Origin of the sequence: Streptomyces axinellae, from assembly GCF_039532135.1 — a bacterium.
GTDB lineage: Bacteria > Actinomycetota > Actinomycetes > Streptomycetales > Streptomycetaceae > Streptomyces > Streptomyces axinellae.
The window spans coordinates 170,957-227,418 of record NZ_BAAARJ010000007.1 but is presented as its reverse complement, the minus strand read 5'-3'; the positions used below and the strand labels follow the sequence as shown (position 1 = coordinate 227,418).

General features: G+C 71.9%; 50 protein-coding genes and 1 pseudogene (2 of these 51 running past the window's edge). 23 read left to right on the top strand and 28 right to left on the bottom strand.

From position 1 onward, the window contains the following. Positions 1-933 carry the 3' portion of a CynX/NimT family MFS transporter gene (locus tag ABD339_RS12880; protein ID WP_344565415.1) on the top strand. 432 nt of this gene lie to the left of the window's left edge, so 933 of the gene's 1,365 nt are visible here — the last part of the coding sequence; the start codon falls outside the window, past its left edge; its stop codon occupies positions 931-933. A 144-nt stretch (positions 934-1,077) separates the two neighbouring features. Here the strand turns inward: ABD339_RS12880 and ABD339_RS12875 are convergent, their stop codons facing one another. From ABD339_RS12875 to ABD339_RS12860, 4 genes are all read right to left on the bottom strand, one after another. Continuing rightward, positions 1,078-1,800, bottom strand: a complete 723-nt coding sequence (locus ABD339_RS12875; protein WP_344565410.1) for an ABC transporter permease subunit — start codon at positions 1,798-1,800, stop codon at positions 1,078-1,080. 21 nt (positions 1,801-1,821) lie between these two features. Then, positions 1,822-2,739: an ABC transporter ATP-binding protein gene (locus ABD339_RS12870; RefSeq protein WP_344565408.1), complete on the bottom strand. Its 918-nt coding sequence runs from the start codon at positions 2,737-2,739 to the stop codon at positions 1,822-1,824. 112 nt (positions 2,740-2,851) lie between these two features. Further along, entirely contained in the window at positions 2,852-3,766 is a 915-nt protein-coding gene (locus ABD339_RS12865; RefSeq protein ID WP_344565406.1) for an ABC transporter permease, read from the bottom strand. Beyond that, the gene (locus ABD339_RS12860; protein ID WP_344565653.1) at positions 3,756-4,709 is read right to left on the bottom strand and encodes an ABC transporter ATP-binding protein; all 954 of its coding nucleotides are present in this window, start codon (positions 4,707-4,709) and stop codon (positions 3,756-3,758) included. The genes ABD339_RS12865 and ABD339_RS12860 overlap by 11 nt, the downstream gene beginning before the upstream one ends. A gap of 578 nt (positions 4,710-5,287) precedes the next feature. Here ABD339_RS12860 and ABD339_RS12855 point away from each other — a divergent pair. Together ABD339_RS12855 and ABD339_RS12845 are read left to right on the top strand one after the other, a co-directional pair. Beyond that, a complete protein-coding gene (locus ABD339_RS12855; RefSeq protein ID WP_344565404.1) occupies positions 5,288-7,114 on the top strand; it encodes an SDR family oxidoreductase in 1,827 nt (608 codons plus the stop codon). 266 nt (positions 7,115-7,380) lie between these two features. Beyond that, the gene (locus ABD339_RS12845; protein ID WP_344565402.1) at positions 7,381-8,379 is read left to right on the top strand and encodes a MerR family transcriptional regulator; all 999 of its coding nucleotides are present in this window, start codon (positions 7,381-7,383) and stop codon (positions 8,377-8,379) included. A gap of 274 nt (positions 8,380-8,653) precedes the next feature. Here ABD339_RS12845 and ABD339_RS12840 read toward each other — a convergent pair whose 3' ends face one another. After that, complete coding sequence (locus tag ABD339_RS12840) at positions 8,654-9,553, bottom strand: LLM class flavin-dependent oxidoreductase (RefSeq protein ID WP_344565401.1); 900 nt, start codon at positions 9,551-9,553, stop codon at positions 8,654-8,656. A 286-nt stretch (positions 9,554-9,839) separates the two neighbouring features. Between ABD339_RS12840 and ABD339_RS12835 the strand changes: the two genes are divergently transcribed. Further along, positions 9,840-10,337 carry a hypothetical protein gene (locus ABD339_RS12835; protein ID WP_344565399.1) on the top strand — a complete coding sequence of 166 codons (498 nt, stop codon included), beginning with the start codon at positions 9,840-9,842 and terminating at the stop codon, positions 10,335-10,337. 156 nt (positions 10,338-10,493) lie between these two features. Further along, positions 10,494-11,767: pseudogene (locus ABD339_RS12830) on the top strand (threonine synthase). Between the two features lie 77 nt (positions 11,768-11,844). On the opposite strand, the gene ABD339_RS12825 reads toward ABD339_RS12830, so the two are convergent. Beyond that, positions 11,845-12,924 carry an amidohydrolase family protein gene (locus ABD339_RS12825; protein WP_344565397.1) on the bottom strand — a complete coding sequence of 360 codons (1,080 nt, stop codon included), beginning with the start codon at positions 12,922-12,924 and terminating at the stop codon, positions 11,845-11,847. 135 nt (positions 12,925-13,059) lie between these two features. Between ABD339_RS12825 and ABD339_RS12820 the strand changes: the two genes are divergently transcribed. Both ABD339_RS12820 and ABD339_RS12815 read left to right on the top strand, forming a co-directional pair. Then, complete coding sequence (locus ABD339_RS12820; RefSeq protein WP_344565395.1) at positions 13,060-13,461, top strand: hypothetical protein; 402 nt, start codon at positions 13,060-13,062, stop codon at positions 13,459-13,461. Positions 13,462-13,542: 81 nt separating this feature from the next. Next, positions 13,543-14,253, top strand: a complete 711-nt coding sequence (locus ABD339_RS12815) for an endonuclease/exonuclease/phosphatase family protein (RefSeq protein ID WP_344565649.1) — start codon at positions 13,543-13,545, stop codon at positions 14,251-14,253. Positions 14,254-14,351: 98 nt separating this feature from the next. On the opposite strand, the gene pspAB is transcribed toward ABD339_RS12815, so the two are convergent. Both pspAB and htpX read right to left on the bottom strand, forming a co-directional pair. Next, positions 14,352-14,975: a PspA-associated protein PspAB gene (gene pspAB / locus ABD339_RS12810; RefSeq protein ID WP_344565393.1), complete on the bottom strand. Its 624-nt coding sequence runs from the start codon at positions 14,973-14,975 to the stop codon at positions 14,352-14,354. Between the two features lie 111 nt (positions 14,976-15,086). Further along, positions 15,087-15,992: a zinc metalloprotease HtpX gene (htpX, locus tag ABD339_RS12805; RefSeq protein WP_344565391.1), complete on the bottom strand. Its 906-nt coding sequence runs from the start codon at positions 15,990-15,992 to the stop codon at positions 15,087-15,089. Positions 15,993-16,502: 510 nt separating this feature from the next. Here htpX and ABD339_RS12800 point away from each other — a divergent pair. Beyond that, positions 16,503-17,369, top strand: a complete 867-nt coding sequence (locus tag ABD339_RS12800) for an HAD hydrolase family protein (RefSeq protein WP_344565647.1) — start codon at positions 16,503-16,505, stop codon at positions 17,367-17,369. A 118-nt stretch (positions 17,370-17,487) separates the two neighbouring features. Here ABD339_RS12800 and cydD read toward each other — a convergent pair whose 3' ends face one another. The 4 genes from cydD to hisC all read right to left on the bottom strand — a co-directional run bounded on the left by cydD (position 17,488) and on the right by hisC (position 25,193). Then, positions 17,488-21,162, bottom strand: coding sequence for a thiol reductant ABC exporter subunit CydD (gene cydD / locus ABD339_RS12795; RefSeq protein WP_344565389.1), 3,675 nt, complete (start codon positions 21,160-21,162; stop codon positions 17,488-17,490). A gap of 101 nt (positions 21,163-21,263) precedes the next feature. Continuing rightward, on the bottom strand, positions 21,264-22,271 hold the full coding sequence (cydB, locus tag ABD339_RS12790) for a cytochrome d ubiquinol oxidase subunit II (RefSeq protein WP_344565387.1): 1,008 nt from the start codon (positions 22,269-22,271) through the stop codon (positions 21,264-21,266). A 17-nt stretch (positions 22,272-22,288) separates the two neighbouring features. After that, complete coding sequence (locus ABD339_RS12785; RefSeq protein WP_344565385.1) at positions 22,289-23,806, bottom strand: cytochrome ubiquinol oxidase subunit I; 1,518 nt, start codon at positions 23,804-23,806, stop codon at positions 22,289-22,291. A gap of 253 nt (positions 23,807-24,059) precedes the next feature. Next, on the bottom strand, positions 24,060-25,193 hold the full coding sequence (gene hisC, locus ABD339_RS12780) for a histidinol-phosphate transaminase (RefSeq protein WP_344565383.1): 1,134 nt from the start codon (positions 25,191-25,193) through the stop codon (positions 24,060-24,062). Positions 25,194-25,541: 348 nt separating this feature from the next. On the opposite strand from hisC, the gene ABD339_RS12775 reads away from it, so the two are divergent. From ABD339_RS12775 to ABD339_RS12765, 3 genes are all read left to right on the top strand, one after another. Continuing rightward, entirely contained in the window at positions 25,542-26,720 is a 1,179-nt protein-coding gene (locus ABD339_RS12775; RefSeq protein ID WP_344565382.1) for a LacI family DNA-binding transcriptional regulator, read from the top strand. A 478-nt stretch (positions 26,721-27,198) separates the two neighbouring features. Continuing rightward, positions 27,199-28,698 carry a metallophosphoesterase gene (locus tag ABD339_RS12770; RefSeq protein WP_344565380.1) on the top strand — a complete coding sequence of 500 codons (1,500 nt, stop codon included), beginning with the start codon at positions 27,199-27,201 and terminating at the stop codon, positions 28,696-28,698. Positions 28,699-28,931: 233 nt separating this feature from the next. Next, positions 28,932-29,906 carry a hypothetical protein gene (locus tag ABD339_RS12765; protein ID WP_344565378.1) on the top strand — a complete coding sequence of 325 codons (975 nt, stop codon included), beginning with the start codon at positions 28,932-28,934 and terminating at the stop codon, positions 29,904-29,906. A 39-nt stretch (positions 29,907-29,945) separates the two neighbouring features. Here the strand turns inward: ABD339_RS12765 and ABD339_RS12760 are convergent, their stop codons facing one another. The 4 genes from ABD339_RS12760 to ABD339_RS12745 all read right to left on the bottom strand — a co-directional run bounded on the left by ABD339_RS12760 (position 29,946) and on the right by ABD339_RS12745 (position 33,187). After that, a complete protein-coding gene (locus ABD339_RS12760) occupies positions 29,946-31,148 on the bottom strand; it encodes a cystathionine gamma-lyase (RefSeq protein WP_344565376.1) in 1,203 nt (400 codons plus the stop codon). Positions 31,149-31,307: 159 nt separating this feature from the next. Continuing rightward, positions 31,308-32,282, bottom strand: coding sequence for a fructosamine kinase family protein (locus tag ABD339_RS12755; protein WP_344565374.1), 975 nt, complete (start codon positions 32,280-32,282; stop codon positions 31,308-31,310). Further along, positions 32,282-32,794, bottom strand: a complete 513-nt coding sequence (locus tag ABD339_RS12750; RefSeq protein ID WP_344565372.1) for a low molecular weight protein-tyrosine-phosphatase — start codon at positions 32,792-32,794, stop codon at positions 32,282-32,284. The genes ABD339_RS12755 and ABD339_RS12750 overlap by 1 nt, the downstream gene beginning before the upstream one ends. A gap of 12 nt (positions 32,795-32,806) precedes the next feature. Continuing rightward, entirely contained in the window at positions 32,807-33,187 is a 381-nt protein-coding gene (locus ABD339_RS12745) for a phage holin family protein (RefSeq protein WP_344565370.1), read from the bottom strand. Between the two features lie 151 nt (positions 33,188-33,338). Between ABD339_RS12745 and ABD339_RS12740 the strand changes: the two genes are divergently transcribed. Both ABD339_RS12740 and ABD339_RS12735 read left to right on the top strand, forming a co-directional pair. Further along, complete coding sequence (locus ABD339_RS12740; protein WP_344565645.1) at positions 33,339-33,656, top strand: cupin domain-containing protein; 318 nt, start codon at positions 33,339-33,341, stop codon at positions 33,654-33,656. A gap of 231 nt (positions 33,657-33,887) precedes the next feature. Beyond that, positions 33,888-34,109 (top strand): DUF5326 family protein, encoded by a 222-nt coding sequence (locus ABD339_RS12735; RefSeq protein ID WP_344565368.1) that lies wholly within the window; start codon positions 33,888-33,890, stop codon positions 34,107-34,109. On the opposite strand, the gene ABD339_RS12730 is transcribed toward ABD339_RS12735, so the two are convergent. Next, positions 34,072-35,664, bottom strand: coding sequence for a YibE/F family protein (locus ABD339_RS12730; protein ID WP_344565366.1), 1,593 nt, complete (start codon positions 35,662-35,664; stop codon positions 34,072-34,074). The genes ABD339_RS12735 and ABD339_RS12730 overlap by 38 nt on opposite strands. A 200-nt stretch (positions 35,665-35,864) precedes the next feature. Here ABD339_RS12730 and thiC point away from each other — a divergent pair, with 200 nt between their 5' ends. Then, positions 35,865-37,703: a phosphomethylpyrimidine synthase ThiC gene (gene thiC, locus ABD339_RS12725; RefSeq protein ID WP_344565365.1), complete on the top strand. Its 1,839-nt coding sequence runs from the start codon at positions 35,865-35,867 to the stop codon at positions 37,701-37,703. A gap of 297 nt (positions 37,704-38,000) precedes the next feature. On the opposite strand, the gene ABD339_RS12720 is transcribed toward thiC, so the two are convergent. After that, positions 38,001-38,984, bottom strand: a complete 984-nt coding sequence (locus ABD339_RS12720) for a BRO-N domain-containing protein (protein WP_344565364.1) — start codon at positions 38,982-38,984, stop codon at positions 38,001-38,003. Positions 38,985-39,275: 291 nt separating this feature from the next. Here ABD339_RS12720 and ABD339_RS12715 point away from each other — a divergent pair, with 291 nt between their 5' ends. Then, complete coding sequence (locus ABD339_RS12715) at positions 39,276-40,172, top strand: LysR family transcriptional regulator (RefSeq protein ID WP_344565362.1); 897 nt, start codon at positions 39,276-39,278, stop codon at positions 40,170-40,172. Positions 40,173-40,272: 100 nt separating this feature from the next. Then, positions 40,273-40,773 (top strand): NUDIX domain-containing protein, encoded by a 501-nt coding sequence (locus tag ABD339_RS12710; RefSeq protein WP_344565361.1) that lies wholly within the window; start codon positions 40,273-40,275, stop codon positions 40,771-40,773. A 47-nt stretch (positions 40,774-40,820) separates the two neighbouring features. Here ABD339_RS12710 and ABD339_RS12705 read toward each other — a convergent pair whose 3' ends face one another. The 3 genes from ABD339_RS12705 to ABD339_RS12695 all read right to left on the bottom strand — a co-directional run bounded on the left by ABD339_RS12705 (position 40,821) and on the right by ABD339_RS12695 (position 44,611). Further along, a complete protein-coding gene (locus ABD339_RS12705; RefSeq protein ID WP_344565360.1) occupies positions 40,821-42,173 on the bottom strand; it encodes a pyridoxamine 5'-phosphate oxidase family protein in 1,353 nt (450 codons plus the stop codon). A gap of 30 nt (positions 42,174-42,203) precedes the next feature. Then, the gene (locus ABD339_RS12700; RefSeq protein WP_344565359.1) at positions 42,204-43,676 is read right to left on the bottom strand and encodes a globin domain-containing protein; all 1,473 of its coding nucleotides are present in this window, start codon (positions 43,674-43,676) and stop codon (positions 42,204-42,206) included. Positions 43,677-43,885: 209 nt separating this feature from the next. Further along, a complete protein-coding gene (locus ABD339_RS12695) occupies positions 43,886-44,611 on the bottom strand; it encodes an HAD family hydrolase (protein ID WP_344565357.1) in 726 nt (241 codons plus the stop codon). Between the two features lie 259 nt (positions 44,612-44,870). On the opposite strand from ABD339_RS12695, the gene ABD339_RS12690 reads away from it, so the two are divergent. Next, a complete protein-coding gene (locus tag ABD339_RS12690) occupies positions 44,871-45,266 on the top strand; it encodes a GNAT family N-acetyltransferase (RefSeq protein ID WP_344565643.1) in 396 nt (131 codons plus the stop codon). Between the two features lie 76 nt (positions 45,267-45,342). On the opposite strand, the gene ABD339_RS12685 is transcribed toward ABD339_RS12690, so the two are convergent. Next, the gene (locus tag ABD339_RS12685) at positions 45,343-45,717 is read right to left on the bottom strand and encodes a MerR family transcriptional regulator (protein WP_344565641.1); all 375 of its coding nucleotides are present in this window, start codon (positions 45,715-45,717) and stop codon (positions 45,343-45,345) included. 546 nt (positions 45,718-46,263) lie between these two features. Here ABD339_RS12685 and ABD339_RS12680 point away from each other — a divergent pair. Next, on the top strand, positions 46,264-47,280 hold the full coding sequence (locus tag ABD339_RS12680) for an NADPH:quinone reductase (RefSeq protein WP_344565355.1): 1,017 nt from the start codon (positions 46,264-46,266) through the stop codon (positions 47,278-47,280). Positions 47,281-47,421: 141 nt separating this feature from the next. On the opposite strand, the gene ABD339_RS12675 is transcribed toward ABD339_RS12680, so the two are convergent. Next, positions 47,422-47,793: a hypothetical protein gene (locus ABD339_RS12675; RefSeq protein WP_344565353.1), complete on the bottom strand. Its 372-nt coding sequence runs from the start codon at positions 47,791-47,793 to the stop codon at positions 47,422-47,424. Between the two features lie 58 nt (positions 47,794-47,851). Between ABD339_RS12675 and ABD339_RS12670 the strand changes: the two genes are divergently transcribed. Beyond that, a complete protein-coding gene (locus ABD339_RS12670; protein WP_344565351.1) occupies positions 47,852-48,217 on the top strand; it encodes a MarR family winged helix-turn-helix transcriptional regulator in 366 nt (121 codons plus the stop codon). 218 nt (positions 48,218-48,435) lie between these two features. Here ABD339_RS12670 and dnaB read toward each other — a convergent pair whose 3' ends face one another. After that, entirely contained in the window at positions 48,436-49,992 is a 1,557-nt protein-coding gene (gene dnaB, locus ABD339_RS12665; protein WP_344565349.1) for a replicative DNA helicase, read from the bottom strand. A gap of 464 nt (positions 49,993-50,456) precedes the next feature. Here dnaB and ABD339_RS12660 point away from each other — a divergent pair, with 464 nt between their 5' ends. Then, positions 50,457-51,800: an MATE family efflux transporter gene (locus ABD339_RS12660; protein ID WP_344565347.1), complete on the top strand. Its 1,344-nt coding sequence runs from the start codon at positions 50,457-50,459 to the stop codon at positions 51,798-51,800. 245 nt (positions 51,801-52,045) lie between these two features. On the opposite strand, the gene rplI is transcribed toward ABD339_RS12660, so the two are convergent. From rplI to rpsF, 4 genes are all read right to left on the bottom strand, one after another. After that, positions 52,046-52,492 carry a 50S ribosomal protein L9 gene (rplI, locus tag ABD339_RS12655; RefSeq protein ID WP_344565345.1) on the bottom strand — a complete coding sequence of 149 codons (447 nt, stop codon included), beginning with the start codon at positions 52,490-52,492 and terminating at the stop codon, positions 52,046-52,048. A gap of 18 nt (positions 52,493-52,510) precedes the next feature. Next, positions 52,511-52,747 (bottom strand): 30S ribosomal protein S18, encoded by a 237-nt coding sequence (gene rpsR / locus ABD339_RS12650; protein WP_003978893.1) that lies wholly within the window; start codon positions 52,745-52,747, stop codon positions 52,511-52,513. Positions 52,748-52,832: 85 nt separating this feature from the next. Then, positions 52,833-53,405 carry a single-stranded DNA-binding protein gene (locus ABD339_RS12645; protein ID WP_344565343.1) on the bottom strand — a complete coding sequence of 191 codons (573 nt, stop codon included), beginning with the start codon at positions 53,403-53,405 and terminating at the stop codon, positions 52,833-52,835. Positions 53,406-53,487: 82 nt separating this feature from the next. After that, complete coding sequence (rpsF, locus tag ABD339_RS12640) at positions 53,488-53,778, bottom strand: 30S ribosomal protein S6 (protein WP_344565341.1); 291 nt, start codon at positions 53,776-53,778, stop codon at positions 53,488-53,490. Positions 53,779-54,018: 240 nt separating this feature from the next. Between rpsF and ABD339_RS12635 the strand changes: the two genes are divergently transcribed. The 3 genes from ABD339_RS12635 to ABD339_RS12625 form a co-directional block, all read left to right on the top strand. Further along, complete coding sequence (locus tag ABD339_RS12635; protein ID WP_344565339.1) at positions 54,019-54,318, top strand: hypothetical protein; 300 nt, start codon at positions 54,019-54,021, stop codon at positions 54,316-54,318. Positions 54,319-54,477: 159 nt separating this feature from the next. Then, positions 54,478-55,608, top strand: a complete 1,131-nt coding sequence (locus ABD339_RS12630) for a lipid II:glycine glycyltransferase FemX (RefSeq protein ID WP_344565337.1) — start codon at positions 54,478-54,480, stop codon at positions 55,606-55,608. Between the two features lie 86 nt (positions 55,609-55,694). After that, positions 55,695-56,462, top strand: partial view of an alanine racemase gene (locus ABD339_RS12625; protein WP_344565335.1) — the 5' portion only. Its footprint extends 264 nt past the window's final position; only the first 768 of its 1,032 coding nucleotides appear in the window; the start codon lies at positions 55,695-55,697; its stop codon lies beyond the right edge, outside the window.

Sequence of the window (56,462 nt, the reverse complement as noted above, 5' to 3'; positions counted from 1 at the left end):
GGCATCGCGCTGCTCAATGTGCTGATGCCGGGTCTGATCAAGCGGGACTTCCCCGACCGGGCGGCCGGGATGACGGCGCTGTACTCGACGGCGATGATCCTGGGCGCGACCGTTTCGGCCGCCGCCGCGGTGCCGTTGGAGCACGCGTTGGGCGGATGGCGCGGCTCGCTCGTCTCCTGGGCGCTGCTGGCGGCCATCGCGGCATGCGTCTGGCTGCCGCAGGTGGTGCTCTCGCGGCGGGGCACCCGGCACGGCCAGGTGGCCGCCGTGCCCGCGTCCCCGGCCGGGCAAGGGCAGCCCGCCGAAGGGCGGACTGGGCAGGGGCGGGCCGGCCGGGATCAGGCGGGGCCGAAGCTGACGCGTTCCCCGATCGCCTGGCAGATCACGCTGTTCATGGGTTCCCAGTCGTTGATCGCCTACGTGACCATCGCCTGGCTTCCGACGCTCTTCACCGATCACGGCATGAGCAAGGCGGCGGCCGGACTGGTCTTCGCGTTCAGCACGCTGGTGCAGATGGGCGGTTCGTTCATCGTGCCGACCCTCGCCGGGCGGATGCGTGATCAGCGGCTGCTGTGTGCGGCGGTCGCCGTGTTCATGGCCGTGGGCATCGCCGGTCTGCTGGTCGCGCCCGTGGGCGGGGCCTGGGTGTGGGCGACGCTGCTCGGCCTGGGCCAGGGCGGTTCGCTCGGTATCGCGCTGACACTGATGGTGCTGCGCTCCGGGGACGCGCACACGGCGGCGCGGCTGTCCGGTATGGCGCAGACGTGGGGATACCTGCTGGCCGCCGCCGGGCCCGTGGTGCTGGGCGCTGTGCACCAGGCGACCGGAGGATGGACGATTCCGCTCGCGCTGCTGCTGTGCGTGTGTGCGGGACTGGTACTGCTCGGCCTCGGCGCCGGTAAGAACCGCAAGATCGGGGACGTCGCGGCCTGACACCCCGGCCCACGGCCGGGGCACCGGATGAAGGCGGAGAAGCGCGTGGCGAATCATCGCCCCGCGCTTCTCCGTGTCTCCGGCCCGTTTCCCTGTCTCCGGCCAGTTTCGTGCCTCCGGCCGTTTCCGTGCCTCCGGCCGGGGCTACTCTTCCCCCGCCAGCGTCAGTGAGCGCAGCTTCTGGCCCGCGAGCAGGGTGCCGCCGACGGTGACCACGATGATCAGGACGACCGCTGCGGGAAGTGCCACGTCCGAGGTGACATCGGCGCCGCTGCCCGCGATCTTCTCGGCCAGCGCGAGCGCCCACTGCTGGACGCTGAGGGTCTTGGCACCGGATACCAGGCTGCCGAAGAGGGCCTCCCAGATCAGCGCGTACGCCAGGCCGATGACGACGGCGTGCCTGCTGAGCGTGCCCAGCATGAGGAACAGCGCGCTGTAGGCGATCGAGGCGACGATGGCGGCGACCGCGTAGGCGACCGCGATCTGCTGGCTGTTGCCGTTCAGGATGAACCCGGCGACCAGCACGGGCACTCCGGAGAAGACGGCCGTCACTCCGGTCGCCACGAGGAGTTTGGTGACGATGATGGAGGTGCGCTTGACCGGCTTGGACAGCAGGTAGACCACCGATCCGTCGTCGATCTCGGGTCCTATCGCGCCGGTCCCGGCGATCACACCGATCAGCGGCACCATCGTCGCCAGCGCGAAACCGCCCAGCAGTTGGCCGGCCACCGCGTCATCGGCGCCGTTCATGGCGCGTACGAGGGCGGCGACGATGATCAGCAGGGCCGGCAGCGCGCACAGGAGGAGCGCGCGCCGGCGGCCCAGGAGCGCGCGATACGTCAGCCGCGCGACTGTGGGGTTGTACATCTCAGGGCTCCCTTCCGCCGCTCAGGCCGCGACGAGGTACGAGAAGACGCTCTCCAGGGACTCGTCGGAGGGCGAGACGGTGTAGAGCCGGATGCCGTGCTCGCGGGCGACGCGCGGGAGCAGTTCGGTGAAGCGGGTGAAGTCGATGGCCTGGATGCGCAGCGCGCGCTCGGCGGGGTCCAGTTCGATGCCGGCGGTGGAGCCGTCGGCGATGAGGGCCGCGGCGAGCTGCCGGTCGTCGCTGGAGCGCACCAGGTAGCGGTGCGGCCGGTCGGTCATCAGCCGCCGGATCTTGCGGAAGTCGCCGCTGGCCGCGTGCCGTCCGGCGACGATCACCTCGATGTGGGAGGCGAGTTGTTCGACCTCTTCCAGGATGTGCGAGGAGAAGAGCACCGTGCGCCCCTCGTCACCCATCTTGCGCAGCAGCTCCATCAGTTGCATGCGCTGGCGCGGGTCCATGCCGTTGAACGGTTCGTCCAGCAGCAGTACGGACGGCTGGTGCACCAGGGCGGAGGCCATTTTCACGCGCTGACGCATGCCCTTGGAGTAGGTGGAGATACGGCGCTCTTGCGCGTACTCCATCTCGACGGTCGCCAGCGCCTGTGCCGCGGCCGAGCGGGGGTCGGGGAGTTGGTGCAGCTCGGCGTTGGCGAGGACGAACTCGTGGCCCGTGAGGAAGTCGTACATGCCTTCGCGCTCGGGCACGAGGCCGATGTGCCGGTAGGACTGCTCGTTGCGCCAGATCCGGGTGTCGTCCAGGGTGACGCTGCCGTTGGAGGGAGCCAGGAAGCCGCCCATCATGTGGATGAGCGTGGACTTGCCCGCGCCGTTGGGACCGAGGAGGCCGGTGACGCCGGGGCCGATGTTCATGGTGATGTCGTTGACCGCGACGACGTTCCCGAACCAGCGGGAGGCGCGGTCGATGCGGAGTGTGCTCATGGGCGCAGCCCGTTCCTTCGAGGAGTCGTGGTGGGTCGCGGTCCGGCGGTCGCGTTCCGGAACGCCAGGGTCCGGGTCTGGGTCCGGGCCCGGGTCCGCGCGGCGGGGGCCCTCACAGTCCGGCCTTCCGGTAGCGGCGCAGCAGGAGGGCGTACGCGCCGGCGCTCAGCGCCACGAAGACGAGGAGGTAGATGACGCCCTGGGCCGCGTCGGGCGTCGCGTCCAGCGGGAATCCCGAAGCTCCGCCCAGGAACTTGTCCTGGATTCCGTCCATGAGCGTCCCGGGTGAGCCGAGGCCGAGCCAGGCGATGGCGCTCCTGTTGTCGGAAGCTCCCGCGATCTCCTGGAGCGCGTTGATCAGGAAGAACGGGACGGTGATCACGACGATGATCGCGGCGATGCCGAAGCCCCGGCGCGGAGTGAGTGCCGCGATGCAGGAGGCGATCGCGGCGTGGAGCAGCGCGAACAGCGCGCAGAAGACGAGCCCCTGGGCGGCTCCCTCGGTCTGCTCGGAGATATCCAGCTTCACCAGGAGGGAGCCGATGTACATGATGAGCACGGGCGCCGCCGTGAAGAGGAACAGGGCACCGGAGATCGCCGCGTACTTCGCCGTCACATAGTCGCTGTGCTTGATGGGCCGCGAGAAGTACAGCGGGGTGGTCTTGAACCGCAGGTCCAGGGAGATCGCCTGGGGTGCGACGGCGGCGAGGTAGATGCCCAGGACCGGCTGGAGCATCAGCACGTACTCGGCGTAACCCACCTGCAGATGGTCGGTCTTGGCGACGGCGGCGACCGCGACGACGATGGCCGCCGGCAGGCAGACCACCGCGAACAACAGCATGGGCAAGACCTTGGATTTGGCGGAACGCCCCAGTCCGTAGGCGCCGCGCAGCGTCTGGATGAACAGCGAACGCCGGGCGTACGAGCGGCCCAGCCGGGGGCCCTCGTAACCGCGGTATCCGATGTCGTGGATGACGTCCTGGCCGCGCTGTGCGGCGGGCGCCGGGGCAGTGGGCTCAGGCGACATCGCCGGCGCTCCCTTCCGTGAAGACCTCGGAGATCTGGTGCCTGCGCTGTTCCATCCGGACCAGCCCCAGGCCGAGTTCGGCCGCGGTGTCGCGGACCGTGTCGTAGACCGACTCGTCGTCGATGTCGACGGTGACCAGGTGACCGGCACCGGGTGCGACCGCGCCGTCGGCGCCCTGGCGCAGGGAGAGCCCCGCCTCCCCGAGCGCGGCGCGCAGCGCCTTGGTGCCGTCCGGATGCTGGTCGGTATCGGTGACCTCGACGGCCAGCACTGCGGTGTGCTGGGTGAAGTCCGCGGTGGAGGAGGAGCGCAGGAGCTTGCCGCCGTCGATGACGACGATGTGGTCGCTGGTGCGCTCCAGCTCGCCGAGGAGGTGCGAGGTGACCAGCACGGATATGCCGAAGTCCCGGTGCACACGGCGGATCAGGCCGAGCATCTCGTCCCGGCCGACCGGGTCGAGCCCGTTGGTGGGCTCGTCCAGGAGGACGAGCCGGGGGTCGTGCACCAGCGCCTGTGCGAGCTTGACGCGCTGCTTCATGCCCGTCGAATAGCCGCCCATGGGGCGGTAGCGCTCCTCGTAGAGGCCCACGTGCCGCAGCGTGTCGGCGGTGCGCTCGCGGGCGGCCGTGGGCGGCAGTCCCGACATGCGCGCCATGTGGACGACGAACTCGGTGGCGGAGACGTCCGGCGGCAGGCAGTCGTGTTCCGGCATGTATCCGACGCGCTCCCGGATCGCGCCGCCCTGGGTGCTCACGTCCATACCGAGAACGCTGGCCGTGCCTTCGGTGGCGGGCGCCAGCCCGAGAAGGATCTTGATCAGGGTGGATTTTCCGGCGCCGTTGGCACCCACCAGGCCCGTCACGCCCGGTTCTATACCGACGGTCAGCCGGTCGAGTGCGGTCACCCTCGGGTACCGCTTGCTGAGGCTTTCGGTCGCGATCACAGTCACGTCCCCGACGCTAGTGGCACCTGACCGCGTCCGCGTCAGACAAGGTGGCGGTTCCGCCTACCTCTCAGGTCGGAGATCCCCGTAGGGGGCGGAGACCTGAGTAGGGGATCCGCGCGAGGAAATGAGCGCTCCGGGCGGGAGCGTGAGCGGCTGAGTCGAGCGCCTGAACAGGGGCCGGGGTGGTCTGAGTACGGGGTCGAGTGGCCTGAGCAACGAGGTCGGGATGGCCTGAGCAGGCGCCCGGGCGTCGGGCCGGAGCGTGGCGCCGGAGCGGCCCGAGCGGGCGGGGGCGAAAGTTATCCACAGGCTGGGCCGGGACCTTGACCACGCCACGGCCTGATGTCACATTCATCAATGTCAAATTGCTCACGCGCCGGTACGACTCGGGGACGGATGGTTGCGATGCGCCCAGCGACGATTGGTATCACCCCCACTGACCTGCGGAAATCCAGGACAGGCCAGCGGGCCACGCGAGTCGGCCCGCAGGGCTTCCCCGCCCCGGCGGAAAGCGCCTTCTGGCCCGATGACGACCCGCCACGTGTGCGGCACCGGCAGGAAGAGGCAGGCACGCGATGAAGCGGAACAGCAAGACGGTGCCGCAAGGCGGGTCCCACGGCCAGGGCCGGAGCCAGGAGCGGGAGCTGTTGGACGGCGCCCGTACGCGCTGGGTGCGCACCGGCGGAGTGGAGCTGTGTGTCGCGGAGCTGGGGGACGCCGGGCTGCCGACGGTGATGTTCGTGCACGGCTACCCGGACAGCAAGGAGGTCTGGTCGGAGGTGGCGCGCCGGCTCCAGGACCGCTTCCATGTAGTGCTGTACGACGTGCGGGGGTGTGGCAGGTCCACAGCGCCCAAGCCCCTGCGCGGCGGCTTCACTCTGGAGAAGCTCACCGACGACTTCCTCGCGGTCGCCGACGCCGTCAGCCCCGGCGAGCCGGTGCATCTGGTCGGGCACGACTGGGGCTCGGTGCAGGGCTGGGAGTTCGCCACCGTCAGCCGCACCGAGGGCCGGATCGCCTCGTTCACCTCCATCTCGGGCCCTTCCCTGGACCACTTGGGGCACTGGATCAAGAAGCGGGCCTCCCGGCCGACCCCGCGCAGGGCAGCCCAGCTGCTGAACCAGGGCGCCAAGTCCTGGTACGTGTACGCACTGCACGCCCCCGCGCTGCCCGAGCTGTTGTGGAAGGGCCCTCTCGGCAAGCGCTGGCCACGCATGCTGGCCCGGGCCGAGAAGCTGGAGTCCGGCCAGTACCCGATGTCTTCCCTGCCCACGGATGCCGCGCACGGCGCCTGGCTCTACCGCGACAACGTCCGCGCACGGCTCTCGCGCCCCCGCACCGACTGCTACGCCCACGTCCCGGTGCAGCTGATCACCCCGACCGGAGACGCCTTTCTCAGCGAACGGCTCTACGACGAGTTGGAGCAGTGGGCGCCCAGGCTCACCCGCCGCACCCTGCCCGCCAAGCACTGGGTGCCGCGCACCCGGCCCGACCAACTGTCCGCCTGGGTGGAGGGGTTCGTGACGAGCCAGGAGTCGGATCTCCCCGCCAGGGAGTCCGCCCCGACGGGCAAGTACGCCGACAGGTTCTCCGGCCAGCTGGTGCTGGTCACGGGCGCGGGCAGCGGTATCGGCAGGGCGACGGCCTTCTCGTTCGCGGAGGCCGGAGCGCGGGTGATCGCCGTCGACCAGGACACGGACTCGGCGGTGCGCACCGCCGATATGGCGCGGCTGGTCGGCGCTCCGGACGCCTGGGCGGAGACGGTCGATGTGTCCGACGAGCAGCAGATGGAGAAGTTCGCGGCCAAGGTAGCCGCCGAATACGGCACGCCCGACGTACTCGTCAACAACGCGGGGATCGGCGTCACCGGCCCCTTCCTGGAGACCAGTACGGAGGACTGGCGGCGCACGCTCGATGTCAATCTGTGGGGCGTCATCCACGGCTGCCGGCTCTTCGGCAGGCAAATGGCCGAGCGCGGACAGGGCGGGCACATCGTCAACACCGCGTCCGCCGCGGCCTATCAGCCCTCCAAGGTGCTCCCCGCCTACAGCACCTCCAAGGCGGCCGTGCTGATGCTCAGCGAGTGCCTGCGCGCCGAACTGGCAGGACAGGGCATCGGGGTCTCCGTGGTGTGCCCCGGGTTCGTGAACACCAACATCGCTCGGACCGCGCGGTTCACGGACGCCGACGAAGAGGAACAGCAGCGGCACCGACGGCGCGCCTCCCGCCTGTACGGGTTGCGGAACTACCCTCCGGAGAAGGTCGCCGACGCGGTCTTGCGGGCCGTGGTGCGCAACCAGGCGGTGGTGCCGGTGACGCCCGAGGCACGCGGGGCCCGCCTGATGTCCCGTTTCGCCCCGCACGCCCTGCGCGCGATAGCCCGCCTGCGGCCCCCGATCTGACCCCCGCGGCCTCCTCGGCACCCCTCAGCGCTGCGGCGGAGGGCCCGCTCACCCGTAGGGCACAACGCGCCAGTGGCCAAAGGTCTGTTGCCGACGCGGCGTGAGCTGGGCTCGGCGATACCCGCTGTTTCAAGCGCTCGTACCATCCCTCTCAGGAAGGTTCGCTGCGGCGGGCCGTGGACCCGTCTGTCCCCGTCCCCCGCAGCACGGGCCGCCGCAGGAGCGAGAGGCCGCCGCGCGGCACTGTGAACGAGGAGAGCGGACCCATGTCCCCGTCCCGAAAACCGGCGCCCGTGCCGGAGTACCGCATTGAGGATCTGGCGCATCACAGCGGCGCGACAGTCCGCACCATCCGGGCATACCAGGACAGAGGACTGCTCCCCAAGCCGGAGCGGAGAGGCCGGGCCAATGTGTACGACGACTCGCACCTCGCCCGGCTGCGCCAGATCGCCGACCTGCTGGACCGCGGTTACACGCTGGCCTCCATCAAGGAGCTGCTCCAAGCCTGGGACGAGGGGCGGGGCTTGGGCGGGGTGCTGGGCCTGGTGGCGGAGGTGGACGGGCCGTGGACGGACGAGGAGTCCGGCCGGGTCTCCCGTGAGGAGCTGGACCGACTGTTCGGCGGCGCGCACGACGACACGGCGGTCTCCGAGGCCGTGGCGCTGGGGGTACTGGTGCCACTCGCGGGCAGGGCCGATGAGTTCCTGGTACCCAGTCCGCAGGAGCTGGCGGTCGCGGCGGAGCTGCACAAGGCCGGGGTGCCGCTGCTGGCGATCACGGATCACCTGCGGGAGCTGCGCGGCCAGGTCGAGCACATCGCCGCCCGCTTCCTGGATTTCACCAACGAGCACGTCTTCATCCGCTACCTGGGATCCCATCCCGCGGACGGCGACGCCTCGGACGCGGCGGAGCTGGTGCGCAGACTGCGGCCGTTGGCGCAGCAGACCGTAGAGGCGGAGCTGGCACGGGCGATGCGGAAGCTGGCGGCCCGCGATCTGCGGGACCACCTGCGTTCCGCGGCGGCGCTCCCGCCGCCGCCACTGGGTGAGCCAACATCCGATGAGCAGGTGCGGCTGCCGACGGGCACGGTGGAGGCAGTCCGAGGGCTGGTAGGGGAGGAGAGGGCGCCTGACTTCATCGCGGCGGCGGCCGAACGGGAGGTGCGGGCCCGCGCGATGGACTGCATGACAACGACGACGGGAGGGGGAGTGGAGGCGAACACGGGGCAAGGAGCGCGTTCGGGGCCCGGCGCCAAGTCGGCGTAGGTCCCGGCTCCCCGATCAGCGAGGCTCCGACTCGACCAGTTCCCGGCCTGGCAAGGTCCCGGCCCTGCAAGGCCCCGGGTCCGGCCAGACCCCGGCTCGGACAGCTCCCGGCCCGGCCAGACCCCTGGCGAGCCCTCGCCAAGCCTCGCAAGTCACAGCCCTCAAGGCGACAGTCCCGCAAGTCACAGCCCTGCGAGGTCACAGGCCCGCAAGCCACATCCCCGCAAGGTCACAGCCCCGCAAGGTCATGCCGGGCGGGCCCGTACGGGGTGTCTCAGCGCTGGTGCAGGCGTTCGGCGCACTCAGTGGCAACGCGTTCGAAGACGTGCTCGTCGGCCTCGAAAGGGGTGCCGGGGATCGGCCAATGCAGCGCAAGCTCGTCGAAGCCCAGTTCGCCGAGGCGGCCCGCGAAGTCGAGGAATGCCTCGGTGGACTCCAGCGGGCGGTCGGGGGTGAAACCGGTGAGCAGGGTGCGTCCGATGGTGTCCGGGTCGCGTTCGGCCTCGGCGCACGCCTTCTCCAGCCCCTCCGTCTGGCGGGCGAGCGCGGCGAACGATTCGGCCGGGGTCCCGGCGTTGTTGGCGACCGGGTCACCCGTCGTCAGCCAGGACTGCCCGTACCGCGCGGCGAGGCGCAGGCCGCGCGGGCCCGTTGCCGCGACGGCGAAGGGCAGGCGCGGGCGCTGGACACAGCCGGGGATGCCGCGGGCCTCGTGCGCGGAGTAGTACGTGCCCTCGTGGGTCACCTCGTCGTGGGTCAGCAGTTGGTCGAGGAGGGGGACGAACTCCGTGAAGCGGTCCGTGCGTTCGCGGCGCGTCCATGCCTCCTGGCCGAGTGCCGTCGCGTCGAAGCCGCTGCCGCCCGCGCCGATACCCAGCGTGATCCGGCCCTCGCTGATGTCATCGAGCGTGAGCAGCTCCTTGGCGAGGGGGACGGGGTGCCGGAAGTTCGGCGAGGTGACCATGGTGCCCAGCCGCAGCCGCGAGGTCGCCGTCGCGGCTGCCGTCAGGGTGGGGAGGGCACCGAACCAGGGGCCGTCGCGGAACGGCTCCCGCCAGGAGAGATGGTCGTAGGTGTACGCGGCGTGAAAGCCCAGTTCCTCGGCCCGCTGCCACACCTCCCGTCCGCCCTCGGACCAACGGCGGACGGGGAGGATCACAGTGCTCAGACGCATGCCCCGACCCTATGCGCCCGGCCCGTACCCCTCCCCCTCAGCCCGTGCCCCTCCCCCTCGACCCGTGCCCTCCCCTCGACCCGTGCCGCCCCCCTCCCCTCGGCCCCCGTGCTTCCCCCAGCCTTGTGCTTCCCTCGGCCCCGTGCTTCCCCCCGCCTCGTGCTTCTCTCCGCCGCTGCCGCCCTCCCCGTAGCCGGTCGGCGCGTAGCCGGTCGGCGCGGCCCGCACTGCCCCACCGGCTCCGGCGGGTCAGCGCGCCCGTGCCCCGGCAGGCATGATCGGTGGTATGGACCACATGAACCACCACCCGCAGATTCACAGCACCGAGTCCGCGGTCGCCGTGCTCGGCGCGCTTGCCGAGCGGCGCGGGCTGGAGGTCCGTACCGAACACGCGATCGGGGCGGATGAGTCCTCGCGGCGCACGGCAGCGGGCGCGTTCGCCGTCACCGACGAGGACGGGTCCCTCCCCCACGAGGCGCTGCTGGAGATCGACCCGAGCGACAGCCCTTCCGGCACGCCGATGACGCCGAAGATCTCGGTGCAGCTCTATGAGGAGGGGGACGCGCACATCACCGTCGATGGCGTCACCTTCCACGATCTGCCGCGGGAGGTGACCCCCGCCTTTCTGGAGGCGGTGTTCGATCGCCGGGCGCGGCTGAAGACGACGTGGTATCCGCCGTTTTGCCGGCTGATCGTGGCGCTGCCGGACGACCGTACGTACAAGGAGATCGTCCCCATGGCATACGGCGGCCTCACCCGCTGGATGAACAGCCTCCCCACCTGAGCGGGCGGCGGGACCCGGCCCCAGCCGCCGTACGCGGTGGACGAACGCGCGCCCTCACCGCCCTGTCCCCGGTGGGCCCCCGCCCCTCCGCCCCGCCCATTCACCCCCTCACTCCGCCCCCGTCCGCCCCGCGCTCCCCCGCTGACGTCCTCCCTCATGAGGACCCTCTCCGCCGCTACCGGCCAGCGCTCTCTCGGTGACCCGGCCGTCACATATCCGCTGTGGCCTCCGCTGACCAGCGGGTGTCCGCGGACGAGCACCGAGGAGACGGCGTACCCCGTCGAGGTCGCCTACGCGTACGAGTCGATCGACCCCACCCTCCTCGCCTCCCTCTTCACCTCCTCCCTCTTCACCCCCACAGGCCCCGGACCGTCGCCAGGCCCCCGTCGGCCTCAAAACCGGCCCCACTAGCCCCACCAGCCCCACCAGCCCCAAAACCGACACCTATGCCGGCGCCTATACCGGCATCGACCGCTGGGCCCCACTCCTCCCGCCGCTCGACGGGCCCGGGCTGGGGGAGGGCCGGACCCCCCTGGTCGAGATCGGTGACGGGCTGTACATCAAGGACGAGTCCCGCAACCCCACCTGGAGTCACAAGGACCGTCTCAACCGGGTGACCGCGAGCGCCGCGCTGCGCGTCGGGGCGCCGGGGACCGTGGTGGCGTCCTCCGGCAACCACGCGGCCTCGGCCGCGGCGTTCGCGGCCCGCGCCGGGCTGCGAGGCGCGGTGGCCGCTCACCCGGCTGATCGTCGAGCACTGCGGAATGCACCCCGTCAGCAACCTCACCCCCACCCACACCGGTCACGCGTTCGGGCCCGAGGGGTACAAGACGCCGGCCTACGAGATCCACGCCGATATCGGCGTCCCCGCCGATGTGTTCGTGCCGGTGGGCTACGGCGAAATGCTGTTCGGGGTGTGGAAGGGGTTCGACGAGCTGCGGCGGCTCGGCGTCACCGACCGGGTGCCGCGCCTGCACGCCTGCGAACCGGCGGCGGGCGGCCCGCTGTCCGCCGCCCTCGCCCGCGACCTGCCCGCCGCCCGGGTGACGGTGGGCCACACCGACGCGTACGGCATCGACTGCCCGGTCGGCGGCTACCGGGGCGTAGTCGCCGTACGCGGCAGCGGCGGACGCGGACTGCTGGTGGACGACGAGCGGATGCGCGCGGCGCAGCGCGAACTGGCCGCGCACGGGATGTGGGCGGAGCTGTCGGCGGCTGCGGGCCTGGCCGCCTACCGCGCCCACGGGACCCCGCCGGGGCGCGCTCCGGGGGAGCAGGCCCCGCCGGAGGAGCGCGGGGGGCCGGTCGTCTGCGTCTCGACGTCCTCCGGTTTCAAGGACAACGCCGTCGCCACCCGCACCCCCGACCCCGTCGATCCGAGCTGGGACGCGGTGGCGGCCCGGCTGCGAAAGGAGGGGATCAGCTTCTGAGGCCGAGACCGGGGCCGGGACCGGAGCCGAGACCGGGGCCGGGACCGGAGCCGGGGCGAGGCCCTGCCCCGGACCGTTCAGCGGCTCCGTTCAGCGGCTCCGGATCGTCCGCCTGTACACGGCAGTTCGAACACCCGCGCCGCGTTGTCGTGGCACACCGCCCGCAGCCATTCCTTCCCCAGCCCCGTCCGGGTCTCCAGCGCCTCCAGGGCGTCCGCGTACGCGTACGGAATGTTGGGGAAGTCGGTCCCCAGCAGTACGCGGTCGCCGAGCGCGGCCAGCCGGGGGAGTTCCGCGCGGGGGAAGGGTGCGATGTCCTCGACGAAGCCGGTGAAGGCCATCGTCGTATCGAGCAGCACCCGCGGGTAGCGCTCGGCGAGGGTCAGGAAGTCGGCGTACTCGGGCATGCCCAGATGTGCGACGACCAGCCGCAGCGACGGGTGCCGCGCCAGCACCTCGTTCACCGGCCCCGGCCCGGTGAACGCGCCCGCCACCGGGCCCGACCCGCAGTGCGTGACCACCGGCGTGCCCGCCTCGGCCAACAGCCCCCACACTTCGTCCAGCAGCGGGTCCCGTGGGTCGAACCGGCCTACCTGGATGTGGCATTTGAACACCCGCGCCCCCTGTTCCAGGGCCCGGCGTATGTCGTCGGCGGCCTCCGGTTCGGCGTAGAAGGTCGCGGTGTGCAGGCAGTCGGGGGTGCGGGCCGCGAAGTCGGCGGACCAGTCATTGAGGGAGCGGGCCATGCCCGCTTTGTGCGGGTACAGCATCGAGGTGAACGCCCGGACGCCGAAGCCGCGCAAGGTCTCCAGTCGCCGCTGCTCATCCTCGCGGTACGCGATCGGCCAGTTCCGTCCCACGAGCGGGCCCGCCGCGTCGAAGTACGCCCACACCTTGTCCAGCAGCCGCTGCGGCATGAAGTGCGTGTGCACGTCCACCAGGGACGCGAGCCCCAGCCGCGCCCGGAACGCGGCGACCCGCACCGGCTCCCCCACCGCCGCCGTACGCTGCGCCTTCCCCTCGCCCCGCCCCGCCCCGCCGCTCTCCTCGGCCCTGTCGCTCTCCTCGGCCCCGTCGCTCTCCTCGGCCCCGTCGCTCTCCTCAGCCCCGTCGCTCTCCTCGGCCCTGTCGCTCTCCTCGGCCCCGGTGATGTCCATACGGCAACCCTAGGCAGCGGGCACAACCCCTCCGCCGCCTGCGCCGCAGGTGCCGTTCCGCGAGTAGATTCACCCTCCGCTTCTGAGTACGGGGACGGATGACCGAGGCGGGACGCGTTCCCTAGGTTCCGTGCCATGGACGCTTCTGATTCCACAGCAACGCCCGGGGCACTGAGGGCACTGGACGGCGACGACGACTCGAACGAACGCCTGCCACACCGCCGCACTCCGTCCCAATGGGCCGGTCTGGCCCTCCTCGCCGTGGCCGTGCTGGTCTTCGGCGCCTTTGTCCTCGTGTTCGGTCCGCTGCTGGCCATCTCCTGCACCGACTCCGACTGCCTGGGCGGTGTCCGCGGTCCGCTCCTGTTCGGAGAGGCACTCCTCGCCGTCGCCTGGTACGGGGTGCCGCTCACGACGCTGGGCACGCTGGTCGCCATGTTCGGGATGCGACGGGGTGCCCGCGCGGGCGGTATCGGCCTGTGTGCCCTGCTGCTGCTCCTGCTGCTGGAGCAGTTCCTCGGCCAGTTCACCGGCTGATAGTTCCCTGGCGACAGCAACAGCAGCGAGGCGCAGGCGGCGGCCGGCGGGGGGTTCTCCAACCGGGTCGTCACCTGGAACCTGCACGGGCCCGGTCACCACAGCGCGTATGAACAGGCACGGCAGATCGCCCGGTACCGGCCGGGCGTCATCGGCTTCCAGGAAGCCTGCAAAACCAAGGTGGACCGGATCGCGAGGGCTTTGAAGAAGGTGCACAAGCTCGACTACCACGTCACCTATGGCACCGTGAACCGCAAGCGGGGCCAGTGCGGCGGCATCTTCAAGGGCGGGGCCTACGGGCGGGCCATGCTGACGGCCGCACCCGCGAAGGACCCGGTCAACAAGCGGTACTCCCAGGGCGGTTCGGAGCCGCGTGGGTACATGGCGGTCACCGTGCCCATCGCGGGCAAGGATGTGCGGGTCTTCAACACGCACTTCGCGCAGAAGACGGCGGACGATCAGCAGACCGGGGTACGCACCCAGCAGGTCCGCGAACTGGAGGCGGCGGCCCGCCCGCACAACCGCGCGATCGTCGTCGGGGACTTCAACACAACTCCGCCCGCCGGCGAACTGGCCCCGTTCTGGCAGCACTTCGCGGACGCCGACCCGTACTGCGGTGCCAAGCCCGACGCCCGCTGCCAGGGCACGATCGGGACCGCGCCGCACCGTAAGAAGATCGACTTCATCTTGCTGCGCCGGGGCGCCTTCAACCCTCCGGGCGTCGGCGTCCACGACCCGCAGGGGCAGTCGGACCACTCGCTGGTCCACGCGGATCTGAAGCCGCTGTTCTGAGCCGCGGCCAGCCCCTCACCGCTCACCTCGCCCCCGGGCCCGGGCTCGCCCCCGGGCCCGGGCGAGGCACAGGCCGGGCGGGGCACAGGCCGGACGAGTCACAGTCCGGGTGCGCCCCATACGGGGAACCAGCGGCTGAGGTCCTTCTCCAGGGGCAGGTCGTTCGCCAGCAGGGCGCGCACCTGGAGTTCGAGCCCGTTGTCCCGCTTCTCGGCGCCGCCGGGCAGCGGGGCGAAGGGGTAGAAGGTGCCGCGTTTGTAGAGGTAGATCAGCGCGAGGGGGCGCGGAGTGCCGGAGACGGCTTCCGTGCCCTCTTCCGTGCCGTCCGCCGACTCCCGGAACACGACGGTCGAACACAGCAGCTGTGGCCCGAACCCGCCCTCGGCGAGCAGGGTGTTGACCGCGTGCAGGTCGTTGACCAGGTCGGCTGTCTCCTCGGGGGCGTGCCGCGCGGTCAGCCACGTATAGCCGTAGGAGTCCTGGCCGAACTCGACGGGGATGCCGCCGCGCTCTGTGTCCGCGTCCAGCAGCGCCCGTACGTCCCGCTGGAGCTGGGCGAAGGCGCCGCCCTCGACGCTGGCGAAGCAGACGGCGCCCACCCCGGTGGGGACGAAGGAGGCGCCCGCCTGGAGGGTGACCGCGGCGGACGGCAGCGCGAACAGCTGGTCGAGGTCGGGCCGCGTGGGCTTGCTGCGGCCGAGAAGCGCGTCCAGAAAGCCCACCTCGGGCCCCTCTCGTATAGCGGATCTCGTATAGCGGATCTCGTATAGCGGATCTCGTGAAGCGGATCTCGTGAAGCGGAGTCGGCGGAGTCGGAACTCACCGGGTGAAGATCACTGGCCGAGCTGGGCCGAGATGCGGCCGAGTTGGTCGAGCCGCTTCTCCAGCGGCGGGTGCGAGGAGAAGAGCGTGGCGATGCTCTCACCGGAGAAGGCCGGCACGAAGAAGAAGGCGTTGTACGGCTCGGCCTGGCGCAGGTCCTTGGTCGGAATACGCGCCATGTCGCCGCTGATCTTCGTGAGCGCGGAGCCCAGCGCGGACGGCCGCCCGGTCAGCAGGGCACCGGCGCGATCCGCCGACAGCTCGCGGTAGCGGGAGAGCAGCCGGGTCAGCAGGAAGCTGATGACGTAGACGACGGCGCTGACCAGCGGTATGAGGAGCAGGAGCAGGCCCGCGGGGTCGTTGTTGCGCCCGGCGGTCCGCCCGATGCCGCCCCACAGTGCGACGCGCGTCATGATTCCGGCCAGTACGCCCAGGAACGAGGCGATCGTCATCACGGCGACGTCCCGGTGCGCGACGTGGGACAGCTCGTGCGAGAGCACGCCCTCCAGTTCGTCCGGCTCCAGACGGCGCAGCAGCCCGGTGGTGGCGCACACCATGGAGTTCTTCTGGTTACGGCCCGTGGCGAACGCGTTGGGTACGTCGCTCTCCGCGATGGCGACCCTCGGCTTGGGCATGTCGGCGAGCGCGCACAGCCGATCGACGGCGCCGTGCAGCTCGGGCGCCTGTGCGGGGGTGACCTCGCGAGCGCCCATACTGAACGCCGCGATCTTGTCGCTGAACCAGAACTGGGCGATGAACAGCCCGCCCGCGAACACGAGCACCAGCGGCCACGCTTTCCCCAGCAGCGCGACCAGCACACCGACGAGCACGACATAGAGCAGCCCTATGAAGAACATCGTGGTGACCATGCGCGTGGTCAGACCACGGTCCGGGACGTAGCGCGTGTGACCGGCCATGAGCGCCTCGCTCCCTTTCCTCCGGGTGTCCCGTTCCTTCGGGTATCCCGTTCCTCCGGGTATCCCGTAGCTACGGATATCCCGCCGGTATTCGGCCTCCGCTTCGATTGTGCCGCTTGTGGGCGTAATCATGCGATAAGAGCCCTTGAGCTGCGATGCCCGGCCGTGCGCCGGTACTGCGCCGTGCGCCTCGCGTGCTTCCACTGACACGGAGAGTGCTCTCATTCGTGCGGCACGTCGCACGAATGTTCAGGCATATGCGTCAAGATGGTGCCTGTGACTCATCCGTCTGATTCCCGCGCCCCCAAGAGCCCGCGACCCAGTCCGAGACCAAGCCCGAGCCCGGCCACCGGCCCGGAGCCGGGCCCGAGCGCGAATCCGAGTCCCAGCACGAACCCGAGCGCGAATCCGAGGCCGAGTACGAACCCGAGCCCGAACCCGAGGCCGAGGCAGAGCGAGAACCCGAGCGCGGGGCGGCTCGCGAGCGTCCGGGCGACGCGCCCCCCGCGCCTGATCGCCACCGATCTGGACGGCACGCTGCTGAGGAACGACAAGACGGTCTCCCCGCGGACGATCGCCGCGCTCGCCGCCGCCGAGGACGCCGGGATCGAGGTGTTCTTCGTGACCGGGCGCCCGGCCCGCTGGATGGGCGTCGTCAGCGAACATGTGCACGGCCACGGGCTCGCCATCTGCGCCAACGGCGCGGCCGTCGTCGATCTCCACGCCGAGGGCCGACGCATCGTGCGGGTCCGGGAGCTGGCGCGGGCCGACGCGCTCGCCGTCGTCCACGCCCTGCGCGAGGCGGCCCCCGGGGTGACCTTCGCCGTCGAGCGGACGGAGGGCATCCACTACGAGCCCGACTACCCGTTCTTCCCCCACGATCCCGGCACCTCCTACGCCCCGGCGGACGAACTGCTCGCCGAAGGGGCGGGAGCAGGCACGAGGCCGGGGCCGGGAACGAGGCCGGGAACAGGAACGGAGACGGGTGCGGCGACCGGTCCCGGGGACGCCGACCCGGTGCTGAAGCTGCTGGCGCATCATCCCGGCATGGACCCGGACGACTTCCTGGCGCTGGGCAGGAAGACGGCCGGGCCGCACGCGGAGTTCACCAGGTCGAGCCCCTCCGCGCTGCTGGAGATCTCGGGGCGCGGGGTGAGCAAGGCCAGCACTCTGGCGCTGGCCTGCGCGGAGCGGGGCATCGCGCCCGAAGAGGTGGTCGCCTTCGGGGACATGCCCAACGACCTGGAGATGCTGGCCTGGGCGGGCACCTCCTACGCGATGGCCAACGGCCACCCCGATGTGCGGGTCTCCACGACGCACACGACGTCCTCCAACGAGGAGGACGGCGTCGCCACCGTGATCGAGACGTACGTCTAGATCGCAACGTACGTCCAGTTCGAGACGCACGTGCAGAGCGAGACGTACGTGCAGAGCGAGACGCACGTCCAGTTCGAGACGCACGTGCAGAGCGAGACGCACGTCCCCGATCGCGACGTCACGTCCGGGCGGCGGCCGGCACCAGGGGCCGGGTCTCCTCCGCCTCGCGCGGCTCCCGGCCGCCGCCGTGGGCCGCCGCCTCGCGTTCGGTGGCGAGCATCGCGGCGAACGGGCCGTCCGCCGCCGCGAGCCGGGCGCAGGGGCCGCGTTCCACGGTGCGGCCACCGTCGAGCACGATCACCTCGTCCACCGCCTCCAGCCCCTGGAGGCGGTGGGTGATCAGCAGCGTCGTCCGGCCCTCGGTCGCCGCCAGCAGGTCGGCGGTCAGCGCGTCGGCGGTGGGCAGGTCCAGGTGTTCGGCGGGCTCGTCGAGGACGAGGACGGGGAAGTCGGCCAGCAGCGCGCGGGCGAGCGCGAGGCGCTGGCGCTGGCCGCCGGACAGCTTCGCGCCGTGCTCGCCGACGAGCGTGTCGAGCCCGTCGGGCAGCGTGTCCACCCACTCGGCCAGCCGCGCCTCGGCGAGCGCGGCGCGCAGTTCGTCCTCGGTGGCCGTGGGCCGGGCGAGCCGCAGGTTCTCGCGGAGCGAGCTGTCGAACAGGTGGGCGTCCTGCGCGCACAGGCCGACGGTGCGGCGTACGGCGTCCGCGTCGGCCGCCGTCGCGTCCACGGCGGGCGAGCCGAGCGTGTACGGCGCTCCGCCGCCCGGCACCGGCGCCGGGTCCACGAACCGCAGCAGCGCCAGGGCCAGCGTGGTCTTGCCCGAGCCGGAGGCGCCGACGACGGCGACTCGGCGGCCGGGCGTCAGCTCCAGCTCGAACCCGTCGAGCGCCGGACGGGCGCCCTCCGGAGCGTCCGGGTAGCGGACGGTCAGCCCCCGCGTACGCAGCGGGAACGGGCTGTCGTCCAGCTCCGCCGGGCGGTCCGGTTCCCGTACCGGCACGGGTGCGTCGAGCACCTCGTACACGCGCTCGGCCGAGCGCCGGACCCGCTGGCGGAACTGCACCGCCTGCGGCAGCGGCGTCATCACCTCGAACACGGCCAGTGGCGTCAGCACGACGGTGGCCAGCAGCAGCCCGTTCAGCCCGCCGTCCACCGTCGCGGCGGCGCCCGTCCAGGCGGCGGCCGTCACCGTGAGCCCGGCGGCGAGTGTGGCGAGCCCGGCCGCGAGCGCCGTGCGGGCCGCCGAACGCGCGGCGATCCGGGTGAGCGCCGCATCGGCGGCGGCGGCCTCCTGGCGCCGCGCGGCCAGTGCGCCGCTGACGGGGAGTTCGCCGGAGGCCGTGCCGGTGAGCAGATCGACCGTACGGACCGCCAGGTCGGCCCGCGCGGGCGCCAGGCGGCGCTCGGTACGGCGCGAGAGCGCGGCCGTCAGCGCGGGCACGGCCACGCCCGCCACGGCCAGCCCCAGCGCGAGGGCGGCAGCGGCGGCGGGCAGCAGCCACGCGGTGAACGCCACCGAGGCGAGGCCGACCGTGACGGCGACAGCCGCCGGGAGCAGCCAGCGCAGGAAGTAGTCCTGGAGCGCGTCCACGTCGGCGACCAGCCGGGTGAGCAGGTCGCCGCGCCGGGTGCCGCGCAGCCCGGCGGGTGCCAGCCGCTCCAGGCGGCGGTAGACGGTGACGCGCAGGTCCGCCAGGACGCGCAGCGCGGCATCGTGCGAGACGAGGCGCTCGGCGTAGCGGAAGACGGCGCGGCCGATCCCGAACGCGCGGGTCGCGGTGACGGCCACCATCAGGTAGAGGATGGGCGGCTGTTGGGCCGCGCGGGAGATCAGCCAGCCCGAGGTCGCCATGAGGCCCGTGGCGCTCAGGAGCGCCAGCGCGCCGAGGGTGAGCGCCAGCGCGAACTTCTTCTTCAGGCCCTGGGCCTGGCCCATGGCCCGTACGCGGGTGAGGGTGCGCCGCGCCGATGTGGCGCCCTCGCTGTGGGGGTGGCCCTCGCTGCGGGGGTGGCCCTCGCTGTGGGGGTGGCCCTCGCTGTGGGAGTGGTGCGGGCCGGTTGGCGTCCGGGGGCGGCCTCGGCCCTCCCCGCCTGCCCTGTCCTCCCTGCCGCCCCTGACGGCGGGCATCCCCGGGACGGTGGCGTTCCGCTGCTCCGAGGCGTCGGCTCCCCGCTGTCCCGGGGCTGCGGGGTTGATCTCCACCACGCGGTCAGCCGCGCCCAGCAGCGCGGGCCGGTGGGTCACCAGTACCACCGTGCGGGTCTCGGCCAGACGGCGTACGGCGGCCAGGACCGTGGCCTCGGTGGTGCCATCGAGTGCGGCGGTCGGCTCGTCGAGCAGGAGCAGGGGCCGGTCCGCGAGGAACGCGCGGGCCAGGGCCACGCGTTGGCGCTGGCCCGCGGAGAGGCCGCCCCCGTTCTCGTCGAGGACGCGCGCGGGGTCGAGGTCGGGCGCGCCCGCGTCGGCGAGGGCGCGCGCCACGGCCTCGTCCGGCGCCTGGGGCCGGGCGAGCCGCACGTTCTCCGCGATCGTGCCCGCGAACAGGGAGGGGTGCTGCGGTACCCAGGCGATCTGCTCGTGCCAGCCGTCCGGGTCCAGCTGCGCCAGCGGCACGCCGCCCACCCGCACCTGACCCTCCGTCAGCGGGGTGAAGCCCAGCAGTACGGACAGCAGCGTGGTCTTGCCGCCGCCGGAGGGGCCGGTCAGTGCGACCGTCTCGCCGGGGCGCACGGTCAAGTCGGTGGGCGCCAGTGAGTAGCCCGTGCGCCCCTCGTGCCGTACGGCGGCGCCGGTCAGGGAGAGGGTGGCCGTGCGGACGTCCGCGCGCCGGGTGCCCCGTTCGGGTACCGGGCGCTCCAGGACGGCGAAGACCTCCTCCGCCGCCGCCAGCCCCTCGGCCGCCGCGTGGTAGTGCGTGCCCACTTGCCGCAGCGGCAGATACGCCTCGGGGGCCAGGATGAGCACCATCAGCCCGGTCGTCAGGTCGAGGTCGCCGTGGACGAGCCGGGTGCCGATGCTGACGGCGACGATCGCCACGGAGATCGTCGCGAGCAGTTCCAGCGCGAACGAGGAGAGGAAGGCGAGCCGCAGGGTGCGCAACGTGGCGCGGCGGTAGTCGCCGGTGATGGCGCGGATGTTGTCGGCCTGGGCCTTGGCGCGGCCGAACACCTTCAGGGTGGGCAGCCCGGCGACCACGTCGAGGAAGTGCCCGGACAGCCGGGTCAGCAGCCGCCACTGGCGGTCGGTCCTGGACTGGGTGGCCCAGCCGATCAGCGCCATGAACAGGGGGATCAGCGGCAGGGTGACGACGATGATCGCGGCGGAGATCCAGTCGGCGGTGACGATCCGGGCGAGCACCGCGACGGGAACCACGGCGGCGAGGCCGAGTTGGGGCAGGTAGCGCGCGAAGTAGTCGTCGAGCGCGTCCACTCCGCGCGTGGCCAGCGTCGTCAGCTCGCCGGTGCGCTGCGTGGTCAGGAAGCCGGGCCCCAGCGCGGTGGCCCGCTCCAGCAGCCCGGTGCGCAGCTCGGACTTGACCGCCGCGCCGCACCTGTGTGCGGCCAGCTCCGTCAGCCAGGACACCAGGGCCCTGGCGACGGAGACGGCGGCGAGCAGCAGCAGCGCGCCGCGCGCGAACTCCCCGTGCCGGTAGGCGGACACGACGATGTCGGCGATCAGCATGGCCTGCCCGATGACCAGCACGGCGCCGGCGAGGCCGAGGGTGATGGCGGCGAGCAGGAACAGCCGGGTGGTGCGCGCGTATCGCAGCAGCCGCGGGTCCACGGGCTTCATGGCATCGGCTCCTTCACTCTCAGTTCACTCACGGCCGTGCTCACGGCCCTGCTCACGGCTTCGCTCCCAGTTCGCTCGCGGCGGTGCTCACGGCTTCGCTCTCAGTGGCCGCCGGACTGGGCGAGGCTCTGGGTGCCGATGCGCTTGCGGAAGACCCAGTAGGTCCAGCCCTGGTAGAGCAGCACGACGGGGGTGGCGATCGCCGCGCACCAGGTCATGATCTTCAACGTGTAGGGCGTGGAGGACGCGTTGGTGACCGTCAGGCTCTGACCGCCCGCCAGCGTCGAGGGCATCACCTCGGGGAACAGCGCGAGGAAGAGCATCGCGACGGCGGCCACGATGGTCAGCCCCGAGAAGGTGAACGACCAGCCCTCGCGCCCCGCGAGGTTGGTGGCGAGCGCGGCCACCAGTGCGACGACGGCGACGACCAGCGCCACCAGGCTCCAGCCGTTGCCCCGGTCGGCCTGGGTCCACAGCAGGAAGGCGAGCGCCAGCGCGGCGGTCACCAGCCCGAGCACGGTGGCCATGCGGCGGGCCCGGGCGCGGATGTCTCCGAGGGTCTTGAGCGCGGTGAAGACGGCGCCGTGGAAGGTGAACAGGGTCAGGGTGACCAGTCCGCCCAGCAGCGCGTACGGGTTGAACAGGTCGGCCAGGTCGCCCACGTACTCAAGGTGCTGGTCGATCTTCACGCCGCGCACGATGTTGCCGAACGCGACGCCCCACAAGAACGCGGTGAGCAGCGAGGTCCAGAAGATCGCGTGCTCCCAGTTGGCCTGCCAGCGCTCCCCCTCCCGCTTGGCGCGGTATTCGAAGGCGACGCCGCGCACGATCAGGCAGACGAGGATGACCAGCAGCGGCAGGTAGAAGCCGGAGAAGAGGGTGGCGTACCACTCGGGGAAGGCCGCGAAGGTGGCCCCGCCCGCGGTCAGCAGCCACACCTCGTTGCCGTCCCAGACCGGGCCGATGGTGTTGATCAGCACCCGGCGCTCGGCGCGGTCGCGGGCCAGCAGCTTGGTCAGTACGCCGACGCCGAAGTCGAAGCCCTCCAGGAAGAAGTAGCCGGTCCACAGGACGGCGATGATCACGAACCAGATGTCGTGGAGATGCACAGCGATTCGCCCCGATCTCAGTACGAGAAGGCCATGGGCCGGTCGGCATCGGTGTCGCCACCGATCTTGGTGGGCGGGTTGAGGTCGGCCTCGGTCAGCTCCGGGGGCCCGGCCTTGACGTACTTCACCAGCAGCTTGACCTCGACGACGGCGAGGATCGCGTACAGCGCGGTGAAGACGATCAGCGAGGTGAGGACCTCGCCCTGGGAGACGCTGGGGGAGACGGCCGAGGCCGTGGGCAGCACCCCGTAGACGACCCAGGGCTGGCGGCCGGTCTCGGTGAAGATCCAGCCCCAGGAGTTGGCGACCAGCGGGAAGGCGAGGGTAAGCGCCGAGAGCCGCCAGTACCAGGTGCCCAGCCGCCCGTGCAGCTCACGGTTCTTGGTGAGCGCGAGCCGGGGTACCTCCTCCTCGCCGGTGCGCAGCCGTTCGCTGATCCAGATCTTGCGCCGGGTGAGGTAGAGGCCCGCGGCGCCGAGGGTGAAGGAGGCCATCCCGAAGCCGATCATCCAGCGGAACGACCAGTAGGCGACGGGGATGTTGGGCCGGTAGTCGTCAAGACCGACCGTGTCCTTGAACTTCTCCTTCAGGTGCGCGTTGGTGTCGTTGATGCCGGGGACGGCCTCGTAGAAGTTGTCGTGCGCGAGGAAGGAGAGGACGCCGGGGATCTCGATGGCGACCTTGTTGTGGCCCTTGTCCACGTCGCCGTAGGAGAAGACGGAGAACGGCGCCGGGGCCTGGGTCTCCCACAGGGCCTCGGCGGAGGCCATCTTCATCGGCTGCTGGTCGTACATGATCTTGCCGAGCCGGTCGCCGCTGACGACGGTGAGCAGCCCGCCGGCCACCAGGGTCACCAGCCCGAGCCGCAGCGAGGTGCGCATCACGGGGATGTGCTTCTTGCGCAGCAGGTGGTAGGCGGCGATGCCGACCATGAAGGCGCCGCCGGTCAGGAAGGCGGCGGTCATGGTGTGGAAGAACTGCGCCAGCGCGGTGTTCTGGAACAGGATGCCGAAGAAATCGCTCATCTCCGCGCGCCCCGAGCCCTCGTTTATGCGGTAGCCGACCGGGTGCTGCATCCAGGAGTTGGCCGCCAGGATGAAGTAGGCGGAGGCGATGGTGCCGAGGGCCACCAGCCAGATCGTCGCCAGGTGCAGCTTCTTGGGCAGCTTGTCCCGGCCGAAGATCCACAGGCCGATGAACGTGGACTCCATGAAGAAGGCGATCAGCGCCTCGAAGGCGAGCGGCGCACCGAAGATGTCTCCGACGAAGCGGGAGTAGTCCGACCAGTTCATGCCGAACTGAAACTCCTGCACGATGCCGGTGACCACGCCCATGGCGATGTTGATCAGGAAGAGCTTCCCCCAGAAGCGGGTCGCTTTGAGGTACTTCTCCTTGTTCGTCCGCACCCATGCCGTCTGGAGCACCGCGGTGAGGGTGGCCAGCGAGATCGTCAGGGGGACGAAGAGGAAGTGGTAGACGGTCGTGATGCCGAACTGCCAGCGCGCCAGGGTCTCCGGCGCCAACGCAAGGTCCACGTTGCTCTCTCCTTCGGGTCGCAGCCCGCCATTCGTGAATGCGTTCACATTCACAAGCGACTGTACGACACCCCCATACCGGACATGTCACCGGGGGTCGGAAACCTGGCCGACAGGGGGCAGAGCGTTCCCGAAGGCGCTTCTGCGGAAGACCGCTCCGGTAAAGCCCCTTCGGGAGAAGCCGCTCCGCAGTCCGGAGAAGGCCGCAGTGGAAGACCGCTCCGGGGAAGGCCGCAGCGGAAATGCCGCAGCGCTACAGCTCCTTGCGGAAGGCAGCCGCGGTCTGGAGGAAGAGGTCGTTGGCCGCGGTCTCCCCGATCGAGACCCGCACGCCCTCCCCGGCGAACGGCCGCACCGTCACCCCGGCGGCCTCGGCCCGCTGCGCGAAGTCCGTCGTACGGTCACCGAGCCGCAGCCACACGAAGTTCGCCTGCGAATCGGTCACCGTCCAGCCCTGGCCCCGCAGCTCGGCCAGCACCCGGGTGCGCTCCCCGACCAGCGCGTCCACCCGCTCCAGCAGCGCCCCCTCGCTGCGCAGCGAGGCGATCGCCGCCTCCTGTGCGAGGTTGCTCACACCGAAGGGGACGGCCGTCTTGCGCAGCGCGGCGGCCACCGGCTCGTGTGCCACCGCGAAGCCGACCCGCAGCCCGGCCAGCCCGTACGCCTTGGAGAAGGTCCGCAGCACACACACGTTGGGGCGGTCCCGGTACAGCTCGATGCCGTCCACCACCCGCTCGTCGCGCACGAACTCGCGGTACGCCTCATCCAGCACCACCAGCACGTCAGAGGGCACCCGGTCCAAGAAGCGCTCCAGCTCGGCACCCGGGAGGGCCGCGCCCGTGGGGTTGTTGGGGTTGCAGACGAAGATGAGGCGGGTGCGCTCGGTGACCGCGTCCGCCATCGCGTCCAGGTCGTGCGCCTCCTTCTCCGGCCCGCCCGTCAGCGGCACCCGTACCGAGGCGGCACCGGAGATCTGCGTGATGATCGGGTACGCCTCGAAGGAGCGCCAGGCGTAGATCACCTCGTCGCCCGGCCCGGCCGTCGCCTGGAGCAACTGCTGGGCTATGCCGACGGATCCGGTGCCGGTGGCCAGATGGGAGACCGGCACATCGAAGCGGTCCGCCAGCTCGGCGAACAGACCGGAACACGTCATGTCCGGGTACCGGTTGACGGAGGCCGCGGCGGCCGTCACCGACTCCAGCACGCCCGGCAGCGGCGGATAGGGGTTCTCGTTCGACGACAGCTTGTAGGAGACGGGCCCCTCGGCCGAGGCCGGACGGCCCGGCTTGTAGGCCGGCACATCCGCCAGCGCCTCGCGCAGCCGGGGGCCGCGCGCGCCGCCGGCGGTCCGGCTCCCGCCGTTCTCCTGTGCGCTCTTGTCACTCACCGCTGCTCCTCCTGGTCCCTCGTCCCGCCTCTGCACCAATACTGTTCACCTTAGAAGGATTCCCCCGGCGGGCGTACGCCCACGGCGGACCCGGCCCCGCACGCCCCGCACGCGGGTGGCGGGCGCGGTGGCGCGCGTCGCTCGTGAAGGTGACTTGAGGCTCCCCTCACCTGATCGGCGACCCGGCGGAAACGACCGCGGCGCCGCTCCCCGCCGGATCGCGCGACCGGACCGTGAACTGCGCGTTCCATGGTCGTTCCCGCCCGCCGATCGGCCCGGAATCCGGCCTGCTCGGGCACCCCGCGCGAACCGTGCCCCGGCCTGCCGCGGGCCTACGATCGGGTCGCCATGACAGCAGCAGAGAAGCATCAGGGGAGCCGGACCCCGGCGTCCCTCCCCCAGCCTCCGGCCGGGAGGTACTCCCGGGGGAGCCGGCCGAGGGCGCGGGCCGGCATCCGGGATGTCGCCGCCGCGGCCGGTGTCTCCATCACGACTGTCTCCGACGCCCTCAACGGAAAGGGCCGGCTTCCGGACGCCACCCGCAGCCACGTCCGCGAAGTCGCCGAGCGGCTGGGCTACCGCCCCTCGGCCGCGGCACGCACGCTGCGCACCGGCAAGTCAGGACTGATCGGCCTGACCGTCACCACGTACGGCGAAGAACCGTTCACCTTCACCGAGTTCGCCTACTTCGCCGAGATGGCGCGGGCCGCGACCTCGGCCGCACTCGCCCGCGGCTACGCCCTGGTGATCCTGCCCGCGCCCGCCCGGGACAGCCCCTTCGACGTGTGGTCCAACGTCGCGCTGGACGGCACCGTCGTCATCGACCCCTCCGACCAGGACCCGGTCGTCACCGAACTGGTCCGCTCCGGGATCCCGGTCGTCTCCGACGGCCGCCCCAGCGGCTCCCTGCCGGTCACCGCGTGGGTGGACAACGACCACGAGGAGGCGGTACGCGGCCTCCTCGACCACCTCGCCGAATCCGGCGCCCGCCGCATCGGCCTGCTGACCGGCACCAGCACCGACACCTACACCAGCCTCTCGACCACCGCCTACCTCAAGTGGTGCGAGCGCGTGCGCCAGGACCCGGTCTACGAGAGCTACCCGGCACACGACCCGTGCGCCGGCGCGGTGGCCGCCGACCGGCTGCTGGCCAGGCCGGACCGGCCCGACGCGGTCTACGGCCTCTTCGACCCCAACGGCACCGACCTGCTGGCGGCGGCCCGCCGCTACGGGCTGCGGGTGCCGGAGGACCTGCTCCTGGTCTGTTGCAGCGAGTCCACCGTCTACGCCACGACCGAGCCGCCCATCACCACGCTCTCCCTCAAGCCCGGCCGGATCGGCAACACCGTCGTCCAGCTCCTGATCGACGCCATCGAGGGCATCGACCCGCCCCGCCCGGTGCGCCAGGTGATGCCCACCGAACTGATCGTGCGCACCTCCTCGCACCGCAGGGGCGCACGCACGACAGTGAGCGCACCCCGCTCGCCCCGCCCGCCCCGCCCGCCCGCGCCCCCGCGCGCGGACTGAGCGCGGGCGGCGCGGCGGGCCTGGGGGCCCACGTGACCCGGGTGACCCGGCAGCACGCGCGCGGGCGGGCGCGGGGTCGCGCACCGAGGCGCGGGGCACGCGGGCGGCGGGCGGCGGCGCCGAACCCCCAGCCGGTGCGGCGGAATCGCAGACGGCGCGGCGGAATCGCAGTCGGCGCGGCGGAATCGGCGTGGAATCCAAGGGGTACGTCCCCGGAGAATTCCGGATGAATTCACGCGCCGTTCGGCCACCGCGTCAAATGCGGGCCCCCAGGTGCGTCACAAGCCGCGACCAGCGTTCCTATGATTGGGGGCACCCCCGGCCGAAGGCCGGGTGAAGACACCGGGACCGGCTCCCCCTGCCTGGGGCGGCCCAGGCCGAAGGACCAGCGGCTGGGACTGTCTCCGCGGGCCGCGAGGCCCCGAACGGAAGGGGGAGGTCTGCGGTGCACGGCGGCGGCGCGATGGTGGAGGGGTCGATGACTCAGGGGGCCGGTCAGGGACCCGACGTATGGCACGGCGGGACGGCGGCACACGGCGAGGTGACCGGCGCGGGCACGCCCGCCGTACCTCCGGCGGGCACACCCGCCGCGCCACAAGGTCTCGAACAGGACCCGCACACCGCGCGGGGCGTGCCCGTGCAGGGCGGTCCGGCCCCGAGCGCGCCCGCGCGCAGCGCGCCGGTCCCAGGCGCCGCGCCGGAAGCCGTCGCGCCACCCCGCCCGGCGGCCCCCGCCACCCCCGTACCCGGCTCCGCCCGGCCCGTCGAACCACAGACACCCGGCGGCCCGCTGCTGTCCGGCGGCCCGGCAGCGTCCGGCACCGCGCACCCCCTCGCCGCGCCTCCCGGTGTCCCGGTGCTCAACGGCCCGACGTGCGGCGCCCCCGCGCCGGATGCCCCTGCGTCCGGCGGTCCGGGCGGCCCCGGCGAGCCGAGCGGGCCGACCTTCGGGGGGCCGGGGAGTTCCGGAGGGCTTGAGGTGCCGAGCGGGGCCGAGGACGCGGACGAGGTGTCCGGGCGGGCGGAGCTGCCGGAGGAGTACACGCCGACGGCGCGCGACCTGCCGGTCGTCGGCGCCATGGCCTCCGTCGCGGGCATGCCCGAGCCCACCATGGTCGATGTGCCCGTCGGCGCGGTGGTGGGCAACGACGGCGAGGGCCCGCTCTACGTCGTCGGCGACGTGCACGGATACCTCGACGAACTGCGCGCCGCGCTACGCCAGTTCGGCATCATCGACTCCGAGGACCGCTGGGTGGCGGGCAACGCGCGCCTGTGGTTCCTGGGCGACTTCACCGACCGGGGCCCCGACGGCATCGGCGTGATCGAGCTGGTCATGCAGCTGTCGGCCGAGGCCGCGGCGGCCGGTGGCTACTGCAAGGCGCTGATGGGCAACCACGAACTGCTGCTGCTCGGCGCCAAGCGGTTCGGCGACACCCCCGTCAACTCCGGTGCCGGCACCGCCTCCTTCCAGGCCGCCTGGCTGCTCAACGGCGGCCAGCGCACCGACATGGAGCGGCTGGCCGACCACCACCTCCAGTGGATGTCCCGGCTGGATGCCATCGCGCTGGCCGACGGGCACCTGCTGGTGCACTCCGACGCCACCTGCTACATGGACTACGGCGACACGATCGACGACGTCAACGACGCCATCACCACGGCCCTCCAGCGCATGGACGCGGAGGAGACGTGGGACCTGTTCCGCAAGTTCACCAAGCGCTTCGCCTTCCGGGACGAGGGCTCGGGCCCCTCGGCGGCGCGCGAGCTGCTGGACACCTTCGGCGGCAAGCGGATCGTCCACGGACACAGCCCCATCCCCTACCTGCTGGGCGAGGTGGGCAGCGAGGACGGCGAGCGCGAGGCGAGCGTGCCGCGGATCACGGGGCCGCACGTGTACGCGGACGGACTCGCGGTCGCCATGGACGGCGGGGTCACCATGGCCGGAAAGCTCCTTATCGCGCAGCTGCCCCTCGTGCAGTGAGGGGCGCACGGGGCGCACTTCGCCGCGCGTTCTGATTCGCGCACGGATTCCAGGGCAGACGCTTCCCAGAAGTGATCGGCTGGGGGGCATCGCTATGGCGGGTCAATTCTGGAAACTCTCTGTCACTGAGCGCCCCGGGCGCTCTACCATCGGCCTTGCCGAAACTGAGTTCTCCGCCTGCTGACCTGCTCCGCCCTCGACCGGCCCACCCAGGCCCTACGGAGCATCGGGGGATGCACATGAACAGCGCTCCGCACCTGCTGCGCGAAGACCGGCCCGAGTTCGAGCGGGTCCTCGACGAGGCTCTGCGTACCGCACACCGCCGCTACGACCTCGCCACGATCGGCCAACGGCTCAACGCCGAGCAACTGCGCACCATGGCGCTCAGCGCCGCCACGGCGATCGCCGCGTGCGCGGAGGACGAGTACCGCCAGTTCGTACGCCTGCGCGAGGAGCTGCGCCACCCGGACGGCGACGATCCGGGCGGCGACGGTCTGAGCGGCGCGCATCCGGACAGCGAAGGTCCGGACGGCCGGGGTCCCGACGGCGACGATCCGGACGGCCCGGGATCCGGCGCGCGCGTGAGCGCGAGCGCGAGCGTCGGCAACAGGCTGGCGGGGGCGATGGGCGGCGGAGCGCCGGCGGACGGGACGGGCGCCGGGCTGATCGCCATGGTCTCGGTGCTGGCCCCGGTGCTCGCGGGCACGGCTGCCGTCATCTTCCTGACGCTGGGATACGCGCTGCACCTGCTGACGCCCGAACCCACCGTCGCGGGCCCGATCCGCAGCGTCGGCTGGGTGTTCGCGGCGCTCGCAGCGGCCGGGATCCTGATCGCGATGGCCGGCCTGCTGCTGGCGGCGATGCGCAACGGCGCCGGGGCGGCACGCGCCCCCGTCGCGCACCAGGCCGCCGGTCCGGACAGCGGGCGGGCGGCCGAGGAGGTGGCGCTGGCCCGCGCGGCCTGGCGCACGGCGCTGCTGGAGAGGGGCATCGTGCCGTTCCTGCGGGAGGCGCTGGCCGACCCCAAGGGCTCCGAGCAGGCGCCGACCGCGTTCGTCCCGCGGGAGAGCCGGCTGGGCTACTCCCACCCGGGCTTCTCCAGCCGCCCCTCCTCCGAGTCCCCGGACCGGAACGGGTCCCGGCCCCGCTTCAGCAGCCCGGACTACTCCAGCCCCGACTACGGCGGCCCCGACAACCGGCCCGACTGAGCCGATCGGCCGGGCCGCCGCTCCTCGCGCGGGCGGCCGTCAGCGATCCCCCGTGCGCGCCTCGTCCAGGGCGCGGCGGATGTCGGCCACCAGATCCGCGGCGTCCTCGACACCCACCGACAGGCGGATGAACCCGTCCGGTACCGCGTCGCCGCCCCAGCGGCCCCGGCGCTCGGCCGTCGAGCGCACCCCGCCGAAGCTGGTGGCCTCCCCCACCAGCCGCAGCGCGGACAAGAACCGCTCCGCGTGCGCCTTGTCGGGCAGCGTGAAGCCCACGACGCAGCCGTACCGGCTCATCTGACGGGCCGCCAGCTGGTGTGCCTCGTCCCCGGGGAGCCCCGGGTGGCGCACGCCGCTCACCTCGGGGCGCGCCGTCAGCGCCTCGGCTACGGCCAGCGCGTTGCCCGCCTGCCGCCGCGTGCGCACATCGAGGGTGGCCAGCGAACGGTGGGCGAGCCACGCCTCCATCGGGCCGGGGATCGCGCCGACCGTCTTGCGCCAGGCCCGCACCGAGGCGGCCAGCTCCGCGTCCCGGCACACGACATAGCCCAGCAGCACATCGCCGTGCCCTGTCAGCGCCTTGGTGCCGCTGGCCACCGACAGATCCGCGCCCAGTGCGAAGGGGCGCTGGCCGAGCGGGGTGGCCAGGGTGTTGTCCACGGCGACGAGTGCGCCCCGCTCGTGCGCCGCGTCCGCCAGGCGGCGGATGTCGCACACGTCCAGTCCCGGATTGGAGGGCGTCTCCAGCCACAGCAGCCGCGCCCCGTCGAGCGCGTCGAGCCGGCCGGGCTCCTCCCAGCCACCGGTGGGCGCCGTCCGTACCTGGACGCCGAAGCCTTCGAGCCGGTCACGCAGCGCGGCCAGCAGGTTGTAGCCGTCCGAGGGCAGCACCACCGTCTGGCCGGGGCCGAGCTGGGAGAGCAGCACGGCGGAGATCGCCCCCATGCCGGAGGAGAAGACGACCGTCTCGGCCGCCGGGTCCTCCGGTGCCTCCAGCTCGGCGACGGCCCGCTCCAGCGCGGTCCAGGTGGGGTTGGCGTCCCGCCCGTAGGTGTAGGGGGCGCCCTCGATGTCGCCCGGCAGGTGGAAGTGCGCGGCGAAGACCGGGCCCGGCAGCGGGGGAGCGTACGGCTCCTCCCCGGGCAGGCCCGCACGCACGACGCGGGTCCCGTCGGCGTCGGCGGCCGGGCCGTGGTCCCGCTCGGGTCCGGTCAGCGGACCGTCCGCGTCCTGTGCGCTCATGTGCTGCTGCCTCTCCTTGGTGGTGGGAGCGCCCCCGAAGGGGCGCGGGGCTCAGGTACCGGGGTCGCGCCCCCGAAGGGGCGCGGGGAACTGCGCGACCAGCCCACCACACACCCGCACCCGGCAGCGGGCAGAAAGGGGCGACCCCCTGCCCACACGTCAGCGGAGACCGAGCGCCGAGCGGGCCGCGGCGCCACTCTGCGCACCGTAGCCACCGCCGAACAAGACCGCGTGTGCGAGCAGGTGCTGGAGCTGGTGGAGCGGCACCCGCGCCGCGCGCCCCGGCACCGGGCGCACCTCCTCGTACGCGGCCAGCAGCCGGGGCAGTTCGGGGCAGCCGAACAGGGCCAGCAGCGCCAGGTCGGTCTCCGGGTGGCCGCCCTGGGCCGCCGGGTCGATCAGCCGGGCGCGGCCTCCCGGCGGCTCCGCCGGGGAGGGCCCGGCGCCGGAGCCAGCGCCCCCGCCGTCCGCCGCGGCCCAGTGCACGTTGCCCGACCACAGGTCGCCGTGGATAACGGCGGGCGGCTGCGGCGGGCCGGAGATCTCCGGCCCGCCGAGCTGTTCGCACAGCTGCTCCACGGCCCGCGCGTCGGCGGGCGCGATCCGCGCGCTGTCCACGGCGGCGCGCAGCAGCGGCAGCAGCCGGTGCTCGGCGTGGAAGGCGGGCCAGGCGGACGGTTCGGTCACCGGTTCGCGGGGCGAGGTCAGCGGCAGCGGGCCCAGGTAACAGGGCTCGCCCGGGGTGCCCCAGGAGGGTGCCGGGGTCTCGTGCAGCGCGGCGAGATCCCGGCCGAGCCGCTCGGCCTGCGCGGGGCCGGGGACGCCGGGCGGCACCCACTCCAGGACGAGGACGTCGCGCTCGCACGCGTACACCTCGGGCACGGCGACGGCGCCCGTGGCGCGCAGCCGGGCCAGACCGGCGGACTCGGCGGCGAAGAAGTCGGCGGGCGCGCTGTCGAGGGACTTGGCGAAGACGGTGCTCCCGTCGGCCAGTTCCACCTGGTAGGCGTCACAGATCGAGCCGCCGCCGACCGGGCGCGCCGTGCGGACGGCCCGGCAGAGCAGCTCCCCCGCCCGCGCCGCGGGGGCGGGCGGGGGAGCCGAGGGGGACGAGGGCGGGGGCGGAGGCGGCATCAGCCGGCCTCCCGCGTCTCCACGGCCGCCGCCACCTCGGACAACAGCCCCGGCATGGCCGCCTCCACCAGCTCCAGGCACTCCTCGAAGCCGCTCACACCGCCGTAGTACGGGTCGGGAACGCTCAGGTCACCGCGCCCGCTCCCCTGCGCGGCGACGGCCTCCGGGTCGTAGGAGCGCAGCAGCCGCACCTTGGCGGACTCCTCCCGGCGGCGGGCGAGGGCGCGCAGCTCGCGCGCGTGCCCCTCATCCAGCGCGACGATCAGGTCGTCGTCCTCGAACCAGGCGGGCTCGAACCGGCGGGCCTCATGGGTGAGGTCGTATCCCGCGGCCTCCAGCACCGCGCTCGTCCGGTGGTCGGCCGGGTCGCCGAGGTGCCAACTTCCGGTGCCCGCGCTGTGGGTCAGCACCAGGTGGTCCAGACCGGCGTCCCGCACATGGGAGCGGAAGACGGCCTCGGCCATGGGGGAGCGGCAGATGTTGCCCGTACACACGAAGCAGACGCGGTACATCGCCCCGCCCCCTCAGTCCCGGTCCCGGTCCAGCACCAGGTTCAGCGCCCAGGACACGACCGAGATGATCAGGGCGCCCAGGAACGCCGTGCCGAAGCCGTCCACATGGAAGCCGACGTCCAGCTTGCCCGCGACCCAGGAGGTCAGCATCAGCATCAGGGCGTTGATCACCAGCGTGAACAGGCCCAGCGTCAGGAGCAGCAGCGGCAGCGAGAACAGCTTGACGACCGGCTTGACCACGAAGTTGACGACGCCGAAGATCAGGGCGACGACAATCAGCGTCAGCGTCTTCTTGCCCCCGTCGTCGCCGGTCACCGCGATATCGCCCAGGAGCCAGGTCGCCACGGCCAGTGCCGCCGCGTTGGCCAGCGTCTTGATGAGGAAGTTCGTCATGCTGAAATCGTTGCAGAAGCAGGCGTCAACGTCACAAGGGGTGTGGATAAGTGGTGCGGGCAGGCGTACGGACGAGGGCGCGGACCAGCGTGCGGGCAGGCATGCGAACCGGCCTGCGGGGGGCGGAGACGGAGCGCGGGGTGAGCCGGCCGTGAAGGAGTTCCGGCTGGAGGAGCTGGAGGCCGAGCGCGCCGTGAACGACGGCGCCTACCTGCGTTTCCTGCACGAGCGCAACATGTCCGTCGGCCTGTACGCGCTGAACGCGGGCGAGCCCGACCGGCAGCAGCCGCACCTCCAGGACGAGGTGTACCTCGTCGTCAGCGGGCGCGCCTCGCTGACCGTGGGCGAGGAGACGACGCAGGTCGCGCGGGGCAGCGTCGTCTATGTGCCCGCCAAGGTGCCGCACAAGTTCCACCACGTCTCGGAGGACCTGCGCGTGCTCGTGGTCTTCTCCCCGCCCGAGGGCTGAGCCCCGGCCGGAGGGCTGGGGCAGGGAGCCGGGGCGGAGGGCTGCGGCGGGGAGGGGGCGGAGGTGCGGCTTCAGGGCTGCCGCTTCAGGGGTGCCGCTTCAGGGTTGCCTAGGGGTCAGGTTCAGGGGAGGACCGGGGCCGCGGCAGCCCCACGGCCTTGCGGAGCCGCTTAGCATCAAGGCCAGAGGGCAGGAAATACCTTCGGACACCCTCGGATACGGAGCACAGAGATGAGCACGAAAGGCACCCTCTCCGGTCTGCCCTGGTGGGTGAAGTGGGTCGTCATCCCGGTGATCGCGCTGGCCGTCTTCGGCGGCCTGATCACCAGCTTGATCGGATTCGTCATCGGCCTGCTGTTCAAGATACTGATCTTCGCCGCGCTGGTCGGCGGCGTCATCTTCCTGGTACGCCACTTCACTTCGGCTTCCTCCTCCTCCCGCGGCGGCTGGTGACCGGAGCACGCCCCGGCACACCGGCACCGGAGGCCGGGGCGGGGACGGAGGATCCGGGTCCGGGTCCGGCGGGAACACCGCCGGACGGTCCCGGAACGGGCTGGCCGGGCACGGTCCCGCCCCTGGGCACGGCGCCTGCCACAGGCCCGCCACCCAAGGGAACGGCAGCCCCGCCGGGCCCGGAGCCGGCTGTTCCCGGACCGGCCGCCCCCACGGGCTCCGTCCGGCGGCGGTCCGCCGAGACCACCAGCGCGGCCAGCAGCGTGGTCACCGGCACCGAGGCCACCAGGCCGATCGAGCCCACCAGCGTGCGGACGATCTCCTCGGCCACCACCTCGCTCGTCGCCACCATCGACACGTCGCTGCGCGCGATGGAGAACAGCAGCAGCAGCGGCAGCGCGGCACCCGCGTAGGCCAGCACCAGCGTGTTGACGACGGACGCGATGTGGTCGCGTCCGATCCGCATCGCGGAGCGGTAGATCTTCCGCCAGCTCGCTCCCGGGTCCGCCTCCTTCAGCTCCCACACTGCCGAGGTCTGAGTGACCGTCACATCGTCGAGCACCCCGAGCGAGCCGATCAGCACCCCCGCCAGCAGCAGGCCCCGGATCTCGATGCCCGGGTAGAGCCCGTGCACCAGGCCCGTCTGGTCGTCGGTGTTGCCCGTCAGCTGGGCCCAGCCGATGAACAGCGAGCCCAGTAGCCCGATCAGCAGCAGCGAGACCAGCGTCCCCAGCACCGCGACCGACGTCCGCGCCGACAGCCCGTGGCACAGGTAGAGCGTGGCCAGCATGATGGCGCTGCCCCCGACCACGGCCACCACCAGCGGGTTCGAGCCCTGGAGTATCGCGGGCAGGATGAACAGGGTCAGCACCGCGAAGCTGATGACCAGCCCCACCAGCGCCAGCACCCCGCGCAGCCGCCCCACCAGCACGACGACGAGCGCGAAGACGACGGCGAGCAGCACCATCGGCAGGTCGCGGTTCGCATCGACGACGCTGTACTGGAGGTCGCGGGGCGCCTTTTCGGCGTACCCGACCACCACCCGCTGGCCGACGGTGTAGGTGCGGGTGGCGTCCGGGGTGACGACCTCGGTGAAGGTGCGGCCCTTGTCCTTGCCCTCGGTGACCTCGACGGTCGCCTTGTGGCAGCTCTTCCGCGGGCTTCCGTCCGACGGCCCGCCACCGCTCTCCCCTCCCGCACCGCCCCCGGCGCCGCCCGAGCCGCCCGCCGCACCACCCGACTGGGCAGGCGGCCGGGCGACGTTGACGTCTCCGCAGCGCACCTCCGCCAGCTTCGTGATCTTCGCGGCGAAGGTCGGCCGGTCGAAACCGACCCCGGAGTGGTCGTGCACATGCCCCGGCGCCCCGCCCGGCCACAGCACGACCAGCGCGACCAGCACCGCCAGCGCGAACGGGATGAGCACCGCCGCGACGACCTTGCGCAGGTGCCGCGAGACGGGCGCGGCCGGACCGTGGCTGTGAGCGTGTCCGTGGCCGTGGCCGTGGAAATGGCCGGGGGACGGGCCGTCGTGGTGGTGGGCGCGGGAGTGGGTCACCGCCCGATCATCGCAAGAACCGGGGGTGCGGGGTGTTCAGTCCGGGCGGTGTGCCGTTAGCGTAGAGACGCCTTTGCACATCGCGGGAGCTCCGAGCACGGGGCTGAGAGGGCGCTGACCTCCGTGGAGAAGACCACGGACACGGCTGCGCCGACCGCCGAACCTGTTACCGGGTAATGCCGGCGTAGGGAGTGGGTCTCATGACCACGCAGGACGCACACGCGCGCGCTCAGAACACGGCGGACGCGGCGAGCACGGCGAATACCGCCGACGCGACGCACACGACAGGCGCGATCGGCTCGCACAAGGGATACCTGGACGGGCCGCGCGCCGACATCCGGGTGCCGGTCCGCCGCGTGCACCTGACCAACGGCCAGGACGTGACGCTCTACGACACCTCCGGGCCGTACACCGACCCCGCCGTCGAGACGGACGTGCGCCGCGGCCTCGCGCCGCTGCGCGAGAACTGGATCATCCAGCGCGGCGACACGGCCGAGTACACCGGGCGCGAGCCGCGCCCCGAGGACGACGGGCTCAAGCACACCAGCCCGCGCGGCGGCACCCTCCGCGGCCGGGGCGAGGAGGGCGACCTGCGGGGTCTCGACGCCGTCTTCCCCGGCCGCCCCCGGCAGCCGCGCCGGGCCCGCGAGGGGCTGTCGGTCACCCAACTCGCGTACGCCAAGCGCGGGGAGATCACACCGGAGATGGAGTACGTCGCCCTCCGCGAGAGCCTGGCACCCGAGTACGTCCGCGACGAGATCGCGGCAGGGCGTGCCGTCCTCCCCGCGAACGTCAACCACCCGGAGAGCGAGCCGATGGTCATCGGCAAGAACTTCCTGGTGAAGGTCAACGCCAACATCGGCAACTCCGCCGTCACCTCCTCCATCGAGGAGGAGGTGGAGAAGATGACCTGGGCCACCCGCTGGGGCGCCGACACCGTGATGGACCTGTCCACCGGCCGCAACATCCACACCACCCGCGAATGGGTACTGCGCAACTCCCCCGTGCCCATCGGCACCGTGCCGCTCTACCAGGCGCTGGAAAAGGTCGACGGCAAGGCGGAGGAGCTGTCCTGGGAGGTCTACAAGGACACCGTCGTCGAGCAGTGCGAGCAGGGCGTCGACTACATGACGGTGCACGCGGGCGTCCTGCTGCGCTACGTGCCGCTGACGGCGCGGCGCAAGACCGGCATCGTCTCGCGCGGCGGCTCGATCATGGCGGCGTGGTGCCTGGCACACCACCAGGAGTCCTTCCTCTACGAGCACTTCAGCGAGCTGTGCGAGATCCTGCGCGCCTACGACGTGACGTTCTCCCTCGGCGACGGGCTGCGCCCCGGCTCCATCGCGGACGCTAACGACACCGCGCAGATGGCAGAACTGGACACCCTCGGCGAGCTGAACCGCATCGCCAAGGCGCACGACGTGCAGACCATGATCGAAGGTCCCGGGCACGTCCCGATGCACAAGATCAAGGAGAACGTGGACCGCCAGCAGGAGATCTGCGAAGAGGCCCCCTTCTACACCCTGGGCCCCCTCACCACGGACATCGCGCCCGCCTACGACCACATCACCAGCGGCATCGGCGCCGCGATGATCGGCTGGTGGGGCACGGCGATGCTCTGTTACGTCACCCCGAAGGAACACCTGGGGCTCCCCGACCGCGACGACGTCAAGACCGGCGTGATCACCTACAAGATCGCCGCCCACGCCGCGGACCTGGCCAAGGGCCACCCCGGCGCCCAGCACTGGGACGACGCGCTCTCCGACGCGCGCTTCGAGTTCCGGTGGGAGGACCAGTTCAACCTGGCCCTCGACCCGGACACCGCCCGCGCCTATCACGATGCGACGTTGCCGGCGGAGCCGGCGAAGACCGCCCACTTCTGCTCCATGTGCGGGCCCAAGTTCTGCTCGATGAAGATCTCCCAGGAGATCCGCGAACAGCACGGCGCGACGATGGACGAGGTGGAAGCGGGAATGGCGGAGAAGTCGAAGGAGTTCGCGGCTGCGGGGAACCGCGTGTACCTGCCGCTGGCTGACTGAGCGGAAGAGACCGGAAAAGACCCCGAAAGAGACCCGAAAAGACTCCACGAGTCCCGGAGAGAGGGGAGCGGGGCGAAAGGGGGAGAGGAAGCGGCCGTCTCCCCCGCTGGCCGTCTCCCGGCTGAGAACCCTCAGCTCATGCCACGACCGCCTTGCCCCGGACCCTGCCCCAGCCCCTGCCCCCGGCCTTGACCTTGGTCCCAAGGCCGGGGCTGCGCGCCACCGCTGAAGCGGCGCGCGGAACTCCCCGCAGGGGCCTGGGCAGCCCCGGCCTGGTTTCCCGTGAAACCTCGGCGACTAGAGATCGGAGCCCAGGTCTCGTCCCGGCAGGACGTAGACAAGAGCGCCCGTCTCGTCCGCCCCGCTCTGCCGGAAACAGCCGTGCCGCAGCATCAGCCGCAGGGCTGCCAGCACCTGGTGCTGCGGCAGGCCGGTGCGCGTGACCAGGTCCTCCGTGCTGACCTTGGCCTCACCGTCCGTCGTGAGCAGGCCCGCCATGAGCGCGGCGACCGGCCATACGTCCTTGGTGATCACCAACTGCTTGCGTTCCCGGAGGGAGGGGAGGGAGACGGCTCCGCCGGTGGGAGAGGCGGCCCGGGGCAGGGAGCCGGCCTGGTCCGCCACAGGCGCCGCGCCACCGGCGATCCGCGCCAGCAGCGCGACGATCTCCCGTTGCTGAGTCAGCATTTCACTCTGCTGTTCCAGTAATTCCCGCTGGAAGCGCCGGTCTTCGTGCCGCTGGGCCAGCCACTCCTCGTCCAGGCGCAGGTTGTGCTCCTCCAGCCGCACGATCGCGTCGGCGACTTGGCCGGGCATGGCGTACACCGTGGGAGCGCCGGGGTCGCGTGGCTGTACCTCTGCCTTTCCGAGGGAGTACGAACCCTCGCGCTGGATCGCGACCACCACTTCGGTGATCCAGTTCTTGAACGGCTCGCACTCCCGCTTGACGCACCCGTTCACGAGCCGGATCAGCCCGTTGAGACTCAGCATCACCATGGATTTCTTGAAGCCCTGACCTGCGGGAAGGCTCCAACCCTCACGGGAAATGAGGGTTTCGAGAGTGGATCGCATCGTGGCGGGGACGTGTCGTCGCAATGCCTCGCTAGGGTTGCTGTGGCCTAGCTCCCGGCTCACATCCACCGCCGGGAACCAGTGCCTCCCGTCCGGTGTCGTCAGACGCCGGACCCGCGCGCCCGTCGCCGCGTAGACGAAGTCACCGATCTCGATGGCATCTTGACGCCGCACCGCCCCATCCGGGGGCGGCATATGCTGCTCGCGCATGAGCATCACCCCCGACGCTCACACAAGCAGGCGAACGGGCAATAATCGGGCCGGTGAGCGTACGTTGACCCGTACGGATGACCGACGGCAGCACAAAGGGCGGTTCGTGGCTCCCCCCTCGTGTCACGAACCGCCCGGCGCTACGCGCGAAGCAGCGCTTACACAAGGCTAGTTGACTGTGCGTCAGTGTCCAATCACAGTATCGGCATAGACCTATCGAGATATTTATCGTTGCAACACGCACAGTGACAAAAACGGAGTCCCCGAGTCGGGGTGAACTTCGGAGGCGCTATGGATCTGGCACTGCTGCGCACGTTCCTCGCGGTGCACCGGGCCGGGTCCTTCACGCGGGCCGCCGCGCTGCTCGGCGTCTCGCAGCCCGCCGTGACGGGACAGATACGGACGCTTGAGCGGCAGTTCGGACGGCCGCTCTTCCTGCGACAGGCGCGCGGTGTCACGGCGACCACGGTCGGTGAGGAATTGGCCCATCAAGTGGCCCCGCATCTCGACGCGTTGATGGAGATCACCGAGAACCGGCTGGGCGAGGAGACCGAGGGACGCACCCTCCACCTGGTCGGCCCGCCGGAGTTCACCTCGCTGCGCGCGCTGCCCGCGCTCGCCCCGCTCATCGAGCAGGGCATGACCCTGCGGGCCGCCTTCGGCTCGGCCGAGGAGAGCCTGGAGGGTCTCGCCGCCGGTCACCACGACCTCGCGCTGAGCACCGCGCGCCCGCGCGGCGAACTCCTCACCGCCACCCCGCTGTGCGACGAGGAGCACCTCCTGGTCGCCGCGCCCCGCTGGGCGGCGCGCCTGGGCGGGCCCGCCGTACTGCGGGCCAAAGGGGCCGGGCCACTGGCGGGCGTACCCGTGATCGACGTCCACGAGAGCATGCCGCTGACCTCGCGCTACTGGGCCGCCGTCTTCGACGCGCGGCCCGTGCACAACGGCGCGCTGGTCGCCCCGGACCTGCGGGCCGCGCTGGAATGTGTGGCGGAGGGCGCGGGGCTGGCCGTACTGCCCCGCTATCTGTGCGTCGAAGCGCTGGACGAGGGCCGCCTGGTGGCGCTGTTCGACCCGCCCGTGCCGCCGCTGCGCACGTATTTCCTGAGCGCGCGCGCCGGTACGCTCGCGCACCCGCACATCGCGCGCGCCCACGAGTGGCTGCTGCGCGCCGCCGTGCACTGGTGAGAGCCGCCGGTGCACTGGTGGGAGCCGGCGCACCCGGAGAGGGCGGGCCGGGCGCGGCGTACCGGGTTTGGTCGCGTCCGGCGCGGGCCAAACCTCACCCATGTCCGACGAACGACCCGTGCTCAAACGCACCGCCCGCGCCATCCTCCTCGACGGCCCCGACGACGCCGGGCCCGGCGAGCTGATCGTCATCAAACGCACCAAGCCGGGCCGCGAGCCGTACTGGATCACCCCCGGCGGCGGGGTCGAGCCCGGCACCGACCGCACCGTGATGGAGGCACTGCACCGGGAGGTGGACGAGGAGTTGGGGGCGAAGGTCGCCGATGTGGTGCCCGCCTTCGTCGATACCGTCCAGGATCCCGAGGAGACGCCGGGCGGCGTGAAGGTGCAGCACTTCTTCGTCTGCCGGCTGGTCTCCATGGACCCCACCCGGCGGCACGGGCCCGAGGTGGAGGAGCCGTGCGGGGAGTACGAGATCGTCCGCCTCCCCTTCACCCCGGAGGGCGTCACCTCGGTCGAGGTCGTGCCTCCGGCGCTGCGCGCCTACCTCGCCGCCAACATCGAGGGAGTACGCGCGCTGCTGGCGTCCGACCTGGGGTGACGGCCGCGACGCCGGATCCGGCCTGATGCGGTCCGGTTCAGCCTGGTTCAGCCGAACCAGCCCTGGAACGGGGCGGGTTCGCGCTCTTGCCCGCGCCGCCGCGCCTCATCCAGCGCCCGCTCCGCTTCCCGCTGCCAGGCGGAGACGTCCGGGAACTGCCCGGCTCCGTTGCCGCTTTTGCCGTTGTTGCCGCTGTTTCCGCTGTTAGCGCCGTTCCTGGTGTTGTCGCCCCGCGCCGATATCGCGGCGGAGACCGCCGAGGTTGCGGTGGGCGCGGCGGACGCAGGGGGGAGCGGGATGGGCCTGGTGGGCGGATCCGTGGGAGCGGCCGAAGCCGTGGGGGTGACGGGGTGCGTGGGGGTGACGGGGTGTGTGGGGGTGACGGGGTGTGTGGGGCCGGTCGGGTCCGTCGGCACTGCCGGGCCGGTCGGCGTTGGCGGCCAGGTGAGGGCCATCGGCGTGGGCGGCGGCATCGGCGTGGCCGCGTGCCGCGGGCGGGGCGCGGGCTGCGTCGCGGGAGCCGTCGCCGCGTCCGGCCGCCGGACCTCGGCGGATTCCGTGGTACGAGCGGCGGCCACCGGGGTCTCGGCCGGTGCGGGGGCAGTGGACAGCGCGTGGGCCGCCGGGTCCGTCGCGGGGACGGGGGTCACCGGACCAGCGGACTCCGCACCCGCCGCACGCTGCGCACCCGTCGCGCTCTGCGCATCCCGTGCGTCCCGCGCGTCCCGTGTCTTCCGGGCCTCGCGTGCGTCCCGGCCCGCGCCGAAGAAGTCGCCGCCCTTGCGCTTGTAGTCGTCGGTGCCCCACTCGCGGGCGGTGCGGCGCGGGGCCTTCTGGAGGTGGGGGATGTGCTTGGCGCAGTGGATGTACGCCTCGCGCACGTCCACCCGTACCCACAGCAGGGCCCGTCGGCCCGGTACCGGGTCGGGGGGGAGGTCGGGAACCCAGGGGCGGAGTTCGGCGTCGTCGAGGACCTCGGCCCGGCCGTTGATGTGCAGGCCGATCCTGGCGCGGACGAAGTCGATGAGCAGGATACCCAGGTGGGGGTTCTCCTGGATGTTGCCGAGGCTGGCGTGCACCCCGTTGCCCCGGTACTCGGGGAAGATGAGCGTCCGCTCGTCCAGCACGCGCAGGAATCCGGGGGGCCCGGCGCGGAAGCTGCTGTCGCACTCGCCGGAGCTGTCGGCGGTGGACAGGAAGAACATCTCCTGCTGGCTCGTGAACTCCCGCATGCGCTCGTTGAGATGGTCGAGCACCTGGTCGTCGTAGAACCGTCCGGCGCGGCCGTCCGAGCCGAGCCGCCGCTGGAGGGCGTGCTCGCCCTCGCTGCCGGGGCGGGGCCGTGGGGGGCCGTGCCCTTCTCCGCGTCCTTCGTGCCCGTCCGCCGTACTCACCGCCACGCAGTTCTTTCCTTCCTCAGCCGACACGCGCTAGCCGCCTGCCGGCGTCAGCGCGTCCAGGGAGTCGTGCCGTATCCGATGGGTGGGGATACCGAGCCCCACCAGCGTCTCGACCCCGCTTCTGATCATTCCGGGCGGCCCCGAGAGGTAGCCGTCGTAGGACAGCCACGGCCCGTATCTGCGCACCGCCTCCGGGAGCTGCCCCGCCAGTGCCTCGCCGGGGGCGGGGCCCGCCGCGACGACCGGGCGCACCGACAGCCAGCCGTAGCGCTCCTGGAGACGCAGCATGGGGTCCAGGTCGTAGAGGTCGTGGTCGGTGCGCGCGCCGTAGAAGACCTCGACCGGGCGGGGTCTGCCCTGGCTCGCGACGTCCTCGACCAATGCCTTGATGGGGGCGATGCCGGTGCCGCCGCCCAGGCACAGCAGTCCGCTGTCGGCGCCGTGGTCCACGGTCATGGAGCCGGCGGGCGGGCCGAGCCGCAGTACGTCACCGGGGCGGGCCCGCTGGACCAGCGAGGTGGAGACCCAGCCGGCCGGAACGGACTTGATGTGGAAGGTCAGCAGCCCGTCCGGGCGGGGTGCGGAGGCGAACGAGTAGTGCCGCCACACGCGCGGCCACCAGGGCGTCTCCAGGCTGGTGTACTGCCCGGCACGGAAGGGGTACGGCTGGTCGGGGCGGACCGTGAGCACGGCGATCTCGGGGGTGCGCCGCTCGTGGGTGACGATCTCCGCGTCCCACCAGGCGGGCGCGCGGGCCTCGTCCTCGGCCGCCGCGTCGATCATGATCTGGGAGATCGCGGTGTACGCGCGCACCCACGCTGCCTCGGCGCGCGGACCCCAACTGCGCGGCGCGTACTGGCCGAGCGCGGCCATCAGGGCCTCGCCGACGGCCGGGTAGTGGGTGGGGAGGGTGCCGTATTTGCGGTGGCCCCGGCCCAGGCCCCGGAGGTACTCGACGAGCACCTCGGGGTCGTCGTAGAGCCGTACGGAAGTCAGCAGCGCGCGGAAGAGCCGGTCGCGCTGGCCGTCCATGGCGGCGGGGAACATCTCGCGCAAATGCGGGTGCTGGACGAACAGCAGGGCGTAGAAGTACGCCGTGGCCGCGTCCGAGGAGCCTTCCAGTTCCGTCATCGTGGCCCGGATCAGCTCCGAGTCCTCGGCGGAGCGGGCGGCGAGGATCCGCTGGGGCGAGGTCGCCGGTCCGGGAGCGGAGGTCCGCTGCGGCGCCGGTACGGGCCGGGGCGCCGACGCCGGGAGGGGCTCGGGTATCGGCCCGGACGCGGCTGCGGCCCCGGACGACGCGGGTACGCGCCGCAGCGCCGGTACGTCGCGTTCCGCCGGTACGTCACGTTCCGCCGATGCCTCACGTTCCGCCGACGCCTCGCGCTCCAAGGGCCGCTCCAGGGGCCGCTCCGCGGGTGCGGCATCGGACGGCGGGGAGAACCATCCCCGCTCACCGCTGCCACCGGCGGACGCACCGTCGCTGCCCGACATGGTGGTCATGCTCGCCTCGCCTCGTGCTTCTCCGGACGGTCTGTGCACATCCGTGTCCCGGACGTTCCGGTATTCCGACCCCCCGAACACCGAGCGAGGAAACCACCATTGCAGCCCTTACAGCACGATGCGGGACCGACCATACCGTGAGGTCTTCACTTCACAACCCCTGTCCGTGGTTCCACCGGAATTCCGTGATTCCGGCCACGGAGCGTGAATTACCGTGCAACGGAAACGAGTCGATAGGCGTCTCGCAGATCGCGACCCGTGTACGCGTAGGAAGCGACCGCACGCACATGGTGGTCGGCGTTGACGGCTACAGAGACCGGCACGGCCGCGAACAGCTCGGTGTCCGACAGGGAGTCGCCGTAGGCTACACAGTCCTGCGGCAACACCCCGAATTCGGCACAGAGTTTCTTCGCCACCTTCACCTTCGCGGCAGGCGTCAGAATCCCGGCGGGATCCACCGGACGCGACGGATACCGCGTACTCACCGTGCTCCGCGCACTTTGCGTACCCCTGCTCCCGTCCGGGATTCCGCACGGTACCTCGGGCCAGCGCGAACCGTACGCGGCGTGTGCGCCCCAGTCGAGCAGCCCCCGCACAAAGAAATCCGGCGAGAGCGAAATAACCGCACAGCGGTCCCCACTCGCCCTTATCTCCGCCCAGACCTCGCGAATACCCGCCAGCCACGGCGCCCCCGCGAAGGCCGCCGCCACCACCTGGTCCGTCAGCCCGGACCACAGCGCGCAGGCGCGCTCGGCGTACTGCGGGGGGCTCAGCTCGCGCGCCGCGAAGGCCCGCTCCAGCGCGCGGATCTCCCGCTCGACGCCGAGCTGTTGGGAGATCTCCACGGCGGCTGCCGAACCGTACAGCAGCGTGCCGTCGAGGTCGAAGAGGTGCAGCCGGGGGCGAGTGCGTACCGGGTCGTCCGCGGGTGTCATACGGCGATCGTACGAGCGGGCGGCCGTACCCGGCACCGGGCAGCCGGGAATAGTCCCGCCGTCGGGCCGCCCGGGGCGCTCCGGAGCCCCCGAGCGCCCACCCCGTCCGTTCCGGCCGGGGCTCCGGCGCCGCCCGGCGGGCACGGGGCGTACCCTCCGGGGCGTGACCACCGCTTCCTCTTCGGTCGGCTCCGGCCCGGCCCACGCCGACTTCACCGTCCGGCGCGCGACCGCCGACGACATCCCAGAGATCGTCGCGATGCTCGCCGACGACCCGCTGGGCGCGCACCGCGAGTCGCCCGACGACCTCGCGCCCTACCGCGCCGCCATGGAGCGCATCGTGGCGGATGCGAACCAGCACCTCGTCGTCGCCGTCCAGGACGGCCGCACCGTCGGCACCCTGCACCTGACGGTCATCCCGGGGCTGTCCCGGCGCGGCGCCGCCCGGTCGCTCATCGAGGCCGTACGGGTCCACCGCGATGTGCGCGGCACCGGCCTGGGCACCCGGCTCACCGAATGGGCCATCGCGGAGTCGCGCCGCCTGAACTGCGCCCTCGTCCAGCTCACCTCGGACGCGACCCGCGTGGACGCCCACCGCTTCTATGAGCGCCTCGGCTTCGAGGCATCGCATCTCGGCTTCAAAATGGCCCTCTGACACTCAGCTCCAAGATGGCGCCGCCGGCAGCGCGCGTCAGCGATAGGGGGCGCGCGTCAGTGGTGGGGCACGCGCGTCAGTGGGGGACGCGGCAGTGCCCGCCCCGTTCCAGGGCCGATCTGGAGGTGGTGATGAGGGCGTCGAGCCGGTCGCGGGTGCCGGACAGGTCGTGGATCTGCTGGTCGATGCGGTCCCGTTCGGTGGTGAGCCGCTTCAGCAGCTCCGGGATCACCTGGCCGGTGGCCAGGCAGGGGAGCAGTTCCAGGATCTTCTTGCTCGGCAGCCCCGCCGCGTACAGTTCCTGGACCATCCGCACCCGGCCGACCGCCTCCTCCCCGTAGCGGCGCTGGCCGCTGGGGCTGCGCTCCGGGATGAGCAGGTGCTGCTCCTCGTAGTAGCGCAGCGCCCGCACGCTCACGCCCGTCCTGCCGGCCAGCTCGCCGATACGCACCGTCGTCTCCCCGCTCCCCGCTCCCGTCACCCGGGCGCGCTTGCCCCTCACATGGACGTGAGGTTTCAGCCTAGCGAGCGCCCGCCGCTCGCTGTTCCCGCGTTGATACGCCAGGCCGATCGCATGGTCCACGGCGCCCGGCGGCCGGGACGCTTCGCAGACGACCGGACACCGTGGCCGCAGCCGCAGCCGCCGTAGCAGCGTTGCCGAGGGGATGACTCCTTCGCACACGGAGACGGTCACCAGCCTCAGCCGCCGGATCCGGTACTCGGCCACCGGGCCTCGGCCACCGGCTCGCTCGGTCCGGACAGCCGGGAACGCTCCGCCGCGCGCGGGGCCCCGGGTCGGGAGGCGGGGGCCCGGACCGGAAGGCGGGGCCCGGCCGGGGACACGGGGCCGGACCGGAGCACCCCGGAATACCTCGCTCCGTACAGGGGTTCAGGGCGATACCCGGCCCACATCGGCGGCGCCACTGCCTCGGGGTCCGGGCCTCGGAGTCCGGCCCCCGGGTGAACTTCCCCAAGAGCAAGCGGAGATGAGCGAGTGATGAAGTCCGTCATCCGGACGGCCGCAGGCGGACCCGAAGTCCTCCAGTTCGTGGAGCGCCCGGTCCCCGAGCCGGGTCCGGGCGAGGTACGGGTCCGTGTGCACGTCTCGGGCGTCAACCCGACCGACTGGCGCAGCCGCAGGCGCGCGCTGCCGCCGGGCACGGCCGAGCAGGTGCCCCACCAGGACGGGGCCGGGGTGATCGACGCCGTAGGACCGGGAGTCGAACCGTCGCGCGCCGGGCAGCGGGTGTGGATCTGGGAGGCCGCCTGGGAGCGGCCCTGGGGGACGGCACAGCAGTACACCCTCGTCCCGGACGCGCACGCGGTCGAGCTGCCCGGCCGGGCTCCGTTCGAACTCGGCGCCGCCCTGGGCATCCCGGCCCTGACCGCCCACCGCGCGCTGACCGTCCGCGACGGCGGGCCGGGCCATATCGCGCCCGGCACCCTGCGGGAGCGCACCGTGCTGGTGGCGGGCGGGGCCGGCGCGGTCGGCAACGCGGCGATCCAGCTCGCCCGCTGGGCCGGGGCCCGGGTGGTCACCACGGTCAGCGGCCCCGCCAAGGCCGCGCTGGCCCGCGCGGCCGGCGCCGAGAAGGCGGTCGACTACCGCGCGCAGGACGCCGCCGCGGAGATCCGGGCCTTCGCCCCCGACGGGGTGGACATCGTCGTGGAGGTCGCACCGGGTGCCAATGCCGCGCTCGACGTGGCGGTGGCGGCGCCGGGAGCGGTGGTCGCCTACTACTCGGGCGGCGAGGACGAACACCTGCGCGTCCCCGTGCTCACCACGCTCCCGGCGAACCTGCGCTGGCAGGGCGTCTTCGTCTACACCGTGCCCCCCGAGGCGAAGCGGCAGGCGGTCGCCGATGTCGCGGCAGCGGTACGCGCGGGCGCGCTGCGGGTGGGCGAGGAGGCCGGGCTGCCGTTGCACCGCTTCGCACTGGAGCACGCCGCCGACGCGCACGCGGCGCTCGAAGAGGGCGGCCTGGTCGGAAAGGTCCTGCTCGACATCCCGTGACCCGTACCGCGCCGTGCCGCGCGGTGCTCGGTGCCACCCCGTGACCCGTGCCGCGCGGCGCCCGCGCCCCGCACCCGCGGCACTGCGGTGCGGGGCTGCATCGCCGGCACCATGACGTTCCCGCACTCCCCGGCTGAGCGCTCAGCGGGCGAAGTGGCGAGCGATGCGCAGGGCGCCGGAGTTGACGGTGGCGCCCGCGAGGCGGGCACGGATGAGTACGCCGGCGGTCCGGACGGTGATCATGGCCAGGACCATGAGGACGAAGGCGGTGCCATAGGTGGCGGCCGGAACCTGGTGCTGGACCGAGAAGGTCGCCAGGGCGTGGGTGAACCAGTGGGTGGAGCCGTAGGCGAAGCCCATGCGCAGGGCCATCGCGGCCGTCCACAGCGCGGCGTAGGGCCAGCCTGCGACGGTGACCAGGCGGGAGTCGGCCGGGTCGCGGCGGACCTGGATCAGGGCGACCGAGGCCAGGCCGAACAGCAGCCCGGCCGCGAGCCCGGCCGCCTCGATCAAGTGGGCCGTGTTCCCGGACGGAATCTCCTTGAGGTATCTGGAACCGACGCCGGCGACGATGCCGACGGGCAGCAGCAGCCGCCTCTTCCTGAACGGCCGCAGCGCTGTAGGCGACATCGCAAAGCGCACCGGCCTGGCCCAAAGCCGCGTCTCCACCAGCGTGCGGGCCCTGGCCGGCCGCAACTGGGCCATCACCGCGGCCGACCCCTCCGACGGACGCAAAACACTGGTCGACGTCACCGAACCCATCCGCGCCGCCGGCCAGCAGCGCCGGGCCGGACGCGCCGACAAGGCCCTGACCCATGCGCTGGCCCGGGCGGACGACACAGAGCGAGCCGCCCTCATCGCCGCACTCGGCCGCCTCCACCAGCTCCTCGTAGCCGGCCGCACCCAGCGCCGGTTCCCGGACACGGTCACACCCTGAACCGCCCGGTATCCCCCATGACGACCTGCCCGAGCGGCCACCTGGAGCGGCGCCTGCCACAGCACACCAGGCCGGCCCTCGACTTCCCCCCATCGGGCGCCGTCCCGTCCGCGGTTCCCCGGACCGTGTCAGCACTGCCCTGGCCATGACACCCCGACGGAGAAAAGGACACGGGGGAGAAAAGGACTCAGGGGCAGAGGACCCGCACTGACACCGCGTCAGGTCTGGGCCATGTCCACGAACCGTGAGTAGTGCCCCTGGAAGGCGACTGTGATGGTGGCCGTCGGGCCGTTACGGTGCTTGGCCACGATCAGGTCCGCCTCGCCCGCGCGCGGCGACTCCTTCTCGTAGGCGTCCTCGCGGTGCAGCAGGATCACCATGTCGGCATCTTGCTCGATACTTCCCGATTCGCGCAGATCGGACACCATCGGCTTCTTGTCGGTGCGCTGCTCGGGGCCACGGTTCAGCTGCGAGAGCGCGATCACCGGGACCTCCAGCTCCTTCGCGAGGAGCTTGAGGTTCCGGGACATCTCCGAGACCTCCTGCTGTCGGCTCTCGGGGCGCCGGGAGCCGCCGGTCTGCATCAGCTGGAGGTAGTCGATGACGATCAGCTGGAGGTCGTTGCGCTGCTTGAGGCGACGGCACTTGGCACGGATCTCCATCATCGACAGGTTCGGCGAGTCGTCGATGTAGAGCGGCGCGTCGGTGACGCCGGGCATCTGCCGGGCCAGCCGCGTCCAGTCCTCGTCCGTCATGGAGCCGGAACGCATGTGGTGCAGGGCCACCCGCGCCTCGGCGGACAGCAGCCGCATCGCGATCTCGTTGCGGCCCATCTCCAGCGAGAAGATCACGCTGGGCATGGCGTGCTTGATGGAGCAGGCGCGGGCGAAATCGAGGGCGAGCGTGGATTTTCCCATGGCCGGACGCGCCGCGATGACGATCATCTGGCCGGGGTGGAGGCCGTTGGTGAGGGAGTCGAGGTCGGTGAAGCCGGTGGGCACGCCTGTCATCTGGCCGCTGCGGGAGCCGATCGCCTCGATCTCGTCGAGGGCGCCTTCCATGATGTCGCCGAGCGGGAGGTAGTCCTCCGAGGTGCGCTGTTCGGTGACGGCGTAGATCTCGGACTGGGCGCTGTTGACGATGTCGTCCACGTCGCCGTCGGCGGCGTATCCCATCTGCGTGATGCGGGTACCGGCTTCCACGAGCCGGCGCAGAATGGCGCGTTCGTGGACGATCTCCGCGTAGTACTCCGCGTTGGCCGCCGTGGGGACGGCCTGGACCAGCGACTGGACGTAGCCGGGGCCGCCGACGCGGGCGACCTCGCCCCGGCGGGTCAGTTCGGCGGTGACGGTGATGGGGTCGGCCGGCTCGCCCTTGGCGTACAGGTCGAGGATCGCCTGGTAGACGGTCTCGTGCGCGGGGCGGTAGAAGTCGTTGCCCTTGAGGACTTCGACGACGTCGGCGATGGCGTCCTTGGACAGGAGCATGCCGCCGAGGACGGACTTCTCCGCCTCCAAGTCCTGCGGGGGGACCCGCTCGAACCCTCCGGGGGGGCCTTCGGGTCCGCGCTCGTGCTGCTCGGCCAGGCCGCCGCCCCGGCCGCCGCCCCCGGAACCGCCGGAGCGCCGCTGCCCGTTCGAGCCGTTCTGCCCGTGCTGACCGTTCGGGCCGTGCTGTCCTGAACCGGGGGACCGCTGGCGGGAGACGGGGAAGCTCTCCTCCACGGAGAGGTCGGCGACCCAGGGGTCCTCGACGTGTTCGGGCTGCTGTGTCACCCCCGTCACCTCCTCCCCTCGTACGCCACAGTCTTACGGCACTGCTCTGACAATTGATCCGCCCGGCTCCGGTCACGGCGCGTCGGTATGTCGGCCACGTCGGTGCGGAAACCGACGGTGAAGAGACGGGGAACGGGAGGCAGTCGCTGGTCCACGGTAGGGCGCTCCCATGGTTCAGCCAATCACGTAATCCACAGGGGGGTGTGGACAGTCGCCACCAACCTGTGGAGAAGCTGCCGAAAGCTGTGCACGAGTCGGGGGACAGCGCTGTGGATTACTCTCATGGCACCCGCACATACCACCTGTGACCTGCGCTTTAACCGTCCACCGGCTGTGCGGGGAAAAAACTTCCGCCTGCTGTCCCCGAGAGGGTCACGCAGGGTGTTCCAGGTCTCTCCGTACACCGACAAGTAAGAGTCGGCGGGTCCTTGCGCTCATTACTTGTGGATGTTTTGATCGAACGTATGAGCCCCAGCCCCACAGCCTCGCGCACCGAGGTACGCCGACACGACCGTGAGATCATCGCGCTCGCTCTGCCGGCCTTCGGCGCGCTCGTGGCGGAGCCCCTCTTCGTCATGGTGGACAGCGCCATCGTCGGCCACCTCGGCACCCCGCAGCTGGCCGGGCTCGGCGTCGCCGCGGCTCTCCTGCAAACCTGCGTCAACGTCTTCGTCTTCCTCGCCTACGCCACGACGGCCGCCGTCGCCCGCCGCCTGGGGGCCGACGACCTGCCCGCCGCGCTGCGCCAGGGCATGGACGGCATCTGGCTCGCGCTCCTGCTCGGCGCGCTCGTCATCGCCGCCGTCCTGCCCACCGCGCCCGCGCTCCTGGACGCCTTCGGCGCCTCGGCCACCGCCGCGCCCTACGGCGTCACCTACCTGCGCGTCAGCGCCCTGGGCATCCCCGCCATGCTCATCGTCCTGGCCGCGACGGGCGTGCTGCGCGGCCTCCAGGACACCAGGACCCCGCTGTACGTCGCCGTCGGCGGCTTCACCGCCAACGCCGGGCTCAACGCGCTGCTCGTCTACGGCTTCGGCCTCGGCATCGCCGGCTCCGCCTGGGGCACCGTCCTGGCCCAGTGGGCCATGGCCGCCGTCTACCTGACCGTCGTCATCCGCGGGGCGCGGCGGCACGGCGCCTCGCTCCGGCCCGACCTGGCGGGGATCCGCGCCAGCGGCCGGGCCGGGGTGCCGCTGCTGATACGTACGCTCTCGCTGCGGGCGGTCCTCATGATCGCCACGGTGGTCGCCGCGCGGCTCGGGGACGCGGACATCGCCGCCCACCAGATCACCCTCACCCTCTGGTCGCTGCTGGCCTTCGCGCTGGACGCCATAGCCATCGCGGGCCAGGCCATCATCGGCCGCTATCTGGGGGCCTCCGACGCGGCGGGGGCGCGGGCCGCGTGCCGCCGGATGGTGCAGTGGGGGGTGGCCTCCGGGATCGTGCTCGGTGCGCTGGTGGCCCTGGTGCGCCCGCTGTTCATGCCACTGTTCACCTCGGACCAGTCCGTGATCGCGCAGCTCACCCCGGTGCTGCTGGTGGTGGCCGTGACCCAGCCGGTCGCGGGCGTCGTCTTCGTGCTCGACGGCGTCCTGATGGGCGCGGGCGACGGCCCCTATCTGGCCGCCGCCATGGTCGCCACCCTCGCGGTCTTCGCCCCCGTCGCCCTCCTGGTGCCGGTGCTCGGCGGGGGCCTGACCGCGCTGTGGTGGACGGTGGCGGGGCTGATGATGAGCACTCGCCTGGTCACGCTGTGGCTGCGCGCCCGCTCGGGCCGGTGGGTGGTGACCGGCGCGGTCCGGGCCTGACCCCGCCCGCCTTCCAGCCCTCCGGCGATCGAAGCCCGCCTCCCCACCCCACCGGCGGCCGAGCCGCCATCCAGCCCCTCCGGCCCTGGAGGAGCGGGGGGACAGGGGCGGAGCCCCCGGAAGAAACCGGCGCACGACGGGTCGCGTCCCCGGCCCGGCCCCGGACACATCGAGGGCCGCACCCCCGAAAGAGTGCGGCCCTCAACGTCGGTTCCAGCCGAGAACGGCTCAAGCCGAAAACGGGCTCAGCCCGCGGCGACCTCGACGTCCACCGAAGCGGCGACCTCGGGGTGCAGCCGCACCGACACCTGGTGCGCGCCCAGCGACTTGATGGGCGCGCCCAGCTCGATACGGCGCTTGTCCACGTCGGGACCGCCGGAAGCCTTGACGGCTTCGGCGATGTCCGCCGGGGTCACGGAGCCGAAGAGCCGGCCCTGGTCGCCCGCGCGCACCTTCAGGCTGACGCGGAGGCCCTCAAGCCGGCCCTTGACCTCGTTGGCCTGCTCGATCGTCGCGATCTCGCGGATCTTGCGGGCACGGCGGATCTGCTCGACGTCCTTCTCGCCACCCTTGGTCCAGCGGATCGCGAAACCGCGCGGGACCAGGTAGTTGCGGGCGTAGCCGTCCTTCACCTCGACGACATCGCCGGCGGCACCGAGGCCGGAGACCTCGTTGGTCAGGATGATCTTCATGAGTCGGTCACCCTTTCCTTATCGCGCGGTGGAGGTGTAGGGCAGCAGCGCCATCTCACGGCTGTTCTTGACGGCCGTGGCGACGTCGCGCTGGTGCTGGGTGCAGTTGCCGGTGACCCGGCGGGCACGGATCTTGCCGCGGTCGGAAATGAACTTCCGCAGCAGGTTCGTGTCCTTGTAGTCGACGTAGGAGATCTTCTCCTTGCAGAACACGCAAACCTTCTTCTTCGGCTTGCGAGCAGGCGGTTTCGCCATTGTCTCTCTCCAGAGCTGTTTACTCCCGGGGGATGACCCCCGGCCTCCGCGCCGGGCCTGGCATGGCCCTGCCGGAGGGTACGGATCAGAAGGGGGGCTCGTCCGAGTAGCCGCCACCGCCGCCGGGGCCGCCGCCCGAGCCGCCGCCACCGCCCTGGCCGCCGCCGGCCGGAGCGCCGGTGGCCCACGGGTCGCCGGCGGGTGCACTGCCGCCGCCCTGCTGGCCACCGCCGCCGGCGTTGCCGCCGCCCTGACCGCCGCCGAAGCCGCCGCCCTGGCCGCCGCGCCCGCCGCCGCTGGTCTTGGTGACCTTGGCCGTGGCGTTGCGGAGGCTGGCGCCGACCTCGTCGACGTCCAGCTCGTAGACCGTGCGCTTGATGCCCTCGCGGTCCTCGTACGAGCGCTGCTTGAGGCGGCCCTGCACGATGACGCGCGTGCCCTTGGTGAGGGACTCGGCGACGTTCTCCGCCGCCTGCCGCCAGACCGAGCAGGTCAGGAACAGGCTCTCGCCGTCCTTCCACTCGTTGGTCTGCCGGTCGAAGGTGCGCGGGGTGGACGCGACGCGGAACTTCGCGACCGCCGCACCGGAAGGGGTGAAGCGCAGCTCGGGGTCGTCGACGAGATTGCCGACGACCGTGATGACGGTCTCGCCTGCCATGGGTGAACCTCTCGGCGGGGTGCTGCTGGCTGCTGTGGTGCTGGGGTGCTACTCGGTTCCCAGGACGCTTCGAGGACGGACCTCAGTGCATCGAGGGACGAAGGACCTTGGTCCGCAGGACGGACTCGTTCAGGTTCATCTGGCGGTCGAGTTCCTTGACCACGGCAGGCTCGGCCTGGAGGTCGATGACCGAGTAGATGCCCTCGGGCTTCTTGTTGATCTCGTAGGAGAGACGACGACGGCCCCAGGTGTCGACCTTCTCGACCTTGCCGTTGCCCTCGCGGACGACGGAAAGGAAGTTCTCGATCAGGGGGGAGACAGCGCGCTCCTCCAGATCGGGGTCGAGGATGACCATCACCTCGTAGTGACGCATGTGGAACCCACCTCCTTTGGACTCAGCGGCCACGGTCGTTCCGTGGCAGGAGGGTCGTGATGCGTTTCCGCGCTCCGAGTGCGAAGGCCGCGAGGCGGCCGGACAGCGAGGGAGCGCAGACCGACCAGAGTACCCGGCGGGGCCCTTCCGGTTGAAATCCAGGGGGATCCCGGAGCAATCTGGACACCTCGGGTGTGAACGGCGCCACACCGGGCGCCGCACTCTGTCAGGAGGTGCCCCATGGCACACGCAGTAGGACGACGGCCGCTCTCCTTCCTGAACACCGACGGCAAGCCGCACCCCATCGAGAACTCCTTCGCCACCGTGACCATGCTGCTGGGCCTCGCGGCGGTCATCTCGACGCTGTGGACCGGGCTGCACCCGCTCAGCTCCTGGGCGGGGCTCGTGGGGATCCTCACGGGGCTGTGGGGCCAGTTCATCTCGGCCACGACGGGTGAGCGGTTCGTCACGATCATCGGTCTGGGCGCCGCCGCCGTCGGGTTCTACCTGGGCATGGCGCACGGCGGGCTGCTGCCCTGAGCCCGCGGGCCCTCCAGCGGGCCCTCCCAGGGGCCAGGCACCGCGCCGGGGGGCCGGGCGGTGCGGGACGACGGGGCCCGCCCTGAGCCGAACGGGGCGCCCGAGGGCACAGTAGGCTTCCGGCGAGCATCACTCAGTTCGCCGGAGGAGCGTCCCGCCATGAGTCTGACCCTGAGGGCCATCAGCCGAGAGCAACATCTGGCCTATGTCCAGAGCCTGCCGGCGGCCAGCCACTGTCAGGTGCCCGCGTGGGCGGATGTCAAGAACGAGTGGCGCTCGGAGAATCTCGGCTGGTTCGACGACCGCAGCGGCGAGCTGGTCGGCACCGGCCTGGTGCTCTACCGCCAGCTGCCCAAGGTCAAGCGCTACCTCGCGTATCTCCCCGAGGGCCCGCTGATCAACTGGTACGCGCCCAACCTGGACGAGTGGCTGCGCCCCATGCTGGCGCACCTCAAGCAGCAGGGTGCCTTCTCGGTGAAGATGGGCCCGCCCGTGGTGATCCGGCGCTGGGACGCCGCCGCGATCAAGAAGGGCATCCAGGACCAGGACGTCAAGCGGCTGCGGGATGTGGAGGCCACCTTCATCGAGCCCCGCGCCTTCGAGGTCTCCGACCGGCTGCGCCGCATGGGCTGGCAGCAGGGCGAAGACGGCGGCGCGGGCTTCGGTGACGTCCAGCCGCGCTACGTCTACCAGGTGCCGCTGGAGGGCCGCTCCCTGGAGGACATCCACAAGGGTTTCAACCAGCTGTGGCGCCGCAACATCAAGAAGGCGGACAAGGCGGGTGTCCAGGTGGTCCAGGGCAACCTGACCAACCCCTACGACCTGGACGAGTGGCAGCGGCTGTACGAGATCACCGCGGAGCGCGACAAGTTCCGCCCCCGCCCCAAGGAGTACTTCCAGCGGATGTGGAAGGTCCTGAACGCCGAGGACCCCAACCGCATGCGGCTGTACTTCGCCGAACACGAGGGCGAGCGCATCTCGGCGGCCACGATGCTCATCGTCGGCGGCCACGTGTGGTATTCGTACGGCGCCTCCGCCAACCACAAGCGCGAGGTTCGGCCGTCCAACGCGATGCAGTGGCGGATGCTCCAGGACGCCTACGCGCTGGGCGCCAGCGTGTACGACCTGCGGGGCATCAGCGACTCCCTCGACGAGACCGACCACCTGTTCGGCCTGATCCAGTTCAAGGTCGGCACCGGAGGGCACGCGTCCGAGTACATCGGCGAGTGGGACTTCCCGCTCAACAAGCTGCTGCACAAGGCGCTCGACATCTACATGTCGCGGCGCTGAGCGAGGGGCCCCTACCGGGCCCCTGCCAACGCACCCGGCACCCCGACACCCCGACACCCCCGACCCAGAAAGGTGCCTTACCGGACATGGCGCTCTCCCTCTACGTCGATACCGATCGCTGGCGGGCGCACCAGCAGTCCGTGGTCCAGGAGTTCCCCGGGATCGTTCCGGTCTGCAAGGGCAACGGCTACGGCTTCGGCCACGAGCGCCTGGCCGACGAGGCGACGAAGTTCGGCGCCGACATCCTGGCCGTCGGCACGACCTACGAAGCCGCCCGCACCAAGGACATGTTCGGCGGCGATCTGCTGGTGCTGACCCCGTTCCGCAAGGACGAGGAGCCGGTGCCGCTGCCCGACCGGGCGATCCGCTCGGTCTCCTCGGTGGAGGGCGTGGGCCTCATGCGCGGGGCCCGGGTCGTCATCGAGGTCATGAGCACGATGAAGCGGCACGGCATCACCGAGCAGGACCTGCCCCGGCTGCACGCCGCCATCGACGAGGTGCGCCTGGAGGGCTTCGCGATCCACCTGCCCCTGGACCGCACCGACGGCACGGACGCGGTCGAGGAGGTCATCGGCTGGATGGACCGGCTGCGGGCCGCGCGACTGCCGCTGGAGACGATGTTCGTCAGCCACCTCCAGCCCCACGAGTTCGCGATCCTCCAGCAGCAGTTCCCGCAGACCCGCTTCCGGGCCCGGATCGGCACCCGGCTGTGGCTGGGCGACCACGACGCGACCGAGTACCGGGGCGCGATCCTGGACGTCACCCGCGTCACCAAGGGCGACCGCTTCGGCTACCGGCAGGGCAAGATCGCCGGCGACGGCTGGCTCGTGGTGGTCGCGGGCGGCACCTCGCAC

Coding starts and splice junctions, on each gene's coding strand:
- ABD339_RS12720 (WP_344565364.1), bottom strand. CDS start 38,984: ATGCGCGAGCAGCATATGCCGCCCCCGGATGGGGCGGTGCGGCGTCAA.
- ABD339_RS12745 (WP_344565370.1), bottom strand. CDS start 33,187: ATGACGAACTTCCTCATCAAGACGCTGGCCAACGCGGCGGCACTGGCC.
- ABD339_RS12690 (WP_344565643.1), top strand. CDS start 44,871: ATGCTCGCCGACGACCCGCTGGGCGCGCACCGCGAGTCGCCCGACGAC.
- ABD339_RS12760 (WP_344565376.1), bottom strand. CDS start 31,148: ATGAGCGCACAGGACGCGGACGGTCCGCTGACCGGACCCGAGCGGGAC.
- ABD339_RS12660 (WP_344565347.1), top strand. CDS start 50,457: ATGAGCCCCAGCCCCACAGCCTCGCGCACCGAGGTACGCCGACACGAC.
- htpX (WP_344565391.1), bottom strand. CDS start 15,992: ATGGCCGGTCACACGCGCTACGTCCCGGACCGTGGTCTGACCACGCGC.
- ABD339_RS12840 (WP_344565401.1), bottom strand. CDS start 9,553: ATGCGTCTGAGCACTGTGATCCTCCCCGTCCGCCGTTGGTCCGAGGGC.
- ABD339_RS12825 (WP_344565397.1), bottom strand. CDS start 12,924: ATGGACATCACCGGGGCCGAGGAGAGCGACAGGGCCGAGGAGAGCGAC.
- cydD (WP_344565389.1), bottom strand. CDS start 21,162: ATGAAGCCCGTGGACCCGCGGCTGCTGCGATACGCGCGCACCACCCGG.
- ABD339_RS12715 (WP_344565362.1), top strand. CDS start 39,276: ATGGATCTGGCACTGCTGCGCACGTTCCTCGCGGTGCACCGGGCCGGG.
- ABD339_RS12870 (WP_344565408.1), bottom strand. CDS start 2,739: ATGAGCACACTCCGCATCGACCGCGCCTCCCGCTGGTTCGGGAACGTC.
- ABD339_RS12845 (WP_344565402.1), top strand. CDS start 7,381: ATGTCCCCGTCCCGAAAACCGGCGCCCGTGCCGGAGTACCGCATTGAG.
- ABD339_RS12670 (WP_344565351.1), top strand. CDS start 47,852: ATGCCGACGGGCAGCAGCAGCCGCCTCTTCCTGAACGGCCGCAGCGCT.
- ABD339_RS12630 (WP_344565337.1), top strand. CDS start 54,478: ATGAGTCTGACCCTGAGGGCCATCAGCCGAGAGCAACATCTGGCCTAT.
- ABD339_RS12875 (WP_344565410.1), bottom strand. CDS start 1,800: ATGTACAACCCCACAGTCGCGCGGCTGACGTATCGCGCGCTCCTGGGC.
- ABD339_RS12835 (WP_344565399.1), top strand. CDS start 9,840: ATGGACCACATGAACCACCACCCGCAGATTCACAGCACCGAGTCCGCG.
- rpsF (WP_344565341.1), bottom strand. CDS start 53,778: ATGCGTCACTACGAGGTGATGGTCATCCTCGACCCCGATCTGGAGGAG.
- ABD339_RS12750 (WP_344565372.1), bottom strand. CDS start 32,794: ATGTACCGCGTCTGCTTCGTGTGTACGGGCAACATCTGCCGCTCCCCC.
- ABD339_RS12865 (WP_344565406.1), bottom strand. CDS start 3,766: ATGTCGCCTGAGCCCACTGCCCCGGCGCCCGCCGCACAGCGCGGCCAG.
- ABD339_RS12820 (WP_344565395.1), top strand. CDS start 13,060: ATGGACGCTTCTGATTCCACAGCAACGCCCGGGGCACTGAGGGCACTG.
- ABD339_RS12735 (WP_344565368.1), top strand. CDS start 33,888: ATGAGCACGAAAGGCACCCTCTCCGGTCTGCCCTGGTGGGTGAAGTGG.
- ABD339_RS12765 (WP_344565378.1), top strand. CDS start 28,932: ATGCACATGAACAGCGCTCCGCACCTGCTGCGCGAAGACCGGCCCGAG.
- ABD339_RS12635 (WP_344565339.1), top strand. CDS start 54,019: ATGGCACACGCAGTAGGACGACGGCCGCTCTCCTTCCTGAACACCGAC.
- ABD339_RS12855 (WP_344565404.1), top strand. CDS start 5,288: ATGAAGCGGAACAGCAAGACGGTGCCGCAAGGCGGGTCCCACGGCCAG.
- ABD339_RS12755 (WP_344565374.1), bottom strand. CDS start 32,282: ATGCCGCCTCCGCCCCCGCCCTCGTCCCCCTCGGCTCCCCCGCCCGCC.
- ABD339_RS12710 (WP_344565361.1), top strand. CDS start 40,273: ATGTCCGACGAACGACCCGTGCTCAAACGCACCGCCCGCGCCATCCTC.
- ABD339_RS12775 (WP_344565382.1), top strand. CDS start 25,542: ATGACAGCAGCAGAGAAGCATCAGGGGAGCCGGACCCCGGCGTCCCTC.
- rpsR (WP_003978893.1), bottom strand. CDS start 52,747: ATGGCGAAACCGCCTGCTCGCAAGCCGAAGAAGAAGGTTTGCGTGTTC.
- ABD339_RS12680 (WP_344565355.1), top strand. CDS start 46,264: ATGAAGTCCGTCATCCGGACGGCCGCAGGCGGACCCGAAGTCCTCCAG.
- thiC (WP_344565365.1), top strand. CDS start 35,865: ATGACCACGCAGGACGCACACGCGCGCGCTCAGAACACGGCGGACGCG.
- ABD339_RS12645 (WP_344565343.1), bottom strand. CDS start 53,405: ATGGCAGGCGAGACCGTCATCACGGTCGTCGGCAATCTCGTCGACGAC.
- rplI (WP_344565345.1), bottom strand. CDS start 52,492: ATGAAGATCATCCTGACCAACGAGGTCTCCGGCCTCGGTGCCGCCGGC.
- ABD339_RS12700 (WP_344565359.1), bottom strand. CDS start 43,676: ATGACCACCATGTCGGGCAGCGACGGTGCGTCCGCCGGTGGCAGCGGT.
- ABD339_RS12695 (WP_344565357.1), bottom strand. CDS start 44,611: ATGACACCCGCGGACGACCCGGTACGCACTCGCCCCCGGCTGCACCTC.
- ABD339_RS12770 (WP_344565380.1), top strand. CDS start 27,199: ATGACTCAGGGGGCCGGTCAGGGACCCGACGTATGGCACGGCGGGACG.